Annotated in this window: 45 protein-coding genes (1 of these 45 running past the window's edge); 12 read left to right on the plus strand and 33 right to left on the minus strand. The window is 42.9% G+C overall.

Translation table 11 applies throughout. The annotated features are described in order from the left end of the window. Window positions 1–49 precede the first annotated feature (49 nt). The 3 genes from ACI2IW_RS12405 to ACI2IW_RS12415 all read right to left on the minus strand — a co-directional run bounded on the left by ACI2IW_RS12405 (window position 50) and on the right by ACI2IW_RS12415 (window position 4,903). Complete coding sequence (locus ACI2IW_RS12405) at window positions 50–1,213, minus strand: toll/interleukin-1 receptor domain-containing protein (RefSeq protein ID WP_404693827.1); 1,164 nt, start codon at window positions 1,211–1,213, stop codon at window positions 50–52. 13 nt (window positions 1,214–1,226) lie between these two features. Next, window positions 1,227–1,775 carry a toll-Interleukin receptor gene (locus tag ACI2IW_RS12410; protein ID WP_404693828.1) on the minus strand — a complete coding sequence of 183 codons (549 nt, stop codon included), beginning with the start codon at window positions 1,773–1,775 and terminating at the stop codon, window positions 1,227–1,229. Between the two features lie 158 nt (window positions 1,776–1,933). Then, window positions 1,934–4,903 (minus strand): valine--tRNA ligase, encoded by a 2,970-nt coding sequence (locus ACI2IW_RS12415; protein ID WP_404693829.1) that lies wholly within the window; start codon window positions 4,901–4,903, stop codon window positions 1,934–1,936. A gap of 260 nt (window positions 4,904–5,163) precedes the next feature. On the opposite strand from ACI2IW_RS12415, the gene ACI2IW_RS12420 reads away from it, so the two are divergent. Next, on the plus strand, window positions 5,164–6,306 hold the full coding sequence (locus ACI2IW_RS12420) for a formate/nitrite transporter family protein (protein ID WP_404693830.1): 1,143 nt from the start codon (window positions 5,164–5,166) through the stop codon (window positions 6,304–6,306). A gap of 181 nt (window positions 6,307–6,487) precedes the next feature. Here the strand turns inward: ACI2IW_RS12420 and ACI2IW_RS12425 are convergent, their stop codons facing one another. From ACI2IW_RS12425 to ACI2IW_RS12450, 6 genes are all read right to left on the minus strand, one after another. Next, window positions 6,488–7,411 carry a bile acid:sodium symporter family protein gene (locus ACI2IW_RS12425; RefSeq protein WP_179799341.1) on the minus strand — a complete coding sequence of 308 codons (924 nt, stop codon included), beginning with the start codon at window positions 7,409–7,411 and terminating at the stop codon, window positions 6,488–6,490. Window positions 7,412–7,716: 305 nt separating this feature from the next. Next, window positions 7,717–8,223: a YbjQ family protein gene (locus tag ACI2IW_RS12430; RefSeq protein WP_404693831.1), complete on the minus strand. Its 507-nt coding sequence runs from the start codon at window positions 8,221–8,223 to the stop codon at window positions 7,717–7,719. A 93-nt stretch (window positions 8,224–8,316) separates the two neighbouring features. Further along, complete coding sequence (locus tag ACI2IW_RS12435; RefSeq protein WP_404693832.1) at window positions 8,317–8,757, minus strand: YbjQ family protein; 441 nt, start codon at window positions 8,755–8,757, stop codon at window positions 8,317–8,319. Window positions 8,758–8,878: 121 nt separating this feature from the next. Beyond that, the gene (locus ACI2IW_RS12440) at window positions 8,879–9,436 is read right to left on the minus strand and encodes a YecA family protein (RefSeq protein ID WP_201568674.1); all 558 of its coding nucleotides are present in this window, start codon (window positions 9,434–9,436) and stop codon (window positions 8,879–8,881) included. Between the two features lie 301 nt (window positions 9,437–9,737). Continuing rightward, window positions 9,738–9,974, minus strand: coding sequence for a PA3496 family putative envelope integrity protein (locus ACI2IW_RS12445; RefSeq protein ID WP_057761656.1), 237 nt, complete (start codon window positions 9,972–9,974; stop codon window positions 9,738–9,740). A gap of 186 nt (window positions 9,975–10,160) precedes the next feature. Next, window positions 10,161–11,618: a hypothetical protein gene (locus tag ACI2IW_RS12450; protein ID WP_404693833.1), complete on the minus strand. Its 1,458-nt coding sequence runs from the start codon at window positions 11,616–11,618 to the stop codon at window positions 10,161–10,163. A 448-nt stretch (window positions 11,619–12,066) separates the two neighbouring features. Here ACI2IW_RS12450 and serB point away from each other — a divergent pair, with 448 nt between their 5' ends. The 6 genes from serB to hemJ all read left to right on the plus strand — a co-directional run bounded on the left by serB (window position 12,067) and on the right by hemJ (window position 17,889). After that, window positions 12,067–13,257: a phosphoserine phosphatase SerB gene (gene serB / locus ACI2IW_RS12455; protein ID WP_404693834.1), complete on the plus strand. Its 1,191-nt coding sequence runs from the start codon at window positions 12,067–12,069 to the stop codon at window positions 13,255–13,257. 350 nt (window positions 13,258–13,607) lie between these two features. Then, entirely contained in the window at window positions 13,608–14,609 is a 1,002-nt protein-coding gene (locus tag ACI2IW_RS12460) for a DUF368 domain-containing protein (RefSeq protein ID WP_404693835.1), read from the plus strand. Between the two features lie 282 nt (window positions 14,610–14,891). Then, window positions 14,892–15,284, plus strand: coding sequence for an AciT family ciprofloxacin tolerance protein (gene aciT / locus ACI2IW_RS12465; RefSeq protein WP_224737784.1), 393 nt, complete (start codon window positions 14,892–14,894; stop codon window positions 15,282–15,284). Between the two features lie 206 nt (window positions 15,285–15,490). Continuing rightward, window positions 15,491–15,997, plus strand: coding sequence for an SCP2 sterol-binding domain-containing protein (locus ACI2IW_RS12470; RefSeq protein WP_102090478.1), 507 nt, complete (start codon window positions 15,491–15,493; stop codon window positions 15,995–15,997). 253 nt (window positions 15,998–16,250) lie between these two features. Beyond that, on the plus strand, window positions 16,251–17,414 hold the full coding sequence (gene bioB / locus ACI2IW_RS12475) for a biotin synthase BioB (RefSeq protein WP_290178608.1): 1,164 nt from the start codon (window positions 16,251–16,253) through the stop codon (window positions 17,412–17,414). A gap of 40 nt (window positions 17,415–17,454) precedes the next feature. Beyond that, entirely contained in the window at window positions 17,455–17,889 is a 435-nt protein-coding gene (gene hemJ / locus ACI2IW_RS12480) for a protoporphyrinogen oxidase HemJ (RefSeq protein WP_057762639.1), read from the plus strand. A gap of 104 nt (window positions 17,890–17,993) precedes the next feature. On the opposite strand, the gene ACI2IW_RS12485 is transcribed toward hemJ, so the two are convergent. From ACI2IW_RS12485 to ACI2IW_RS12510, 6 genes are all read right to left on the minus strand, one after another. Beyond that, on the minus strand, window positions 17,994–18,632 hold the full coding sequence (locus ACI2IW_RS12485) for a hypothetical protein (RefSeq protein WP_404693836.1): 639 nt from the start codon (window positions 18,630–18,632) through the stop codon (window positions 17,994–17,996). 262 nt (window positions 18,633–18,894) lie between these two features. Beyond that, the gene (locus tag ACI2IW_RS12490) at window positions 18,895–19,386 is read right to left on the minus strand and encodes a hypothetical protein (RefSeq protein WP_404693837.1); all 492 of its coding nucleotides are present in this window, start codon (window positions 19,384–19,386) and stop codon (window positions 18,895–18,897) included. Between the two features lie 118 nt (window positions 19,387–19,504). Beyond that, window positions 19,505–20,221: a ribonuclease PH gene (gene rph, locus ACI2IW_RS12495; protein ID WP_057761673.1), complete on the minus strand. Its 717-nt coding sequence runs from the start codon at window positions 20,219–20,221 to the stop codon at window positions 19,505–19,507. A gap of 181 nt (window positions 20,222–20,402) precedes the next feature. Further along, the gene (locus tag ACI2IW_RS12500; RefSeq protein ID WP_404693838.1) at window positions 20,403–22,202 is read right to left on the minus strand and encodes an AMP-binding protein; all 1,800 of its coding nucleotides are present in this window, start codon (window positions 22,200–22,202) and stop codon (window positions 20,403–20,405) included. A gap of 509 nt (window positions 22,203–22,711) precedes the next feature. After that, complete coding sequence (locus ACI2IW_RS12505) at window positions 22,712–24,439, minus strand: AMP-binding protein (RefSeq protein WP_191114245.1); 1,728 nt, start codon at window positions 24,437–24,439, stop codon at window positions 22,712–22,714. 353 nt (window positions 24,440–24,792) lie between these two features. After that, window positions 24,793–26,586 carry a von Willebrand factor type A domain-containing protein gene (locus tag ACI2IW_RS12510; RefSeq protein ID WP_379543228.1) on the minus strand — a complete coding sequence of 598 codons (1,794 nt, stop codon included), beginning with the start codon at window positions 26,584–26,586 and terminating at the stop codon, window positions 24,793–24,795. A 457-nt stretch (window positions 26,587–27,043) separates the two neighbouring features. On the opposite strand from ACI2IW_RS12510, the gene parC reads away from it, so the two are divergent. Continuing rightward, window positions 27,044–29,350 carry a DNA topoisomerase IV subunit A gene (gene parC / locus ACI2IW_RS12515; RefSeq protein ID WP_404693839.1) on the plus strand — a complete coding sequence of 769 codons (2,307 nt, stop codon included), beginning with the start codon at window positions 27,044–27,046 and terminating at the stop codon, window positions 29,348–29,350. A 251-nt stretch (window positions 29,351–29,601) separates the two neighbouring features. Then, complete coding sequence (locus ACI2IW_RS12520) at window positions 29,602–29,961, plus strand: hypothetical protein (protein ID WP_404693840.1); 360 nt, start codon at window positions 29,602–29,604, stop codon at window positions 29,959–29,961. 193 nt (window positions 29,962–30,154) lie between these two features. Here the strand turns inward: ACI2IW_RS12520 and ACI2IW_RS12525 are convergent, their stop codons facing one another. The 4 genes from ACI2IW_RS12525 to ACI2IW_RS12540 form a co-directional block, all read right to left on the minus strand. Then, window positions 30,155–30,634 (minus strand): BLUF domain-containing protein, encoded by a 480-nt coding sequence (locus tag ACI2IW_RS12525; RefSeq protein WP_404693841.1) that lies wholly within the window; start codon window positions 30,632–30,634, stop codon window positions 30,155–30,157. Between the two features lie 108 nt (window positions 30,635–30,742). After that, window positions 30,743–31,222, minus strand: coding sequence for a BLUF domain-containing protein (locus ACI2IW_RS12530; RefSeq protein ID WP_191114249.1), 480 nt, complete (start codon window positions 31,220–31,222; stop codon window positions 30,743–30,745). Between the two features lie 372 nt (window positions 31,223–31,594). Next, window positions 31,595–32,068 carry a BLUF domain-containing protein gene (locus tag ACI2IW_RS12535; RefSeq protein WP_379543231.1) on the minus strand — a complete coding sequence of 158 codons (474 nt, stop codon included), beginning with the start codon at window positions 32,066–32,068 and terminating at the stop codon, window positions 31,595–31,597. Window positions 32,069–32,539: 471 nt separating this feature from the next. Continuing rightward, a complete protein-coding gene (locus ACI2IW_RS12540) occupies window positions 32,540–33,046 on the minus strand; it encodes a hypothetical protein (RefSeq protein WP_404693842.1) in 507 nt (168 codons plus the stop codon). A gap of 300 nt (window positions 33,047–33,346) precedes the next feature. Between ACI2IW_RS12540 and ACI2IW_RS12545 the strand changes: the two genes are divergently transcribed. Then, window positions 33,347–34,174, plus strand: a complete 828-nt coding sequence (locus tag ACI2IW_RS12545; RefSeq protein ID WP_404693843.1) for an HAD family hydrolase — start codon at window positions 33,347–33,349, stop codon at window positions 34,172–34,174. A gap of 208 nt (window positions 34,175–34,382) precedes the next feature. Here the strand turns inward: ACI2IW_RS12545 and ACI2IW_RS12550 are convergent, their stop codons facing one another. After that, window positions 34,383–35,210: a 3-oxoacyl-ACP reductase gene (locus ACI2IW_RS12550; RefSeq protein WP_379543234.1), complete on the minus strand. Its 828-nt coding sequence runs from the start codon at window positions 35,208–35,210 to the stop codon at window positions 34,383–34,385. Between the two features lie 375 nt (window positions 35,211–35,585). Between ACI2IW_RS12550 and ACI2IW_RS12555 the strand changes: the two genes are divergently transcribed. Beyond that, on the plus strand, window positions 35,586–36,719 hold the full coding sequence (locus tag ACI2IW_RS12555; protein WP_057761690.1) for a PotD/PotF family extracellular solute-binding protein: 1,134 nt from the start codon (window positions 35,586–35,588) through the stop codon (window positions 36,717–36,719). Window positions 36,720–36,800: 81 nt separating this feature from the next. On the opposite strand, the gene ACI2IW_RS12560 is transcribed toward ACI2IW_RS12555, so the two are convergent. The 11 genes from ACI2IW_RS12560 to pilM all read right to left on the minus strand — a co-directional run bounded on the left by ACI2IW_RS12560 (window position 36,801) and on the right by pilM (window position 53,829). Beyond that, window positions 36,801–38,012 carry an FUSC family protein gene (locus ACI2IW_RS12560; RefSeq protein WP_404693844.1) on the minus strand — a complete coding sequence of 404 codons (1,212 nt, stop codon included), beginning with the start codon at window positions 38,010–38,012 and terminating at the stop codon, window positions 36,801–36,803. A gap of 289 nt (window positions 38,013–38,301) precedes the next feature. Beyond that, window positions 38,302–39,723 carry a glutamate synthase subunit beta gene (locus ACI2IW_RS12565; protein ID WP_102090376.1) on the minus strand — a complete coding sequence of 474 codons (1,422 nt, stop codon included), beginning with the start codon at window positions 39,721–39,723 and terminating at the stop codon, window positions 38,302–38,304. A gap of 270 nt (window positions 39,724–39,993) precedes the next feature. Continuing rightward, entirely contained in the window at window positions 39,994–44,457 is a 4,464-nt protein-coding gene (gene gltB / locus ACI2IW_RS12570; protein ID WP_404693845.1) for a glutamate synthase large subunit, read from the minus strand. An 864-nt stretch (window positions 44,458–45,321) separates the two neighbouring features. After that, window positions 45,322–46,413 (minus strand): hypothetical protein, encoded by a 1,092-nt coding sequence (locus ACI2IW_RS12575; protein ID WP_404693846.1) that lies wholly within the window; start codon window positions 46,411–46,413, stop codon window positions 45,322–45,324. Window positions 46,414–46,543: 130 nt separating this feature from the next. After that, a complete protein-coding gene (gene aroB / locus ACI2IW_RS12580; protein ID WP_404693847.1) occupies window positions 46,544–47,650 on the minus strand; it encodes a 3-dehydroquinate synthase in 1,107 nt (368 codons plus the stop codon). A 77-nt stretch (window positions 47,651–47,727) separates the two neighbouring features. Beyond that, window positions 47,728–48,288, minus strand: coding sequence for a shikimate kinase AroK (gene aroK / locus ACI2IW_RS12585; RefSeq protein WP_404693848.1), 561 nt, complete (start codon window positions 48,286–48,288; stop codon window positions 47,728–47,730). A gap of 204 nt (window positions 48,289–48,492) precedes the next feature. Next, window positions 48,493–50,844 (minus strand): type IV pilus secretin PilQ, encoded by a 2,352-nt coding sequence (gene pilQ, locus ACI2IW_RS12590; RefSeq protein WP_404693849.1) that lies wholly within the window; start codon window positions 50,842–50,844, stop codon window positions 48,493–48,495. A 27-nt stretch (window positions 50,845–50,871) separates the two neighbouring features. After that, the gene (locus ACI2IW_RS12595) at window positions 50,872–51,405 is read right to left on the minus strand and encodes a pilus assembly protein PilP (RefSeq protein ID WP_404693850.1); all 534 of its coding nucleotides are present in this window, start codon (window positions 51,403–51,405) and stop codon (window positions 50,872–50,874) included. Further along, on the minus strand, window positions 51,405–52,124 hold the full coding sequence (locus tag ACI2IW_RS12600; RefSeq protein WP_404693851.1) for a type 4a pilus biogenesis protein PilO: 720 nt from the start codon (window positions 52,122–52,124) through the stop codon (window positions 51,405–51,407). Before ACI2IW_RS12600 ends, ACI2IW_RS12595 begins: the two co-directional genes overlap by 1 nt. Beyond that, window positions 52,121–52,774: a PilN domain-containing protein gene (locus tag ACI2IW_RS12605; RefSeq protein WP_404693852.1), complete on the minus strand. Its 654-nt coding sequence runs from the start codon at window positions 52,772–52,774 to the stop codon at window positions 52,121–52,123. The genes ACI2IW_RS12600 and ACI2IW_RS12605 overlap by 4 nt, the downstream gene beginning before the upstream one ends. Beyond that, a complete protein-coding gene (gene pilM / locus ACI2IW_RS12610) occupies window positions 52,774–53,829 on the minus strand; it encodes a type IV pilus assembly protein PilM (protein WP_101204296.1) in 1,056 nt (351 codons plus the stop codon). The genes ACI2IW_RS12605 and pilM overlap by 1 nt, the downstream gene beginning before the upstream one ends. A 193-nt stretch (window positions 53,830–54,022) precedes the next feature. Between pilM and ACI2IW_RS12615 the strand changes: the two genes are divergently transcribed. Next, entirely contained in the window at window positions 54,023–56,659 is a 2,637-nt protein-coding gene (locus ACI2IW_RS12615; protein ID WP_404693853.1) for a penicillin-binding protein 1A, read from the plus strand. Window positions 56,660–56,819: 160 nt separating this feature from the next. Here ACI2IW_RS12615 and ACI2IW_RS12620 read toward each other — a convergent pair whose 3' ends face one another. Together ACI2IW_RS12620 and rpoC are read right to left on the minus strand one after the other, a co-directional pair. Further along, window positions 56,820–57,344 carry a DUF6586 family protein gene (locus ACI2IW_RS12620; protein WP_404693854.1) on the minus strand — a complete coding sequence of 175 codons (525 nt, stop codon included), beginning with the start codon at window positions 57,342–57,344 and terminating at the stop codon, window positions 56,820–56,822. 166 nt (window positions 57,345–57,510) lie between these two features. Beyond that, window positions 57,511–57,671 carry the 3' end of a DNA-directed RNA polymerase subunit beta' gene (gene rpoC, locus ACI2IW_RS12625; RefSeq protein ID WP_404693855.1) on the minus strand. The gene runs 4,057 nt beyond the window's last position, so the window shows 161 of its 4,218 coding nt (coding positions 4,058–4,218); its start codon lies beyond the right edge, outside the window; its stop codon occupies window positions 57,511–57,513.

Genomic DNA, 57,671 nt, shown 5'->3' on the forward strand with positions numbered 1-57,671 from the left:
TAAAACGCCAAGACAGGTGTGGTTTGACTATTATCGTCAGGCTGCGTAATTAAAATCTCCCAAGTTTAGTTGTACGGATTTGACGGCAGGGGTCAAACCACTTCAAATGCCTCAACCAAAAATCTCGAACGCAGGTTGCATCATAAAGTATAAATATATTCTCAAATTTCTTCTTTTTAATTTCTTCAACAAAGCTTGAAGAGAGTTCATAATTTAGTGATTTGGGAATGCCTACTGCAGGTATCACTATAATATCTTTATCATTTTTAACCATAGAAATTATTTTGTAACTATCAAGATATGCTTGGCAGCCTTCCTCCTCAGCCATTTTCATAAAATTGCTAATTAAGTTATCTCTTCTTGAAGCCAAAGTTCTAGCTCTAATACTCTCAACACTTTCTATAATTTTAGAGAGAGGTTTTTCTTTCAACGTACTATGTATATAGCTGTTTTCGAAGTCACTATTTTGTACCTTTAAGGGGTATGATATCTGTGCATGTTTAGCAATGACATTAGAATTTTCAGGCCATGAGATTATCACAATACCTAATAATAACTGGCTTGCTGTAGCCAGCTCCTGTTGTGTCCAATAACTGCCTAGAAAGTCTGATGTATTTAAAATTATCACTATTTCACTGTCAGCCATTTGATGCCATAGTTCATCCTGAAATGGCTCTGACTTCCTAATACTATGAGTATCAAGAAACACATCAAAACCATGTTTCTCTAAATTCTCATACAACTGTATAGCTACATTAGTAGATTCATTACGCTTATAACTTATAAAAATTTTTCGATTCTTTTTAAGTAAAGAGAATCCTTCGAGAATATTATTTACAATCTGTTCGATCTTTTGATTTCTATCTTCTTCGTCAAGATTGATACCATTGTAGTTATTTAAGATCTCAGGAATACAGTCTCCAAAATTATCAAGTGTTCCTTGTACTACAGGTAATAATAGCGAAGCATCTTTAGTTACTTGAGTCAAAAAATCTGAGTCGGTAAAGTTCTTGTCGTCTGTTTTAGCTCCTAAATATATACAGAAAGCTGGACTAGAGTCTGTATATTCTTCGCAATTTTCATTATCAATAATAATAAAACTGCTCCAATCTATACCTAAATCTTCTACTCTTCTTTGAAAAACCTCAATAATTTCATTTTTTATACCAAAATCTTTTCCCAGTATTATCAACTGATAACAGTATTTTTTCACTAGTCACATTCCTTTAAGATTTAACCCAATATTTAAGTAACTTAGGAAGCTTAGTAGGATCGTCTTTTATCACCAGACCAAGGTCATGACGTTCTACAAATGGATACAGCTCTAAGAACTCTTGACTTTGAAAACCATCTTCACTATTTTCGGTAAGCCCCAATATTGCAACCTTACCTCTGAATCCATCAAAATACCCAAGCTCCCACACCATCCACTTAGAATCTCCAGAATTTTCGGTAATGGCATATATCAGTGACTTACAACTTTTCATACGTTTTCTGATTATCTCTGCTGTTTTTTTAGTTACCTTTCCTCTATCGAGATGTGAATCTTCGTACCAATCTACGTATACACTAAACTTTGCTTCCTCTAAAATGATTTTTAAACCATAGATTGTTTCAGCATCTAGGAATGCATGTGATAAGAAAATATCGTAAGTTTTATCTGGACTAATACTATCGAACTGAAACTGTCTGTTTAGAGCTTCTCTTGACTCAAGTCCAGTAGATGTTTTAATACGAGCTTTGTTTCGCACTTCTTGTAAAGTTAAAAATGCCATAAAGAACTCTCCTGAAAACTAGCCTAATAATATTAATTTTATTCTAGCATACAAATATTGGGTAATATGGAGAGTAAAAAATGTTAAGTAATGAACAATAAAAAACGCCATCACAAGTGTGATAGCGTTCTTTGACAATATAAATATTTACGCTTTATTTACAACGCTTTTAACTGCTCCATCTGCGCCGTCATCGCGGTCAACTGACCTTCTAGCTCAGCCAGTTTCGCTTTCTCAGCATCGACCACTTCCACAGGCGCTTTACTCACAAAGCCTTCATTGCCTAGCTTACGAGCGATACCATCGGCTTGCTTTTGTAGCTTTTCATGCGCTTTGCCCAGACGTGCTAGCTCAGCAGTAGGATCAATCAGACCTTTCATCGGTACGAGTACCCGTAGCTGACCGACCATACTTGATGACGATAGTGGCACATCATCACCTTCTTTGACGATCTCTAAGCTCTCGACTTTGGCAAGCGCTTTGAACTGGTTTTTGATACGTGAGAGACGCGCATCTTCATCTTGAGAGACGTTTTGTAGTAGCACTGGTAGACGTACCGCATTGCCCAGTTTCATCTCACCACGGATGTTACGGACGCTCGCGATTAGCTCCTGTAGCCACGCCATATCCGCTTCGGTCTGCTCGCTGATTTGGCTATCATCGGTCTGTGGATAGTCAGCGACCACGATGCTGTCGGTGTTTTTGCGACCCAGTAGCGGCGCGATGGTCTGCCAGATTTGCTCAGTCAGATACGGCATGATTGGATGGGTGAAGCGTAGCGCCGTCTCTAGTACGTGCAGTAGTACATAGCGGATTTGCGCTTTACGCTCGTCTGATACTGAGTCGTCATTTAGGCTGGCTTTGGCAAGCTCAACATACCAATCACAGTACTCATTCCAGATGAACTCATAGATATCTTGGCTGACCATATCGAGACGATACTGAGCGAAATGCTGATGAATGTCTTTGATGCTAGAGTTCAGACGACTCATGATCCATTTTTCTGGTAATTCCCAAACGTCAGGGTTTGCCGTTTGGTCGATAGGCTTGGCACTGCCTTCGCCATCGACACAGTTCATGAGTACAAAACGGCTGGCGTTCCAGATTTTATTACAGAAGTTACGGTAGCCCTCGACACGCTTTAGATCAAAGTTAATATCGCGACCAGTACTGGCTAGTGAGGTAAAAGTAAAGCGCAGTGCATCCGTACCAAAGGCTGGGATGCCTTCTGGGAACTCTTTACGCGTTTGTTTTTCGATTTTGGCGGCGTCTTTTGGATTCATCATATTGCTGGTGCGTTTTTCTACCAGCGCTTCTAGCTCGATACCGTCGATTAGATCGATCGGATCTAAGACGTTGCCTTTTGATTTTGACATTTTTTGACCATTGCCATCACGTACCAGACCATGCACATAGACGGTCTTAAACGGTACTTGCGGCGTGCCGTCTTCGTTTTTCACGAAGTGCATAGTCATCATGATCATGCGGGCAACCCAGAAGAAGATAATGTCAAAACCTGTCACGAGCACGCTGGTTGGATGGAAAGTGTCCATCACGCGTGGATCAGCGTTGACGTCTGCCCAGTCAAGCGTACTGAATGTCCATAGACCAGAGCTGAACCACGTATCAAGTACGTCATCATCTTGGCGCAGTTTTACATCATCGCTTAAGTTGTACTTACTACGCACTTCCGCTTCATCACGGGCGACATAGATTTCACCTGTCGCATCGTCATACCATGCAGGGATACGATGTCCCCACCACAACTGACGGCTGATACACCAGTCTTGTAGATCGGTCATCCACGCCATATACATGTTTTTGTACTGTGCAGGGACGAACTCAATGCTGCCGTCTTCTACTGCGTCAATCGCAGGCTTGGCAAGTTCTTTGACCGCGACATACCACTGATCGGTCAACCACGGCTCAACGATCGTACCGCCACGCTCAGCACGCGGAGCTTTTAGTGCATAGTCTTCGATATCTTCTAACCAGCCCTGCTCGCCTGCTTGCTCTACAAGGAACTTACGCGCGGCAAAACGCTCAAGTCCTGCATACTCGCTCGGCGTGATCTCTAGCTCTGGCTCACGTGTTTGCAGATCAGGATAAACTTCCATCTCTGGCAAGATATTAGCGCGCTCATCAAGGATATTAATCAATGGCAAGCTATGACGACGACCCAATTCATAATCGTTAAAGTCATGCGCTGGGGTAATTTTTACGCAGCCTGTACCGAAGTCTTTTTCGACATAATCATCGGCGACGATAGGCACGACACGGCCCGTGATTGGCAAGGTAATGGTTTTGCCGACTAAATGTGCATAACGCTCATCGCTAGGATTAACGGCGACAGCGGTATCACCAAGCAAAGTCTCAGGACGTGTGGTGGCAACGACCAGATAGTTTTTACCGTCTTGAGTCGTTAGCTCTGTATCCGTGAAATGATAGCGGAAATGCCATAGACTACCTTTTTCGTCGTGGTTTTCTACTTCTAAATCAGATAATGCGGTTTGGAACTTTGGATCCCAGTTCACCAAACGCTTACCACGATAAATAAGTCCATCGTCAAACAGGCGTACGAACACTTCTTTTACTGCATTAGACAGACCATCATCCATGGTAAAGCGCTCACGCGACCAGTCAACCGAGCTGCCCAAACGGCGAATTTGGCTGGTGATATTGCCGCCCGACTCTTCTTTCCATTCCCATACTTTATCGATGAAATCTGCACGCGTCATATCACGGCGTTTGAGTCCTTGCGCCTCCAGACGACGCTCAACGACCATCTGGGTTGCGATACCTGCATGATCCGTACCTGGTTGCCACAGCGTATTGTCGCCATCCATACGGTGATAACGGGTGAGCGCATCCATAATAGCGTTGTTAAAACCGTGACCCATGTGGAGCGAGCCAGTGACGTTCGGCGGTGGCAGCGCAATAGAAAACGATTCGTCTTTGTCAAAAGTCGGCTGAAAATAGCCGCTTTCTTCCCAGCCTTGATACATGCCTGCTTCAACTTCCGCAGGATTATAAGCGCTCTCTAATTGGCTTAACGCCGCTTGGATCGACTGGGTCAGATTGGTTTTCGCATTGCTATCAATGCTGGTATCGGTATTAGGATTGCTCATAATAGGGTGATCTTATTGTTGATAATGAATGTGGTCAAAATGAGATAGCGCAAAACGCTATAAAAACAGGAAACATAGTTGATAGTGTGATTTTAACGCAGATAGGCAGATTTTGTTAGATGGTAAGGCAATTTATAAAGCCTGAAGGCGATTTATTACTCAAATTGTTAATCAATCAACAACAGCAATCCGAAGAATGGGAAATATAATAGAGATTACTTATGCAACAAAATCATTAGCCTATAACCAGCGAGCCAACCGTGTCCCAAGATACCGAGCATGACCATGATTCTCAGGCTAATCTATCAGACAGCGAGCATGTGAGCGTGAACACCACCCCTCCTATGCCTAAAGATAATCATACGTTAGAAGAAAGCAGCGACTCTTCCCAAAGCGGTAAGATAGATAAGGACGCAGACGACACTACAGACAGTCATGCAAACGAAACTTCAGATAGTGACGCAGACGAACCTATCAAAGCCACCGAAGACTTAGAAAATGACGACCTGCCAGAAGAAATCAGCGACGAAGACAAAGAAACCATTAAAAAGGTTGCCAGTGATGACAATTTAAGCCAAGCGAAAAGCTACGCCAGTATCTTAGTCGAGCAAGTTATCCACGCCAAAGAAACCTTTGAGCGTTCACTTGGCTCGTTATTTACCAGTGCTTTTACGGCTGGGCTAGAGATTGGCATCAGCTTTTTTATGATTTTATCAGCGTTTGCCTTGCTCAATGACGTAATACCAAGTCGCTATGCCATGGTGCTGTCGTCACTGCTGTATCCAATCGGCTTTATTATCGTGGTGATTGGTCAATCGTTATTATTTACGGAGCAGACCTCCCTCTTGAGCCTGCCTGTCTTAAATAAAATTGAACCGCTACATAAACTGCTGCGGCTATGGGGCATTGTCATCGCTGGTAATATCGTTGGCGGCTGTATCTTTGCAGCGTTAATGATTGGTCTAGGGCTACATATGCACCTGTTTACAGACCATGCTATTGATGTTTATGCCGAGCATATTTTGGGCTTTGAGTGGTGGGTTATCTTTGGCAGCGCGGTACTGGCAGGCTGGATGATGGGCGTGGCCGCATGGCTGGTGACCTCCGCACGAGATACGCTTAGCCGTATCGTACTGGTGACGCTTATCACTGGTAGTATTGGGTTTTTAGGTTTGCATCATAGTATCGTTGGCAATATCGAGGTATTTTCAGCATTACTATATGGCAATACCGTCAGTCTTTGGCGCTACTTGGTGTTTTTAGTCGTGGTACTGGTGGGCAATACAGTCGGCGGCGTGGTATTCGTCGCGGTGCTTAAAAACCGTACGTTCTTATTTGAAATTGAAAAAGTCAAAGAGCAAGCTGCCGAGGCAAGAGCGAAAATGGACAGACGAAGATTCTAGACTTGAGATAAAACTGATTTGAGCTAAAGCTGGTTTGAGTTAAAACGAGCACTAAACATAAAAGCCCATAACACGCTTCATTATACAAAGCGGATTATGGGCTTTTTTTATTGCATCATACATTGCTGTTTGTTTGTCAATACTGTCTCAACAATGCGTTACTACGGTTATCTTAAACCTCTTACATTCTACGTGCTGCCAGTACGCTGTTTTCTATCTCAGTTCTTTTGGCTTTATTGTGCTGGGCAGTGAATACTCTGACCATGATACCAGCGGTCAAGAACATGATTAGCGTATAAATGGCTGGCGTCATCGACATCTTATAGTTAGCCAATAGCGTCAACGCCATAAACATTGAAAGCGTACTGTTTTGCAGGCCGACTTCCATAGTAATCGAGCGTCTTTGTGCAGGGTTTAGACCGAACCATTTACTGGTGTAATAACCAAGCGCCATCGTCGATACGTTCAGTATCAATGCCACAGGGCCAGTAGCGATTAACGCTTCAACGATAATGTCTCGTTGCACATAGCTTAAGAAAAGTACCAAGAAGCTCAAAAATATCACGCCAAAACGAGACACCATTACCTGTCCCTTGTCTGCCGCGTTAGGGGCATAGCGTTTGATCAACATACCAATACTGACGGGTAAGATAGTCAGAGCGATTAGGCTGATCATGGTCTTGACCACTGGCAACTGAAACTCACTGCCCGCACCCATAAAGTATACAAGCGAAAAACTGAGGACAATAGGAATGGTAAATACGGTAATGACACTGGCAATAGCGGTCATGGTGACCGAAAGTGCGACGTCACCTTTGGCTAAATAGGTAAATAGATTCGATGTCGTGCCACCAGGACACAATACCAGCAACATGACCCCAACGGCATACTCTGGCTCGAGAGACATGGTGGTTGCCAAAGCAAAACCTACGAGCGGTAAGAATATTAGCTGATTGGTCAAGCCTATGGCGACTGCTTTAGGGTATTTGACGACTCTCTTAAAATCATTGGTAACTAAGGACAATCCCATTCCCATCATAATCAAAAAGATACTAATGGGAATGACTTTTGCATTTATAAACGTGACTAACTCAACACCTTCCATAACTACATCCTTGTAGATAGAGCCCTTACACGGGCAGGTTTATGACAACCTCGTCATGCTCAATCAGCCAATCCTGCTGATATCTTGGGTAAAAGCCACCGACGTTGTCAGCTCTTTATATGATACTTTTCCATACAGTCGTGTTTTTAAACCGACAATTTTTGATAAAACTGGTTACTACGAACCGAAATAATAACGGAACGGCAAAATTCAGTATATCGTTGTAAAAGTGTATGGTTTTGATTTTTCTGACTACTCGTCAGTCAATTATAGGTTTTTACACTTGAAAATAAACTAGAAATGATTTAGGTGGGGATTTTATGATTTACAGCAGATGTAGGTTTAATATGGTCGATACTAATCACTGCCGTACCGTAGGCAATGGCTTCGACCATACTGCCTAATTGGTTGACATTGGTTACCTCAAGGCGTAACCCGTAGATATGCGTGTAGCCTTTGGCTTTTGCTTCAGTACGCATACGAACGATGGCCTCGCGACGGGCACGATCTAGCAAAGTCTCATAGGTGGTTAAGTTTTTGCCAAAGACGCTTAATACGCGAGCGATAATCATTTTGAAATAATCTTGAGCGATGACGACACTACCAAGCACCAGCTCGCCTTCACTACCCGCTGCTAACTTGGGACGGTATAGACGTTCGCTTGAGACAGTGATATCGCCCAATGCTTGCTCTGCTACTGTTAGCTGTGCCAAATGCTGACGCTCATGGCGCGACCCAAAGAACCAGCCAGCCGCGAATAAGAAGACAAACGGCCCATAATTGATGAGCACTTGCGTGAGTGAATCATTCATAGCACGTTTCTCATCATAAAAAGCATCGGTGCTTTTAGTATTATAGGATTTGGTATTGTAGTTTTTAGTATTTTAGCTTTTAGTATTGTAGGATTAACCAAAAGGATTGAAACGCGGTAAATCATCGGGTACGACTTGGGTCTGAGTACTCACATTTTGACTAGAATGGTTGTAACCATCGCTTGGCGGGTTTTGATACTGCTGCTGTGATATCGGCGCAACTTTAACCGCCGTACCATAGACAAACAGCTCTGAGGCACCTTGGGCGATGCTAGAAGTCGAAAAACGTAGACCAACCACCGCATCAGCACCTAGTGCCTCTGCTTTGACAATCATGCGATCGATTGCTTCTTGGCGTGACTCTTCTAATAGCTCGGTATAGGCCGTCAGCTCGCCGCCAACGATGTTTTTTAACCCAGCAAACAAGTCTTTACCGACGTGCTTTGAGCGCACGGTACTACCGTACACCACGTCTAGCCGTTCAGTGATTTGATAGTTAGGTAAGTGTTCAAGGTTAGAGAGTTGCACAGTCATAGGATGACCTTATCGGTGACTTATAAAATACGTGGTAAACCAAAGCACTGTAATACAGCATAGATAATATAATACAAGACAGAAACAGCACTGCTAGTAGCAACGCTGTTTTTTAGCATTATTAATCGTTGGTATGAAATAATAAGAACAACTCAGTTAAATTGCCTTCGATGCTATTGGCCATCTGTACCATTTTGTCTTCGTCTTTACGCATCTCAGACAGCTCTGGATCTTCATCATCGATACCGCTAAGTACGATCATTGGCAAGGTCAATACTGCTACGTCTTCTGCCGTTTCTTCGTCTTCAAACCAATCACTTGCTTCATCACCATACATGGCATCGACAAAACCAATTGACCAAGCAACGATGTCTGACTCGTCAGAGAAATCAACCGCCACTTCTTCGTTACCAGCATCTTCACCAAATGGTAATTCGATCGGCGTCTCGTTTTTTAGCTCAGCCATGATCGAATCGCGCCAGCGTTTGATGCCGTCGATAACGTTTTCTGGAATCTCACTTACGTGACCTTCGAACAGGGCATCCATCCAGTTAGGCAATGGACGACCGATGACTGTCGCTGTCAAAAAACCATGCGCTGCGACACTATCTAGTACGAACTGGCTTTCTTGATTGTCCAAATAGTCTAGTAATTCATCAAAACTTAGTTGGTTACTCATAATTTGGTTTTCCTTAGCAGATAGATGTCATCAATCGCAGTGGGCGATCGGTTAAATAAAAGAGGACGAGTACTTAGTTTAAGATTCAAGGCTGCTTAATTAATCAAACTCAAGCAACCTCTATCAGGTAAGTATTATCGAGATGAACTGGTTGCGAGCAACCCTAGAAAATTAGAAAAGTAGCAAACAGCAGGCAACCAATTTGACTGGTAGAATAATTTTAGTCACTAATAAAATAGTCACTGTCACTAAAGTAGCCACTAGAGCACTTTAGTCCACTGAAACGACTGATGCCGACAAATCAAAAATCGTCATCATCCCAATCATCGCCGTCTTCATCGAAGTTGTCTATGTCGTCTAGATCGTCTTTTAACTCTTTAGCCAAACGCTTTTCTTCTAGCAAATTATCGATTAGCCGACGTTTTTCAAGACTACTTAAACGTGTGCGTACGCTCGTCTCAGCTTCTTCAACCATCTTTGCATCATCATCGTCGACAAAATCATCATCAAAATCGTCGTCAATATCAGCGTCACTCATGACAAACTCCTATCATTTTTAGGCAAGGGTATTAAGAATACATCAATATATATATGCCTTATAAAGTCTCTATTGAATGTTGTCAATCCTTTTTCGCAATATGGTACATTTCAACTCTACGATTAAGATAGTCCAGTAGGCTATATAACAGACAATTGTAATATAAATGACAAAATACAGTCGGCATTAAATGTGCAGCTCGTCCTCATCTTCAATCATTAGAACCGCGTTGCGCACATCAGCCAAACGCTGAATCAATGAGTCGTTAGCCCCATCAAATATCGCACACTCGCGCTCATAGACAGTGGTTGGACGCATAATGTTATGTACTTGTACATGATTGCTGATTTGCTTGAGACCGGCATTTGGCAATAGTATCAATAACTGCTCTTTTTTGCCGATACTCTGGAGCAAATGAGTCATTGGCTCTGATTGCGCGTCATCACTCACGCCTGCTTTTGCTGGCAAAGCAAAGCGCGACAGCTCAATATGCTTATCGTGGATAATTTTGTTAAGCATTAAATAAAGCTTGGCAAGCATCACGCCTGCGAGCGCTACTTTTGCATGGCTATTATCAGCCTTTAGTACCACACTTGCGCCATTGTCTTCGAAGTGCGCTTCATTCATCGCACTCACGCCCAGTAGCAATGGCTGTCTTAGCAACTCAGTCACGGCTTGATTCAGCAGTTGGGTACAGAGTGCTAGATACGGAAGACGCTGCGCAGGTGCAAGGCGTTCAAGCATATTGAACTCATCATGGAATACCACTTGAACTTTGACGCTATCAACAGACCGTGTGGCAGACAGTTTAGACGTATGGCTGGCAACTTGAGAAACAACACCATCTGTATCTGCTATTTCGCTTTCGCTACCTTCACCCGCACTTGCTAGATTGTCAGTATCACTACCTGTTTCTTGGTTTTGCTGGGTTCTAAGGTACTCGTTCACTTCGTTATGCACATTAAACTTGCGGGTATTAGTCACTTCGTCATCTGTGGCATTAGTCGTATTATCCGTCGCTACTTGACTGTCTGCTAAATGAGACGCTGATTGACCCGTTGACTGGCGCTCAAGTTCACGGTCATAGCCGCGTTGATCGACTGGTCTATATTGGTCGCGATACAGCTCTTGGATATCTCGACTTAATGCATTGATTTGCTCTTTGGTCGGACGAGCGAGGTAACCGTAAATCAACCAAAGCAGTAAATGTAGCAGCATGGTGCCAATAACAAACGGCCATTGCATGGCGATAATCTCGCCTTTGCTGACGTCTTTCAAAGTCAGTGCAACGCTACCGATGACTGCATCGCCATTGGTGGCGATTTGACGAATGGTGTCACCTTGCTGCATCGGCGCATTGCCTACTGGCACCAAGATATCGTCGTTGTTGTCTTTGATCAGTATCCGTGTGACGTCTTGCTCGCTGGTATAGCGATTGGCAATAACGCTTAAACTCACACGGTCTTTATTTTCTAAAGACAACCTTGCTTCATCAATCAGCTGGGCGACCATCTGCTCGCCTTTTAACGCACGACTATTGCTCAGCTGTTGGTCAGTACTAATGACCAATAACAGCGTCTGCAAACAAAAACTAACCAGAAGAATAATGGCAAACAACCCTTGCCGCGGCGCTAAATACGTCATGATATGTTAAACTTTTTTGGAGAGAAGAAATTAAAAAACGAGGCTACTGCTCATTTTTTGGCTAATTTTTAAACAATTGTGATGTGCGCCAACTGTGATGCGCACATAGTTATAAAGCAGTACTGCTTATTAATGACTATCAACACTATCAATATTGTTGCTAGCTTCGCTATCTTTTGCCTTACAATCTTTTGCGAAGGCATCGTCAATAAGAAAGCACCGTCGATAAACAGCCAGCTTATCTCATCTACTATATCACCATAATAAGCCTTATAGCGTGAGCGCTTTATAAATTTATCATAATAACTTATTGCATTTTCTATGGCTTCTTACGCCATAAAATCTATTTTTTAGCATCATTGTTACTTTGCGCGTCATCTATAGGCGCTGCCCAGTAAAACTGTTATTATTCCTAATCTTATATGAGCATACAAGGGACAATTGAGCCATGCCAAAAAATACATCTTATTCGTTACCAAAAGACAGCAAAGCATGGCAACAAGCCGTTGATTCTATTGCGGCATTATTACCCGAAGATACCAATTTGCAAGACTTTGATGCGCTACAGTCGCTACCTGTTTTTGCGCTCATCGTAGTACTGCCGACTCAGGTATCTGCATTAGATATTCATCAGTACGTGCAGTCGTGGGTCGATGAACAGCCAAGCTGGCATCTAGTGACCGTTGCCGAAGATACTGACGCTAGCTTCGTCAATATCACGGTGTCTGATACAGAGCCTACAGCAGCAGACGCACAGCGCCTACCCTTTACCCATACTCAAGTCTACCGTTATCTGCTAGTGCCAGTCACTGACACACTAATGCACCCTGGCAAAAAAACCGCAGCCGCTCACATTATTGATGATCAGCTGACCGCTCGTTTGCGTCATGACCTAACTGAAGAATATAACAATACACGCAGTGCAGATAGCACAGGCAACATAAACGTCGTAGACTGTCATATCTTGTCTGTCGGTCATATGCTACGAACGCATAAGCTTGCATGCTTTGATATGGACTCGACCTTGATTGAGCAAGAAGTCATCGTAGAGTTGGCAAAAACGGCTGGGATTGGCGAAGAAGTTGAAGCCATCACTGAAGCAGCAATGCGCGGTGAAATTGATTTTGATGAATCTTTTGCTCAGCGTGTGGCTTTGCTAAAAGGTACTTCTACTGATGTGCTTGATGATATCTGTAGTCGCTTAACGTTATCGACTGGTGCGCGCACGACGATTAGTGCGCTAAAAGCACTGGGCTATCATACGGTGTTAGTTTCAGGCGGCTTTACTTATTTTGCCCGTTATATCGCCGAGCAGCTAGGTATCGATGAAGTACATGCCAACGCTCTAGATATCGAGGAAGGTGAAGTGACTGGTCATGTACAGTGGCCTATTGTTAATGGTGCCAAAAAAGCTGCTATCGTTGAGCATACCGCTGAGCGCTTAGGCATTGAGATGTCACAAGTGGTCTGTGTCGGTGACGGTGCTAATGACTTACCGATGATGGCGCTGGCCGATCTGGGTGTGGCCTATCATGCCAAACCAATCGTTCAAGCACGTGCTGATGCCGCTATCAACGTGACAGGGCTTGAAGGTACATTGTACGCTCTTGGCTATCCAGCACTAGCGCCTACTGAGTAATTGTAGAACGCTTTATACCATTCAATAAGCTAGGTTAATGTTTTGTCATTAATCTGGCTTTTATACTTTAGGGCATGGCTTAGACAAGAAAAATAGCGTAGATAGTACCGATATATTAACTAGCTATTTGATGATGTCTGACAAGATTTATCCATTTTTATTTCAGTTAGATGCCTATTAAGTGAATGGAAGACATGCCTTAGTACGTGATGATAATTAATAAAACCTACTATTCATACTGATGTTTAGCTAACGCCTGTTTTAGTTATCACTCATTTTTAGATGCTACTTATTTTTAGCTAATGCTTACTTTCAAATAACACTTATTTTTAAATGATAAAGGAATGCCCATGACGGCACCACAATCTCCACGGCCAACTCAGCCGTCAGCGCCAACGCCAACGCCATTAGAGCAAGATACGGTACCTGTACGTACCGATAGTCCAAAGCAGCTGGTAGGTATTTATGTCAGAGGTATGGCCATGGGAGCAGCTGATATCGTACCTGGCGTCTCTGGCGGCACCATTGCGCTGATTGCAGGGATTTACGAGCGTTTGATTAACGCGCTTGGTAGTATTGGCCCCAATCTTTGGACGATATTTCGTCAAGAAGGTGGCATCAAAGGATTCGCGGCGATTTGGCGACAAGTAGACGCGACATTTCTATTGTGTTTGCTACTAGGCATTGCCACTAGCTTTGCGACCTTAGCCGGTATCATTAAGCATTTATTGGACAATCAACCATTGCTCATTTGGTCGTTCTTTTTTGGATTGGTCGTCGCAACGGTGTTTATCTTACTTAGTGAAATTAAGCGCTGGAATATAGGACGTGTCGCACTGTTCGCGACTGGGCTTATTGCCGCCGTAGTTATCAGTAGTATGCCGTTACTCACGACCACGCCTAGCTTACCGTATCTGTTTTTCGCAGGGGCAATTGCTATTTGTGCCATGATCCTACCGGGGATATCAGGGTCGTTTATTTTACTATTGCTAGGCGCTTACGATGCAGTATTAGAAGCAGTCGATACGATGAATCTAAGTGCCATTTTCACAGTCATTGCGGGTATGGCGACTGGGCTATTGCTATTCACGCGCGCACTTAAGTGGCTACTCTCACATTATTATCAGGCTACCTTGGCATTGCTGACAGGCTTTATTGCAGGCTCTCTAATAAAAGTCTGGCCATGGAAAGTAGATGCGCTAGGCTCACTAAACACTGAAGCCGTCCATAACGTAATGCCATGGCAATACCCTACTGGCGCACAATGGTCAACGACAGTAGGACTTATGCTACTCGGTGCTATTCTAGTTTCGTTATTATCGTGGTGGGGTAATCGTACCAATCGAGTCTAAGTATTTAGCAAACTATCAATCCTGTTTTCTAGTTTGGCCTGGTTTGCTAGCTAATAAACGTCGTCCTAGACTAGAAAAATCGTTTCTATATTCTTCAAAATAAGCGCCACTCCTCACGGCGCTTAGCCTAACATCTAGCAATCAAATATCGCAAAACAAGCCAAAAAACCAAACGTCAACGGTTGTCGCAAAGTCGCCTGTACCCTCTTCAGCTTTACTCTATAACCTCTCATAATAGTCTTATTGGAATTCACCTTATGAATAGCGAGATGAATGATGTTAATGACTATATTTTCTTTTATCGGTGTAGAGGCATGGAGCGGCGCGGCATGGCTGGGTTATGGACTACTAGCCAGTTTAGTAGTGGTGCTCGCCTTGTCGTCATATCGTTGGCTACTGCTATATCTGTTTGGCGGTATGGCTTACTGGTTCACCGTTGAGTTGATTCAAAATATATTAGCCGGTCGTCCTATGTTGATGGAGCTATCATCATGGCATCGCTATATCATCGCTATGGGCATCAGTTGGTTACCGTTGGCAGCTTGGGTATTGTATCGGGCATTGCGCTATGATGACGTGAGTCAGACAGTTAGTCAGCAACGTGAGCTAGAAGCCGCACGCTATATCGAACACACTCCTGTCTACGATGATAACTATCAGCCACGTTTCCGTTAGAACTGTCCTATTTATACCTCTGTTTGTCTATATCAATACCTTACTTACGTCAGTGACATCGAATGTTACAAGATACTTAACGCTCTCTACTTAACTCCTAAAGAGTTGACACCCTGTGATAGTTTATAATCCAGTTATATATTTGTCATAAAAACTGGTATAAAGTACGCTTTATTTTTATGCCTCATTTCTTTAGGAGTTCTGCTATGTTTACTGTTCCTGTATTAGATATCAAATCTGATCCATTAGATGCTTTATTGGCTGTTGTTGGCTATCGTTTGTCTATGTTAGCTGATAGCGATAACGAAGATGTCAAAGCGTTATTCGCTGATCGTCAAGTTACGATTGAGTTTGCTAGTACTGAGTCTGATATCGCTCGTTCTTTTAGCTTTGACAATGGACAGTTCAGTCAACAAAGCGGTCATGCAAAAGAAGCCGATTTGACCATCACTTTTAAAGACTCTATGACTGGCGTTAGACTGCTAACCAAAGGTAGCTTGCCTGCTTTTATGACTGCTGTACAAGAAGGTAACTTGAGCATCGAAGGCGACTATAGCCTAATGATGTGGTTCAACAAACTTGCTAAGCATATCGTTCCAGCTATCCCAGAAGAGTGCAAACCATATATCCAAAAAGCCAAACCTTACGCTTATAAAGCACAGAAATTTGCTGAGCATTGGGTTGGTATTGCTAAGCACAAACTTGGTAAATAAAAAGAATGGTGCACTGAGCGGTAGTCATTGGTAGAATGGATGATATAGAACTAAATAGCCAAACGTCCAAACGTATAGTTACTATTTATGTGCGCTACTGTGACAATTATACATACTGTCTAGCAGTGTTCTGATTTTCTAAAAAGGTTGCGGTATACTATACGGCAACCTTTTTTGTTACCTTATAAATGACAATAGATAAAAACATTGGTTTTATTTAATACCCTCTCATTCTTATAAAAGGACTTACCTTATGGCAGGATTGCTTAGCATCTCCGAACCTGACGCCACCCAGCCAACTGATGTAGCCACTCAGCCAGATACGACCAACAGTGATTTTTTGGCCAATCTAGCCACAGACGCGACTCAAACTGATAATAAAGTAGCTACGACATATAGCCGCGAAGAAATCGCGCAACTGTTTGACTTACCTTTAATGGACTTGCTGTTACAAGCACAAACCATCCATAGAAAGCATTTTACTGCTAATGAAGTGCAAATCAGCACGCTACTCTCTATCAAAACGGGTAATTGCCCTGAAGATTGCGGCTACTGCTCACAGTCAGGCCATCATCGCGACACCACCAAACTACAAGCAGAAAAACGCATAGAAGTTGATAAAGTCATCGCAGCGGCCAAGCGTGCCAAAAACAGTGGCTCATCGCGCTTCTGCATGGGTGCCGCGTGGAAACATCCAAGTGCCAAAGACATGCCTTATGTGGTTGAGCTGATCAAAGAAGTCAAAGCATTGGGACTTGAGACTTGCATGACACTGGGTATGCTCGATACCAATCAAGCAACACAGTTGGCCGATGCAGGGTTGGATTACTACAACCACAACCTAGATACTTCGCGCAGCTACTATGAACAAGTCGTCAGCACGCGTAGCTATGATGAGCGTTTAGACACGATAGAAAACGTGCGTAACTCTGGCATCAACGTCTGTAGTGGTAATATCGTTGGTATGGGTGAGAGCCGTGATGACCGCATCGATTGGGTTCTCGAGCTGCTAAAAATGCCAAAAGCGCCTGAATCAATTCCAGTCAACTTACTTGTGCCTATTGCAGGTACACCGATTGGTGACAAAGTACTGGCCGAAGGTCAGCTGTCTGTACTTGAGTGGATTCGTACTATTGCGGTCGCTCGTATTTGCTGCCCGACTAGCTACGTGCGTCTATCTGCTGGCCGCGAAAGTCTATCTGACTCTGAGCAAGCGTTGGCCTTTATGGCGGGCGCTAACTCATTCTTTTATGGTGACAAGCTTCTTACTACTGGTAATGCAAGCCAGTCAGGCGATGACAGACTCATGCGTGAGCTTGGCCTTACCAAACAGTTTGCCGCACCAAGAGCGCCTAAAGTACTGCCTGTTATGGATGCGATGAATGGTCATCAAACACAAGTTGTATTGGCAGAGTAAGCCTACGCTAAAAAATACAAGCTAAGCAAGAGAAACTATGATGGCAGATTATTTTAACTGGATTAAAGCGGCACACATTATCTCGATGGTCTGCTGGTTTGCGGCGATATTTTATTTGCCGCGCTTGTTTGTCTATCATGCGATGAGCGACGATAGTATCAGTCATGAGCGCTTTGCCATTATGGAGCGCAAGCTGTATCGCGGCATCATGACACCATCGATGATAGCGACATGGATCTTTGGTCTATGGATGTTAGGACTGGGCTGGGATGTCTATAAAACCCAAGGCTGGCTACACGTCAAATTGCTATTAGTAGTGCTACTGTCAGGCTATCATGGCGCTTGCGGCTTTTATCGTAAAAAGCTGATAGATAATCCACATTATAAAACGCATAAATTCTGGCGCTGGTTTAATGAAGTGCCTGTCTTTGCCTTAGTGATTATCGTCATTCTAGTCGTAGTAAAACCGTTTTAATATCAGAAAAACCTTTTAACCTGTAAAATAAAAGCGTCCGTAACTTCAATGAGTTGCGGACGCTTTTTTATTCACTTATAGACTGTGTTGTCAAACTGGAAATATCAAACACTAGGGCGCATAATTTGATAAACATTGCTTAGGTCATAAACGCGGTAACGAGCTGGCTCACGGCGATTTTCGCCAGCATAGCTCAGTATCAAAGCTTGCTTGGCATGCTCATCGACCCAACCGACAAACAGTCCACTATGCTCGACGCCATTGTAGCCATGATTGATATAATAGAGCCAATCGCCTGCTTCAATCTCGCTGCTACTAGCATAGGGCCCTTGCGCATAAGTGCCTTTGTGTATGGTATTACGCGATACCCCTGCCCGATTAAATACAGCATTTAAATAGTCCCAGCAGCCACCTTGAATAATCGTGCGCTCGTTAAGTGCCATTTTGCGTGCGGTACTGACCACCTCACGTGCTGCCATACTACTTTGCGTCTCAGCATTGCTCAGTAGCGGTAGATACTCGCTATCGACATTGTCATAGTTGCCTGATAAAAACGCCGGTAAGACTGTAGGTGCTGAAAGCTGTACCTCAGGATAACGATAGGACGTATTCATCGTTGGTTGAATAGATTTTTGGGCGATAAGCATACTCATACTATCTGCATGGGCTTGCCCTACTATGCCGCAGGTAAATAGTAATAAACCGCACGACGCGGCGACTGACGGTATAGACAAACGCAGCATGACTAACTCCTTGTCAACTAAACCTCAATGACAGTATCAATAATAAGAAGGATAAATTTTATAATCCTACTTATAAACCATTTGCGCACAAATCTGCAAGCACTATTCGCCTGTGATAGGTGATAGACGGTATGAATACACTGATAGATGACGATACTGGAGAGGCACGTTAAGTGGAATTTAAAGTGACATTTGAGTTAGAGATTGGATAGCACGAAAATAATAGCTATGCTTTAGTACAGTATGAAATTAAGAAAAGATACTAATTACTCTTCATTTTAATATTTACATGACGTTTCGTTAGCGCTTGCCCTTCTAGGATAGCTTTCGCAGCTTTTGCTTCTTGAGCACTCTCAAAACCGGTAATATGATATTTGCGGACGTCACTGCTATCGATAATCTGTAATTGCTCGCCAATCAGCGTTATCTTATCACCGTCAGTTAAATGAATATGTTCACGCTTACCTAGATTGTCATGGACCAACTCGCCAGCCCTTACCCACAATGTACCGCTACTAATCATACCGCTCATAGCCTTTTTATGCTGTTGGCGCTTTTTATTAAAAATAAAGCTACCAATGATAAGCAGTGCAAGTGCACCGATGGCTAAACGCTCAGGCAACAAGCTCATCGCCATGGCGACTGCGACAGCCCCTACCAATAATGCAGAACCAAACCAAAACATGCCATTATCAGCAGCATTCGCTTGCCCTTGTAAGGTGATTTTGGCGCCATCATCAGTCAGCTTTAGCATGTGTTGTTACCTATTACGTAATGTACGAATATTTTCTATTAAAAAACTGCCTATTAGCAGCTAACAGGCAGTTATTGACACTAAAAACAAAGACAGTGTGTTATATCTAAACGCTAGTCTACCAACCAAGCGCCGTCTGTTGCATTTTAATCAATTCAGCGATGCCTTTTTCAGCTAATGACAGCATAGCATCTGCTTGAGCACGAGTGAACGGTTTTTCTTCAGCAGTACCCTGCAGCTCAATGTACTCACCTTTTTGGGTCATCACAACGTTCAGATCGGTATCACAGCTAGAGTCTTCTTCGTAGTTCAGATCAAGATACGCTTCGCCATCTTTCATACCAACAGAAACCGCCGCAACCAGTCCGATTAGTGGATCTGCTTTAAGTTTCTTGGCCTTTTGGATACTCTCTAGCGCATCGATAAGTGCAATTGCAGCACCAGTGATACTCGCCGTACGAGTACCACCATCCGCTTGCAACACATCGCAATCTAGATAGATAGTGTTTTCACCAAGCTTACTCAGATCAATCATGGCACGTAAGCTACGACCAATCAAACGCTGAATCTCTTGCGTACGACCTGACTGTTTGCCGCGAGCCGCTTCACGCTGATTGCGCGTGTTGGTCGCGCGTGGCAACATACCATACTCAGCTGTGATCCAACCTTTGCCTTTACCTTTGAGCCAGCGCGGCACACCAGATTCTACACTGGCAGTACATAGTACTTTGGTATCGCCAAAACTTACCAGTACTGACCCTTCAGCATGCTTCGTATAATGGCGCTCAAAGCTGATCGAGCGAAGTTGGTCAAGCTCACGATTGTCAATACGCATAAAAATTCCTAGTACAATGTTATAAAAGCAGTGTCATAAAAATACCTATCAGTTGTCAGTAAACACATTGATAGGTATGTAGTCGACTAAAATCTTAAGATATCCTAACGTGACAACGGCGCAATAGCAAGATTCGCTCCTGCCATTACGCCACCGTTATCAACAGAATGTCAGATATAAACTATTCTAACCCTTCCATCTTACGCAATTCCTTACGTAGGATTTTGCCAACGTTCGACTTTGGTAGTTCGTCAACGAACTGTATATGACGTGGGCGCTTATAGCCAGTCAGTTGTTTTTTGCCATATTCTAGTAGCTCTTTTTCAGTCACGTTGCCTTTTTTGACCACAAACAGTTTTGGCTCTTCGCCGCGATCATCGTTTGGAACACCAATAGCACCGCATTCTACGACTGCTGGATGCTCACTCATCGCTTCTTCGATTTCGTTTGGATAGACGTTAAAACCGGACACCAAAATCATGTCTTTTTTGCGATCGACAATTTTGATAAAACCTTTTTCGTCCATGATGCCGATATCGCCAGTTTTTAAGTAGCCACTAGCCGTAAAGGATTCAGCAGTTTCTTTCGGACGATTCTGATAACCAATCATGACCTGTGGACCTTTTACACAGATTTCACCACGATCGCCCATGGCTACTATATTTTCGTCATCATCAATGAGTACAATATCGGTGCTAGGCGCAGGAATACCGATTTTTCCAGTAAATTCCGCAATGGTCATCGGATTGAAAGCCACCACAGGTGAGGTCTCAGACAAGCCGTAACCTTCAACGATAGGCAGGCCTGTGATTTTGTGCCACTCTTTGGCTACGCTAGGTAATACTGACATACCGCCGCCGATAGATGCTTTTAGATTAGAAAAGTCCAAATCAGCAAAATTATCTTTATGTACTAAGCCATTGAATAAAGTATTCACGGCAGGGATAAACGCTGGCTTGTATTTAGCCATCTCTTTGATAAGTCCATCAAGATCGCGCGGATTCGGAATGAGTAGCGAGGCATAGCCTTGATACATACTACACATACCGCAGACCATAAATGAGAATACGTGATATAACGGCAGTGCGGTCAAAATCACGTCTCTACCATCTATATCATCATCAAATGCACTGTTCATCAGCGCACTGACCTGTAGCATGTTGGCGACTAGATTGCCATGAGAAAGCATCGCCCCTTTCGCTACTCCCGTCGTACCACCAGTATATTGCAGTAGCGCCACATCGCTCAAGTTCAACTCAGGGCGCTGGTACTTACTGGCTGACTCCGCATTCAAAGCATGCTTGAAGCTCACGCTATTCGGTATGCTATAAGCAGGAATCATCTTTTTGACATGACGAGCCACAAGGTTAACCACGGCTCCTTTAATCGTACCTAGCATATCACCAATGGTACACACGACTACATGCTCTACCTGACCTTTGTCTTCGGCCTCTTGATACGTTTTGGCAAAGTTTTCAACGATAAATAGCGCTTTCGCACCACTGTCATGCAACTGATGTGACAGTTCACGACTGGTGTATAGAGGGTTTACATTGACCAACACCATCCCTGCACGAATGATACCCAAAGCGACCACTGGATACTGCAAGACGTTGGGCATCATGACCCCAACTTTATCGCCTGCGACCAGTCCTATTGACTGCAAATAGCTAGCAATCTGTCGGCTATATAGATCTAATTGCTTAAAAGTAATCGATGAGCCCATGCAGATATAGGCAGGTTTTTGGCCATAACGGCTAAAATTACGCTCGAACACATCAAGTAAAGAGGTATTCTCTTCTGGCATCTCGATAGTAGCATCGATGCTATAGCGCTCATAAGCACTCAGCCACGGACTATCACTGTCGATGGTCGGCATAGTAGGAAACGCATTGCTTTGATAAACGTCGTTAGTAGTATTGGCTTTATCATCAGTTGCAGCGCTATTATCTGTCGTTTTTTTATTAATATTATCCGTCATAATTTTCCCTAAATGTTACTGTTAAAAACATTGAATATGCTAATGGAAACACCATTTTTTATGATTATTGCTGACAGCAGAAGCTTATGAATAAGAAATAGATAAGTATGATCGGGTTTGTCATTCATAAGCTTTGCAAATTAAAGTGTGTTACTGGGTCTATGATAAATAATACTACCACTCAGCACGACCAAGTCGAGAACAATATTTACCACCATGATTTCACTAGTCACCTTAAGCAAAACCAGTACGATTTTTTGGACAAAAACAAAAATACGTCGATGGGCACTATAGCAGTTTTAATAGATATTCTCTATTAATAGTAGCTGTCATCCACAAATGTCAAAAGCGATAAAGACAAAAAAATGATAAGACAGCATGGTTGCAGCCTTATCATTTTTGGTTACTACTTTGGTTACTACAGTATCTAATCGTGCGTTACTTTCACATGTATCTTTGGTTGATACACGCATCTATCAAACAATTATATAGGTGCGTGTATCAGCAAATTAACCGTGGTTTTTTTCTTCAAGTACGCGTAGATCTTTACGCAAAATCTTACCAACGTTCGATTTTGGTAGCTCATCAATAAACTCAACACGACGAGGACGCTTATAACCTGTTAGGTTCTCTTTACCGTACTCAAGAACTTCTTCGGTGGTCAGACTTGGATCGTTACGGACAACATAGATCTTAGGAATCTCACCACTTTTCTCATCTTCAATACCGATGACACCACATTCCAAAATCTTAGGATGGCCAGCCATGACTTCTTCGACTTCGTTTGGATAAACGTTAAAACCAGAAACCAAAATCATATCTTTTTTGCGATCGACGATGGTCACATATCCGTTGTCAGCCATGATACCGATATCACCAGTACGGAAGAATCCATCTGCTGTCATGACTTCGGCAGTAGCATCTTCACGGTTCCAGTAACCTTTCATGACCTGTGGACCACGAACACTAATCTCACCGCGCTCACCAAGTGCTACTTCATTACCTGCATCATCCAAAATTGCCACATCTGTTGCTGGCATCGGTACACCAATGGTACCCGTGAATGTTTTACTGTTGCTAGGGTTAGAGGTCGCTACTGGTGCTGTTTCAGACAGGCCATAACCTTGAATGATAATATTGCCAGTTACTTGACGCCATTTTTCCGCCGTTGGACTCAATACTGCCATGCCGCCGCCCATCGATTGACGCAGCTTGCTATGATCCATCGCGATAAATTCTTCGTTATTGGCAAGTGCGTTGAACAACGTGTTTACCGCTGGGAAGAATGCTGGTGGATTGGCTTTATATGCTTTTAACAAGCTATCAAGATCGCGTGGGTTTGGTACTAATAATACAACACAACCGCGATACAGACCGAACATACCACATACGGTGAATGAGAAAATATGATACATCGGCAATGCCGTCATAATCACAGGTTGCTCACCTCTTTGATCGAAATCATCAAAAGCGGTGCCTAAAAAGGTATTAGACTGAATTAAGTTTGCCACCAAGTTTTTGTGCGTTAGCATCGCACCTTTCGCCACACCTGTCGTACCACCGGTATATTGTAGGACAGCGATATCATCAAGCGTGATATTGGTTGGGCGCTTATATTTACTAGCGGTGACTTGCTTTAATGCACTTTTGAAACTAACGCTATTAGAAATGCTATAGTCTGGTACCATTTTTTTGACATGGCGGACGACCGTATTGACCATAAAGCCTTTGAGCGTACCCATCAAATCGCCCATACCCGTAATCACGACTTTATCGACCACATTGCGACCGATGTCTTGATAGGTTTTGGCAAAGTTCTCGACCATGATCAGCACTTTAGCATCTGAATCAGTCAGCTGATGCTCAAGCTCTCTGGTAGTGTACAGAGGGTTGACGTTAACTAAAGTAAAGCCTGCACGTAGTACAGCGATGACAGAGATGGGTAACTGCAAAATATTGGGCATCATGACCGCAACTTTATCGCCTTTGACCAATCCTAATGACTGTAGATAAGCGGCCATTTGACGGCTGTATAGATCCACTTCTTGGAAGCTTAACGATGAACCCATGCAGATATAGGCAGTTTTATCAGCATTTTCAGCGAAGCTTTTTTCGAAAATATCGATAAGTGACGTATTGTCGGCTGGCAACTCAATGTCATACTCCAGACCAAGTTCTTCATACGTTTTTAGCCAAACTTTATCGTCACGACGGGTTAAGTTTCCTTGATTTTCCATAATCTTTTCTCTCCTAGTAATAATACATTACCGTCAACCCACGCCAATCACAGTGTGATAAATATACAAAACGTCAGATTCTTGCCTATCGTTATGATAAAAAGCAAGGCTGCGACATATTTGTATAGTGCTGAGCGAACAATATAGCGGTAAATAGCCCTTTGTTCATTAACATACACACTTTATACATAGTACTCAATACAAAAGATTGCTACACCAGTTCTCAAATAGGCTTGACGCTCAATATCCCTATAAATATCAATATATTAGACTAAAAATATCAGTCAAGCTATTAGAAAATATGACCCTTGATTTTTGCTCCCTAATGACCATCCCGACACGATAACTGTTCACTATCGGCTATTTTTTAGCGCACTCGCCAGCTCAGTCAACGTCACAAAGTTGCGACGAGTACCATCAGTATCGCTACTTGGTCTATCTGCGATACTACTTTTGGCAAGCTTAGTGCTATCACTGTACTGCCAGTCATTAATATAATCGCTTTGAGTCAAGCGTTGGCCAAATCCTGCTACTGCCATCGCAAACTGGGTATCGATACTGGCTTTATTTAAAGCGTGGCTAGCTTTATTAATCGGTTGGCTAATCAGTTTGGATCTACCTCCTGTCGGTGCTTTATAACGAATTTTTAGATAGCCAAGCTCATTAGAATTCTGTTTGTTATTCGAACTAATACTGGCATTGCTATTAGCATAACGGCGATCGCTATATAACCCTTTTTGACCTTTTGGTGTCACTTCAAACAAGGCGATAACTGCCTTGCCTGCCCCGAGCTCCCCTGCATCAATTTTGTCATTATTGAAGTCTTCTTCAGCCAGTACGCGATTTTCATAACCAATCAAGCGCCACTCACTCACCACATCAGGATTAAACTCAACTTGGACTTTTACGTCTTTAGCGACGGTGTTAAATGTCGCGGCTAATTCATCACCAAAGACTTTTTTTGCTTCAGTTAAGCTGTCAATATAGCTGTAATTTCCATTGCCGTTGTCCGCCATCTGTTCCATCATGTGATCATTAAGGTTACCACGACCAAAGCCAACGGTAGATAAAGAGATACCGCGATCGCGATGGGCTTTGACCAAATCAAGCATCTCATCGACATCACTAATACCAACGTTAAAATCGCCATCCGTTAACATCATGATTCGATTGATACCATTCTTCTTTAGACCCTGCTCAGCTTGCCTGTAGGCCAATTTAAGAGCATCTTCCCCATTGGTTGAGCCTGAGGCATTTAATCCCTCGATTGCAGCCAATATTTTTGCTTTTTGGTCACCACTGGTCGCAGGCAATACCACACTAGTACTACCTGAATAGGTCACGATACTGATGCTGTCTTGAGCGCGCATTTGCTCTGTCAACAGCTTAAGCGACGACTGTACCAATGGCAGCTTATCGCGTGACGACATAGATCCTGACACGTCTACCAAAAATACGAGATTGGCAGGGGGCATAGATTGCTTATCTGTTTTTTGCGACCAGCTACTATCAACGGCTTTGATGCCAACCTTTACGATTTTATTATCTTGATCTGCTCTATCCCAAGGTGAGTCTACTACCTCAGTTGACACAATAAACGGGGCACTACCTAAGCGTTTGCCATCATCAAATTGATAGTTAAAATAATTAATCAATTCCTCTACCCGTACGGCATTAACAGGCGGTAGTTGACCCTCGTTTAGGTAGCGGCGCACATTGGCGTAGCTGCCCGTATCGGTATCGATAGACAAAGTGGATACCGCCATATCCGTAGTTCGATGTACAGGATTGGCTGCGTTTTTTTGATAGTTGTCTTTTGCCTCTGGCGTGACTATGATGCTCGGTAATGGGCGTACGATACCTGTCTGCGCCGCAGAACGTATCATCATCTGTTGGCTGATGACTGAGGGCTTAACACTGGGTGACGCCATGATAGACTCTGACACCACTGCTGCATCTTGATTGACTGTGCTGCTTGTCTCAGCTGGTAGCGTTTTGCTCATTTGTGAAGGGCTACAGGCTGTCAATCCTAGACTGGCTATAGCAGTAATCAATAGTACATTTCTAGTAGCGTTTTTCCCTAGGTGCTTACTTTCGTTTTTTAGCATTGTAGAGGCGGAAATTTTAGATAAAGGGTCAAATGACATAACAGAAATTCCTTATTGCAAGATAATTCAGTAGCGACTTGTCCGTGTCAATATATGGTTAACGCTATTTAAATAGGCAAAGCAGCCGCCTTATTCAATCTATTAACTGTCATACTTTCAGTTATTAATTTTGCATTAAAGCTATTCTAAACCTACTGTTTTCAGATTGATGATAGACAAAATGTCTTAAATAAAAAGAATTCAACCTTAAGGCATTTATTAACCATATAAAAAACAAATATTAGATTTACTATACTTAACTTAATCTATAAAAGCTATGAATCACCACACTATAAAAGACCCTTATAAGCGCTTGTTTTAAGCACGTCACGAGATGTCGTATATTCTGACATACGTCTTTTTAATTGGTGCAATATCCTTTACGATAGCACTATCCTATTTTTATGCTTGAACCAACTATCTATACCTATTAAAACTGATAAGTGAATCCTATTTTATGTCTGATGTTATTGATCATACGATCGCCCCAACTATTCCCAATGAGCCGATGGATACTCGTTCAGTCGCAGAATTCACTGAGCAGGCCTACCTCAACTATGCCATGTACGTCATTATGGATCGGGCGTTGCCAAATATCGCTGACGGTCTAAAACCTGTCCAGCGTCGCATCGTCTATGCTATGAGCGAGCTTGGGCTAAAGTCTTCTGCCAAGGCGAAGAAATCCGCGCGTACGGTCGGTGACGTATTGGGTAAATATCATCCGCATGGTGATAGTGCATGTTATGAAGCGATGGTACTGATGGCTCAGCCGTTCAGCTATCGCTATCCACTCATCACTGGTCAAGGTAACTGGGGTAGCCCAGATGATCCGAAATCTTTTGCCGCGATGCGTTATACCGAAGCCAAAATGTCAGCTTATGCCAATACGTTGCTGGCAGAATTGGGTCAAGGTACAGTCGATTGGCAAGATAACTTCGATGGTACGATGCAAGAGCCAACTACCCTACCTGCCCGCTTGCCTAATATTTTATTAAACGGTACGACAGGTATCGCGGTTGGTATGGCAACGGATATTCCGCCGCATAACCTTAATGAAGTGGTACGCGCGGCTATTCGATTGCTTAAAAATCCTGAACTATCGATCAAGCAGCTTACCCAATCGATACCCGCACCTGACCTACCGACACCAGCGGAAATCATCACCAGCAAAAAAGATTTGCAAGCGATGTACGAGACTGGACGCGGCAGTTATAAGATGCGCGCCACCTTTCATGTTGACTCTAAAGAAAAGAATCTCGTCATCATTGATGCGCTTCCTTACCAAGTCTCGGGCAACAAAATCCAAGAGCAAATTGCTAAGCTTATGACTGATAAGAAGCTGCCTTGGGTGACCGACATTCACGATGAATCAGATCACGAAAACGCTTGTCGTATCGTCCTTGAGTTGCGCTCAACGCGAGTCGATGTCGATCGTGTCATGAGTCATCTATTTGCCAGTACTGACCTAGAAAGCAATTACCGCGTCAATATGAATATGATTGGCTTAAATGGTAAGCCGCAGGTGAAAAACTTAAAAGAAGTCTTGGAAGAATGGTTAATCTGTCGCCGCTCGGTGGTCACGCGACGCTTACAGTATCGCCTAGATAAAATTGATAAACGCTTGCATATCTTGGCGGGCTTGCTGATTGCTTATCTGAATATTGATGAAGTGATTCGCATCATTCGTGAAGAGGACGATCCAAAAGCAACCTTGATGCAGGACTATGACCTGACTGACATTCAAGCCAATGCTATCTTGGATATTCGTTTGCGTCAGTTGGCAAAATTAGAAGAGATTGAGCTGCGCCGCGAGCAAGACGAACTTGCTGCCGAACGTGCCATCATTCAAGAGTACTTAGACAATCCAGATAGTCTAACCAATCTGATGATCGATGAGCTTACCGCCGATATGAAAGAACACGGTAATGAGCGTGTGTCGCCATTAGCAGAACGCGAAGAAGCTCAGGCACTAAAAGAGTCAGACCTCGTACCAAGTGAGCCGGTCACTGCCATCTTATCAAAGGCAGGTTGGATTCGTGCCGCCAAGGGCCATGATGTCGATGCTGCTGGTATGAGTTACCGCTCAGGTGACAGCTATCAAGCGCACGTGCGCGGCAAATCAAACGAAAGGATTTACGTACTCGATAGTACGGGACGCAGCTATAGTATCGATGCGCACAACTTAGCGTCTGCGCGTGGTCAAGGTGATCCATTGACCAGTGTATTAAAGCCGCCAGCAGGCGCTAGCTTTGAGCAGCTATTAACGGGTGATAACGAGCAACGCATTATCCTTGCCAGCTCAGCAGGTTATGGTTTTATCAATACCATTGGTAATCTCGATAGCAATCAAAAAGCCGGTAAAAACGTTATTAACCTAGCAACTGATAGTCGTTTGCTCCCTGTTGCACGTATCGACGCACCAGTAGAGACGGCCGCCAATGCCGAAGGTGAAAATAGCAATATACGTGTGACACCTGATCATGTTGCTGTCGCGACCAATGCAGGATATCTACTGATATTTGCCCTTGATGATTTGCCTGAACAGGCCCGCGGTAAAGGCAATAAACTTATTAAATTAAAAGACGGTGAGGAAGTGCTTACTGTCACACCACTCAGTCAGCAAGACAGCCTTGTTATTACCGCTGGCAAACGCCATGTGACACTCAAGCCAAATGATTTGGCTAACTATACGGGTGTGCGTGGTAATCGTGGTGGGCAGCTGCCAAGAGGCTTTCAGAATGTGACGAGTGTTGAGATTGGGTGATTTTAGCTTGAGTAAGCTCGATTAATAGCCTAGTTGACGTATGGTGCGCCCCGTGCACCATTTTTAGAGATTATTATTATGTTAGTGTGTTGGGAGCACCATATAGCTAACCTATCCATGCTTATATTTTCTAAAATATATTATTGTAGATTAGTTAAATTTTGACATAATCAGTATATTTAAAATCGAATTGAAATTAATTAAGTTTCAAGTAACTAAAATAAATTTATTTAACTTTTTGGGAGTATATTGTGAGTGAGCAACATGTTTACATTTATGTTAGAGAACGAGACCATGTAATAAGCGACGAACAAAAAGAAAAAGCGTTTTCGCTTTTTGACGAAAATATTATTGAGTGTGAACATGAACCCTATTTTGACGCAGTTGAAAATTTAGAACTAACCCATTCAGATGTTATTATTACTAGCCCATTTATTATGACCGCTGGAAATTTTGTAGCAACCAATAGGTTTTGGCAATTAGATGACAATGACAACGAAGAATTTGAAAGCGATATTAATGAAACCATATCTATTCGCCCAAAAATATTACAAGAATTAGAAAACATACTAGGTACTAAAGTTGCTGTTGTATGGGAGCATCGAGATTAGCAACCGTAGGCTGGACTTTTACCATGTAGGGTTGATTAGATAACACTGACTAAGTTGTTCTTACGGTTGAAGGTTGCGAGCAACAACAAGAACTTTACCCCTTCACTACGTCAACACAACTTACTTTCATTGAAAAGCCGCCTACACAAACGTATAGGCGGCTTTTCTACGCTACTCAAAACAGAGAAATTATTTAAGACTTATTAGATACAGCATCCTCAAAGATCGCTTTCAGGAAGCTTGTAATCTGAGTGCTTTTCATTAGATACGGTTTAAAGTCAGCACCTGCCGAGAAGCTTTTTAGGGTATATGCTTCGTCTTCTGCACTTGATGTTAAATATTTTATTAAAAACCCATCCCACCTACGTTCTTCTATTTCCTCAATCTCACTGAGGTGGGGTACTAGGTAAGAGTACTCACTGATTAATTTTACTAGTATTTCATTGATAAGAGGTCTTGGACCTTCAATATTTTGAATAAAGTAATTGTCATTCACGACAAGCGCTGAGGTTACACCACTTTTTTCATTATTCCTTCGCCATTGCTCAAGCAGACGAGCCAACCCTATTCCATTATTACTGTCACTATTTCTGCCAATATACGTTAGGCTTAGAGTAATATGCTCACCATGTCTTTTTCTATTTTCTAAAGGTTGGCTGGTAGTGATATGCATAAGAAACCTTATTTATAAAAAAATTATCTAAATCAAAAGACACTTTATAGACGGCTTTTTTACGCCAATTAAAATAGATGACTCTTATGATATGTAAATGCTACTCACTTAAAACCTATCGGATTCAGCCCCTTCAAATATTGCTGTCAAAAAGCTTTCAATCTGAGTACTTTTCATTAGATAAGGATTGAAGTCAAAACCTGCTGAGAAACTTTTTAAGGCATACTCCTCATCTTCGGCACTTTCCGTCAGGTGTTTGGTTACGAACCCATCCCACCGAAGCGCTTCTATTTCTTCAACCTTGACAACATTAGGAATAATCTTGAAATGCTCATCAATTATCTTCGCTAGAGCAGCGTTAACCGCCGGTCTTGAACCTTGAATGTTTTGAACAAAGTAACCGTCATTGATCACAAGCGCTGCAACTAACCCACTTTCCTCAAAGTATCTTCGCCACTGTTCAAGAGCACGAGTCAACTCTATACCTGTTTTCATTTCGATGTTTTTACCGATATACGTTAGGCTAATCAGCAGATGCTCGCCATGTCTTTTCCTATTTTCTGACGTTTGACTGGTCGTTATTTGCATAAGAAAATCCATTTATATAGTAGGTATATAAATTAATATACACTCTATCATAAAGTATAATCAATAAAACTCTTGGGAATTGACCAGCTTCTTATCATCCATACCTTAAAATAACATGACAAAAACAGGTATCACCAAGGCGTTTTTAGTAGTTAAGTCCTGTAAGAGTCACTTATGAATAGTCACTTATGAACATCCGCCAATATTCTGTCCAATTGCTAAGAAAACATCCTGTACCGATACTGCTAACTTGCTTTCAAAAAAAAGCCGCCTATACAAACGTATGGACGACTTTTCTATTCTAGCTAGGGCAAGTGCTACTAACAACTATAAGAGGCAAATATTCAAGAAATAAATGCTACTCATTAAAAATTAATTAGATTCAGCATTTTCAAAAACCGCCTTCAAGAAGCTTTCAATCTGAGAGCTTTTCATTAGATAAGGATTGTAGTCAGAGCCTGCTGAGAAGTTCTTTAGGGCATGCTCTTCATCTTCAACGCTTGAGGTTAGATGTTTAACTAAAAACCCTTTCCATTGGCGCGATTCGATTTCCTCTATATTCACAATATTAGGGACAATAGTTGAATGCTCGTCAAGTATCTTTTCCAAGGCAGTATTGATAGCAGGCCTTGTCCCTTGAAAACTTTGAACGAAATAACCTTCACTAATGACTAAAGCTGAAACGATATCGTTTTCTTCAAAATATCTGCGCCAGTACTCAAGTGCGCGAGTCAGCTCAATCCCAGAATCTAGATCGACATTTTTGGCGATATATGTCATGTGGATAAGAATATGTTCGCCATGCCTTTTTCTATCTTCTGAAGGTTGGCTTGTCGTTATGTTCATAAGAAACCTTATTTATAAAATAATTCATTCAAATCAAGGTATACTTTAAGATAAAGTATAATTAATAACGTTTTTTATCATTTGCTATGATTTTTTTAGATTTATAACATAGAAGTTTCAATGATATAGCATACCGATATCTATAGTAGTAAAATTATACTACAAAGTTGTCACGTTCAGTATCTTGGCATTATTCAAATAGTTAACAAGCCTAATCTATATTTTCCTATAGCCCTGCCGCAACGCACTTATATGACTAAGTCACGTTTACTTATTGGTTAAATATTATAAACATCAATCAGGGTCTTTAATGTCTATTAAGCTAGCCTGTTTATAGGTATATAAGACACAACCTACCTTCAATAAAAAGCCGTCTATGGCATGTCTAAACAGTTTTGTATAGACGACTTTGTTGTTGCATACTAATTGTTGCATACTAATTGTTGCATATTAATTGACATAGCTAACGTATCAATACCGTCCCATCTCAACGGTTGTTTCAGCAAGTACCGAATCGCCTTGCCATGCTTGTACATCTACCGTATACAGATGGTTTTTGCCGCCAGAGCAAGGCGGCTTATATGCACCGCCCGCCTCACCTTTACGGTTACGGTATTCTGCGACCATCTCAATACCTACTGGTACTTCGTAAGTATGACCAAATACTCGTGGCACTTCTGCGCTCGTAGCACCCTCTGGTAGTGCAAACTCTACGATACCATGTCCACCATGTTGCATACGTTTATTGCTTACATCGTTGTAGACGAATACCAAGCTCTCCGTGCCTGCCGGAATGTTTGAGACAGTCATGCTAGGCGTGGCTGGACTTTTGCCATCATAGTTTAGACATTGCTGCCCCTCAGGTATTTTTTTGCCATCCCAAGCAGCATCATTAAATTTAACATCCATTGCAAAAGCATTGGCAGATAAAGCCAAGGTCGCCAAAACTGTAGCCGATTTTAAGGTAAAAAAGTTCATACTTATTCCTTTAGGTAGCCGATGCATTAATAAGGATAGACCATCTTATTTCGCAGATTGTTTTTGATAATTGAATATAACTTTATAATAAACAAACACGGTTAAGTTAATCATATCGTTTAGCATTTTTGTTAATCCTCTGGACAGGCCATGAACAACCTTACAGACAATCATGCGGATACTGAATTAATAAGCATGCCTGCAGCATCATAGGTTACTCGATAGGTATTTATCTGATTGGGTATGTTGTAGTAGTATCTGAATCATTGTATCTACACGACTAAAAATAATAGGATCATCATGTTTATCGAAGATAAGATTGCTAAAGAAAGTATGACTACTAAGATTTCGACCCCGAAAATCATCTTTTTTGACATCGATGATACCTTGAGCCGCAACGGCATTATCGCTGAACACAATAAAGCGACGCTTGAGCAGCTTGCAGATACCGATATTAAGCTAGTAATTTCGACTGGTCGTTCTAAAGCCATACTGCCTGAAGATATTCTAGCGTTGCTTGATGCAGATATATTGGACGCCATTATTTGTATGAATGGACAATATAGTTTTGATAAAAGCGGCCGAATCAGCCACTACCCATTAACTGCTGAACAGACAGATAAAATCGTGCGCCTGTGTCAGCAGAGTGATTTGATTCATAAGTTTGACTCTGCCACTCATATCGCTTGGTCAGGTGAAAATGAACGTTTACGCGAGTTCAATGCGGTCACGCCCAATTCGATCCTTGACCCTGAATATTACAAATCAAATACTGTCTATCAGTGCTCGGTATTCTTTAATAATCAGCAAGAAAAAATGCAAGACATCGATTTTGCCCAGTATGATTTAAAGCTGGTACATTGGCATCAGATTGGTGCCGATATATTGCCAGCAGAGGCATCAAAAGCTCGCGGTATCAAAGATGTATGCGAGTACTATGCGGTAGATGCAAGCGAGTGTATGGCATTTGGTGATGGTATGAATGACTTAGAAATGTTCGACTTGGTTGGATTTGCTGTGGCCATGGGAGATGCACAGCCAGCTTTAATAGAACGCGCTAACTTCGTTACTGGGACGATTGAAGAGTATGGTATTCAAACCGTGCTTAATCAGCTAGCAATGAAGTGATAAGACTGTTCAGGCACATAAAGCCATTAACGTTCATTTAAAAAAAGCCCTTACTAACCGATTAGTAAGGGCTTTTTATTATGGTCTAATTTTATATAAACGATTCAAATAAAAACTGTAGCGGTGACGACTCCAGCTCCTTGACGAGTATTCATTTTATCCCTTCTACAAATGTAATCAAACGTTAAGGCACCGGTTAAGGCCTCAATTAAGGCATGGTCAATCCACCATCAACAGCGATAGATTGTCCAGTAATAGCCATACTCAAATCAGATGCCATGAGCAATACAGAATTGGCAAAATCAGCTACTGAAGTCGCTTGTCGTAGCGGCGTTGTAGTCGCAATGTAATCAAATACCTCTTCTGTCGTCAGGCTACTCGCATCAGTCGTCTTTAAAAGTCCGCCTGCCAGTAGATTGACGCGGATACCATACTGCCCCAATTCAGATGCCAAGTTACGTGTCAGCCCTATTAGCGCCGATTTAGCAGTCGTATAGTCGTAATAAGTAACCACCGGATTATAGACAAGGTTGGTTGAGATATTAATGATTTTGCCTACTTGCTGCGCTTTCATTTGCGGCAGCACCGCTTGCACCATATTGACCGCACCTTTAACAATACCATCCATTTGTTGTGAAAAGTGCGACCACTTTACTGTTTCAATACTGGTGTACGCAGCGCTTGGATTGAACTGGTAACTTGGCAAGGCATTATTGACCAATATATCGATACGACCATGACGAGCGGTGACTTCAGCTGCCATGCCTTGTACTTGCTCAAGCTCGGTGACATCCGCCTGATAAGCAAATGCTTGACCGCCTGTCGCGATGATATCAGCCACTACCGCCTCAGCAGCCTGTTTACTATTGAGGTAGTTGACGCAAACGATAGCGCCTGCTGCTGCCATTTGCTGTGCAATTTGTGCACCAAGCCCACGACTGGCACCAGTGACTATGGCGACTTTATCCGTAAGCAATGCTGGTATAACTGAGTGGCTTTTATTCAAGGTGTTTTGAGTTGAGGTACTTTCGGTCATTGTGCTGTATCCCTTATTATTATGGTATGGTTAGTGTCTTAGAGCCAAAGGCTTATATCTGCTTAGATGATGTTCGTCATACTTCGGCCTGCGCCAATCATAGCATGGTTATATGCTATCTTTTTTCGATTCGACGTTAGCAGCTCGCTAGCAATTCTACTCAGAATTAGCTGTCATTGAGTTAGTTTTTCTACTCATCTCATTAGCCCAACTGGCTATTTTTATTAGTATTATTAAGTATTGCCTTAATAATAACCCTTTAAATTGTGTAAATTAATGACCATAATAGTTTTATTGGCCATGTCAGGCTTTTATCTTTTTGGTTTTTTTATTGAATTTTTCTGATTTGCATTATCTTTATTTAGGAGAGATATTTTGACCCATTTATCGTCGTCCCATCCAACTACTCACACCTCGGCTAGTGTCGGTCGAATAGTGCCTAAAGCATTGTTAGCAGCGGCTGTCGGCTTAGTGCTTGCCAGCTGTAGCAACTCTGATAATGCAGCGGATGGCAGTGCTGCGGCGAGCAATGAGACACTGAACCTTTACAACTGGTCAGAATATATGCCGCAAGAGATTTTAGACGGTTTTGAAGAAGAGACTGGCATCTCAGTTAATTACACCACATTTGACTCTAACGAAGCGATGTATGCCAAGCTCAAACTATTGGATGATTCTAGTCAGTATGACTTAGCGATTCCATCGACTTATTACGTCGAAAAAATGGCGAAAGAAGGGCTGTTGCAAGAACTAGATAAATCTAAATTGAGCAATTTTAAAAACCTTGATACCTCATTTACCAATACCAAAGTTGATCCTGATAACAAATACTCTATCCCTTATATGTGGGGCAGCACCGGTCTAGCCATTAACGGTGACAGTGTCGATCCGAAAACTGTCAATAGCTGGAATGACCTATGGGACCCTAAGTATAAGGGTCAGGTGATGCTGACCAATGACGTGCGTGAAGTCTTTGGTATGGCACTGCTGACTCTTGGCTACTCAGGTAATAGTAGCAATCCTGACGAAATCGAAGCCGCTTACGATAAGCTCACCACGTTGATGCCAAACGTCAAAACTTTTAACTCTGATGCGACACGTATGCCGTATATCGAGGGTGAGACTGCGCTTGGTATGACATGGAATGGTGAAGCAGTCATGGCCAATGACGAAGGTTTGACTAGCTTGGTTTATAAGTATCCAACCGAAGGCGCTATCTTATGGATGGACAACTTTGTCATTCCAAAAAACGCCAAGCAAGTTGATGCAGCACATAAGTTTATTGACTACTTGTTGCGTCCTGAAAATGCAAAAATCGTTAGCGAAGAGATCGGCTACGCATCACCAAACATAGCAGCGCGTGAGCTGATGGATGAGAGCGTCCAAAACAATCCAACGATTTATCCTTCTAAAGAAGTCTTAGCAAAAGCTGAGTTCCAAGAAGATGTAGGTGATGAAGCGTTGCAAGTGTATCAACAGTACTGGGATAAGCTAAAGACTGGTCGTTAATAGTTTTGATTTAGCATTTTAGAATAAAGTAATCTTTTAAAATAAAAAACGCTGATCCTAAATGGTCAGCGTTTTTTTACGTCATAAATGTAAATCCGTCTCGCCGCCCTGCTCTTTCATCCGGCGCTGCTCGCGGCGTTGATAGCCCAGACCAGATGCAGCAAACCAATGCGGCTTCGATGTTTGTAGTAAATCACTCAGCTGCTGCAACTGAGTCTGCAAGGTTTGTGTCAACCAAAAATAGCCCTGCCACTCAAACGCCAGATGCTGTACGCTTGGATACTCCGAGACAGCAATACGAGTAATGGGTCGAAATACTTCATCACTTGGACTACGTAATACCGCTGCCATATGCTGCATCGCTTGGGTTAGCTCATGCTGATAATGTACCAATAAAACATGGTTTTCTTCATCAATTTCGATATTTGCCAAGCGCGGTGCCGCACTTAACAGTAGATCAATCGTTCCGATAATATTACGATGAGTACGCTGGATCGTTTCTAATGTTTCTTTTTCGATTCCTGACTCACTAGCTGTCGCCGCGATATGGGGGCGCACGGCTAGCAAGCGTTTATTGATCTGCTGTAACGCTGTGACCAATGCTCTATCAACGGGTATTTCCTTAACAGGAAAAGCCACTGGGTTTAACTTTTGGTTAGAGTCGTCCACTACCCCATCCGTTGCGTCAATATGATGACCTACGCCCGCGTAGAGGCTACTACAAGCGTCAAGGTTGCTACTCAATAAGAATCGCCACATCAACGTTGATTTAAGCGGTAAAATCAGCGTCACTGCTACTGAAACGCCTGTCCCCAGTAGGATATTTAGCGCGCGGTAGATGCCGTCTTGACCAATGCTATTATTGCCTAAATCAGAGACAATCATCAACATAGTGATGCCCGTTAGCAGCCCTGTATACCCAAGCTGTCTGACGGCTAAATAGCCAATGATGCCGCTGAGCAGACCAATGAGCGCATAGTCCACCCATAGCCATGCACCTGCATTTTGATTAAACCATAACACCCCAAGCGCAGTACCTATACCTAATAAAGTACCGATTACGCGCTCTTTAGCCTTGGTATAAATAGCGCCTTGGTATTGCAATAACCCTAGAATGATAAATACGGTAATAGTCGTCCATTCACCGTGCGGAAGATTGGTGATTTTATTGACCAGTAAAGCCAGTATCACAGCCGTACCTAGTCGTGTGGCATGTAGGATATCTGCATGTTGGTAGCGAACATAGGGTTCGACAAATGGAGCAGTGATACGCTGATAAAGGGTGGGTTTCACGCAAGGCTACTCTTTTTGGGTGGAATATTTAGGTGAGACATTCTAATAAAGTATTATTAAAATATCTCAATAACTAGCGGTAAGTATAAATGGATATTCTATCAGCAAAATGACGGGCAAAAAATAACGCCTTTTACCTATTATTCACAGGTAAAAGGCGTTATAAAAAATATCCTAGCACACTATATTGAAATCTACGCTATTGAAGATTACTTATCAAATGACTCATCAAATTATTCATTGAGAACTGCGTCAGTGTTAATGAATAATAGTCTATTGCGCTAGCGTATTACACTTCTAGGTAGTCTAGAATACCTTCCGCAGCTTCGCGGCCTTCCCAAATCGCGGTCACAACCAAGTCAGAACCACGCACCATATCGCCACCAGCGAAGATTTTAGGATTTTGGGTCTGGAATTTGAAGGTTTGCTTTTCGGCTGCTAGTACGCGACCAGAGCTGTCCATCCCCACTTGCTGAGACTCGAACCAATCAGCAGGACTTGGTCTAAAACCAAATGCCATGATGACTGCATCACATGGAATGATCTCTTCAGAATTAGGAATTGGCTCAGGGCGTTGACGACCACGGTTGTCTGGTGCGCCTAACTGAGTAGTAACAACTTTTACGCCGTTAACTTTACCATTTAAGCCGATGATTTCGGTTGGCTGACGATTAAATAAGAACTCGACACCTTCCTCGCGAGCATTGACCACTTCACGGCGTGAACCTGGCATGTTTTCTTCGTCACGGCGATAAGCACAAACTACTTTTTCGGCGCCTTGACGGATACTGGTACGGTTACAGTCCATTGCTGTATCGCCGCCACCAAGTACCACCACTTTTTTACCTTTAAAGTCGATGTACTCTTCAGCGTCTTTTTCCCAGTCATTGCAACGGTTCACGTTGGCAATCAGGTAATCTAACGCATCGTAGACGCCTGTCAGCTCTTCACCAGCGAAGCCGCCGCGCATATAGGTGTATGTACCCATACCCATAAAGACCGCATCATACTCAGCCAATAGCTCATCAATCGTGACGTCTGTACCAATCTCTGTCTCTAAACGGAATTCGATACCCATGTCTTCAAAGATCACACGACGATTGCGCATGACGTCTTTTTCCATTTTGAATTCAGGAATACCAAATGTCAGTAAGCCACCAATCTCAGGGCGCTTATCAAAGACGACTGGTTTGACACCATTTCTGACCAAAATATCCGCGCAACCCAGACCTGCTGGTCCCGCGCCAATGATAGCGACTTTTTTATCTGTCCAAACGACTTCAGACATATCTGGACGCCAGCCAAGTGCAAACGCAGTATCGTTGATATATTTTTCAACATTACCAATGGTCACTGCACCAAAACCATCATTTAACGTACAAGCGCCTTCACATAGACGATCTTGTGGGCAAACTCGTCCGCATACTTCAGGCAAGGTATTGGTACGGTGGCACAATTCAGCTGCCTGAAATATCTGACCTTCTGTCGCCAACTTTAGCCAGTTAGGAATATAGTTGTGTACTGGACATTTCCACTCGCAGTACGGGTTACCACACTCAAGACAGCGATGCGCTTGCTGAGCAACAGCTTCGTTTTCGAAAGGTTTATAAATTTCAACAAACTCTGTTGAACGCGTTGCAATGTCTTTTTTGGTTGGATCAAATCTCGGTACATCTAAAAACTGGAAGTTATTTTCTAAGCGTTTTGCCATGGTGCTATCTCTTTTATATAAGGCTCTTTTGCAGTGGGTGGCGACAGTCAACGATGTTTTGTTTGTCTAAAATCTAAGACATATATCGCTGCTGTCACGTACCTGCTGAAAACCTGTGAGTTAAAACGTCTCTAAAAACGGAACGCTGGCTAACCTGATTAAAGCGACTGCCGATCCATCAATACAATCCATCAATACAATCCATCAATACAATCCATCAATGCATTCTATCAATGCAATCCATTGATACGATAGGCAGTTACGTATCGGCTATTGTGGGTCGGCCATGGTAGTTTTAAGAAGGCTTGCAATGTTCGCCGCTTTTGGCTTCACCAAATAGAACTTACGAACATAGTGCTCAAAGTCGTTCAGAATTGTCTGACCCCATGCACTGCCTGTTTTATCTACATGAGCTTCAATCACTTGTTGCAAATGAATGCGATGCTCTTCTGTTTGCTCGCTTGAAATACGGTTTAGATCGATTAGCTCATGGTTGCAACGGTCAAAGAAGTCGCCTTCCATATCGAGTACATACGCAAAACCACCCGTCATACCAGCACCGAAGTTGAGTCCAGTACGGCCAAGAATCGTGACGATACCGCCCGTCATATATTCACAGCAATGGTCGCCTGTGCCTTCGATGACTGCATGTGCACCAGAGTTACGAACGCCAAAACGCTCACCTGCTGTACCAGCAGCATATAGCTTACCGCCAGTTGCACCATAGAGACAGGTATTACCAATGATGGCCGTTTCTTGTGCTACAAAGTTTGAGTCTTTCGGCGGATAAATCACAATTTCACCGCCTGCCATACCTTTACCCACATAGTCATTGGCGTCGCCTTCAAGCTCTATATTTAGGCCACCAGCATTCCATACACCCAGACTTTGTCCTGCCGTACCAGTTAGACGAAGCTTAATTGGCATATCGCTCATGCCAAGGTTGCCCCAGACTTGCGCAATCTCACCAGAAATACGAGCACCGATAGAACGGTCACAGTTACCAACGAAATAGCTATAGTCGCCGCCTGCCCCTTTACGAATATTCACAAGCATATCGCTAATCATCTGCTCAGCAAGCAAGCCTTTATCAAACGGCTCGTTACGCTCAACCTGACAAGTTTGGGCTTTGCCTACGCTGGCTGGGTGACTAAATAGCAATGGCGTTAAATCAAGATGACGCTGCTTGTCCGTATTACCTTCTAAGATATCGAGCAAGTCAGTACGACCGACCAGCTCTTCCATACTACGAACACCTAGCGCTGCCAACCACTCACGCGTTTCGGTTGCGACAAACTTAAAGAAGTTAATCAACATTTCTGCTTCGCCAATGAAATGCTCATCACGCAGCTTGGCTTTTTGAGTAGCAACACCTGTCGGGCAATTATTTAAATGACAGATACGAAGGTACTTACAACCAACTGCAATCATCGGCGTGGTACCAAAGCCAAAGCTCTCTGCACCCAAGATAGCAGCTTTTACTACATCCAGTCCTGTTTTTAGACCACCGTCAGTCTGGACACGTACCTTATCACGTAACCCATTCACTCGTAGAGACTGGTGAGTCTCAGCCAAACCTAGCTCCCATGGTGAGCCTGCATGATGGATAGACGATAGCGGAGACGCTGCTGTACCACCATCATAGCCCGAGATAGTAATCAGATCGGCATAGGCTTTTGCCACGCCTGTCGCGATCGTACCAACACCTGGACGTGAGACCAACTTAACCGATACCAGTGCATCTGGATTGACTTGTTTTAAATCAAAAATCAGCTGTGCCAAATCTTCGATAGAATAAATATCATGATGCGGCGGCGGTGAAATCAAGGTCACACCTGGCACCGAATAACGCAAACGTGCAATCAGCGCATTGACTTTACCACCAGGTAGCTGCCCACCTTCACCAGGCTTGGCACCTTGAGCTACTTTAATCTGCATGACTTCAGCGGAGCGAAGATAGGCAGGCGTTACCCCAAAACGACCAGAGGCAACTTGCTTGATTTTTGAGTTGCGCAATGTGCCGTAACGCGCAGGATCTTCACCGCCTTCACCAGAGTTTGAGCGACCACCGATGGTATTCATAGCCATCGCAATTGACTCATGCGCTTCAGGAGATAGTGCGCCTAATGACATGCCAGCTGAGTCAAAACGCGTCAAGATTTCAGAGATATCTTCCACTTCATTGACATCGATACTGTTGTCGGTTTTCAGTTGCAATAAATCACGTAAAGTCGCGACCGGACGGCTATTAACTAGATCAGCATAATTACGGTAATTATCGTAATCACCTGTACGTACCGCGGTATGCAAGCTGTTAATCACATCAGGGTTAAAGGCATGGTACTCTTTGTTGAAGACAAATTTGAGCAGACCGCCCTGATCTAGAGGGGCACGACGCTTAAACGCATTGGCAGCCAGTTGCGCTTGATCAGCGGCAAGGTCTGCAAAGGTAGCGCCTTTGATACGGCTTTGTACGCCTTTAAAGCATAAATTGACGACTTCTTCTGATAGGCCAACCGCTTCAAACAACTGCGCACCGCGATAAGAAACAATGGTAGAGATACCCATTTTTGATAAGATTTTTAGCAAACCTTTATCCAAGCCTTTGCGGAAATTAACACGGGCTTGAATCGGATCACCGAGTAGCTCACCAGTCGCGACCAAATCATCAATGACATCATATGCTAGATATGGATAGACACAAGTTGCACCAAAGCCGATCAATACCGCTATTTGATGCGAGTCACGGGCCAGACCTGTTTCAATGATTAAGTTAGCATCGGTACGGATACCTTGCGCGATTAGATAATGATGCACAGCACCAGTAACCATAATGGCGTTGGCCGGTACTTTGTCTGCATCGATATCTTTATCAGATAAGACAATCAATGTATTACCTGAGCGAATGTTATCTGCCACTTGCTCACAAATAGCGACGATAGCATCAGATAACTCTATAGTACGGTCATAGTTCAGATCAATACGAGCCATCTTGAACGCTGAATCATCCAAGGTTTCAAGCTGCTGCATCTTGCTGGCTGACAATACTGGCGATGACAAAATAATACGATGAGCGTCTCTCGCAGATGGCGCAAATACGTTAGTCTCAGCGCCTAGACAAGTCTGCAACGACATCACGATTGATTCACGTAATGGATCGATTGGCGGATTAGTCACCTGTGCAAACTGCTGACGGAAAAAGTCACCGACATGGCGAATTTGCTGCGAGAGTACAGCCATTGGTGTATCGTCACCCATTGAGCCGACTGGTTCTTGACCATTTTCAGCATTAGGGCGAATGATTTCTGTGCGCTCTTCATTGGTGATGTGATACATTTTTTGTAGCGCTTTGAGCTTATCACCGCGGCACGCTTGCGTTGCCAATGTCTCTTCTAGACGCTCATCATCACGAACACGCGTCGCTTCTTCACGCAACCATTTGCGATATGGATGCGCCGTTTTTAGTAAAGTTGCAATAGCCGTCGTATCTAAAATTTGACCAGTCAACGTATCAATGACTAGCATTTGACCAGGTCCAACGCGACCTTTTGCCAGTACGTCTTGCGGCTCGTAATCCCAAACGCCCACTTCTGATGCAACAGTGATATAGCCGTTCTTAGTGGTTACCCAACGTGACGGGCGCAAACCGTTTCTATCGAGCATACAGACCGCATAGCGTCCATCTTGAATGACTAGCCCTGCTGGACCGTCCCACGCTTCCATATGCTGTGAGTAAAACTCATAAAACGCACGTAGATCCATATCCATGCTATCAACATTCTGCCACGCTGGCGGTACCAAGATAGACATTGCATGGAACAGATTCATACCACCAGACATAAGCACTTCGAGCATGTTATCTAAGCTAGATGAATCTGAGCCGGTACTATTTACAAGTGGTGTCAGCTCATTCAAGTTAGGCAGCTTGTCTGATTTTAGCTTTGGCGTACGAGCTTTAGACCAGTTGCGGTTACCTGTAATGGTATTTAACTCACCATTGTGCGCAAGATAACGGAATGGCTGTGCCAGTGGCCAGCGCGGCAAGGTATTGGTTGAGAAACGCTGATGGAATACTACGATATGTGACGCCAAACGCTCATCTTGCAAATCCAAGAAAAACGCTGGCAAGTCTGAAGGCATTACCAAGCCTTTATAAATAATGGTCTGACAACTCAATGAGCAAACATAGAATAGCTCATCATCCGTCAAACGCTGCTCTGCTTTTTTGCGTGCAACAAACAGCTTACGGTTGAAGTCATCAGCAGCTAGATCATCTGGCGCATTAACGAACACTTGCTTAAAGTCTGGCAATGTCTCACGACCAATCTCACCAACAATACTCAAGTCAAGTGGTACATCACGCCAGCCAGCCACTTCTAATCCTTGGGCGGTAATCTCATCACTTAATACTTGTTGGCTATGCGTGGCTTTATCGCTATCTAAATTAACGAACACCATACCGACAGCAAAGTTGTCCGTAATGGCAAATTGCTGCTCGTCAGCAATCTGTTTAAAGAAATCGGTAGGCGTCGCTAATAGTAAGCCACAACCATCACCAGTTCTACCGTCAGCAGCAACACCGCCGCGATGTGTCATACAACTTAAACTATGAATGGCAGTTTTTACCAAATCATGGCTCGCTTCACCCTCAATATGGGCAATTAGGCCAAAACCGCAATTATCAGAAAAATCATCTGGCGTGGCCAGGTGTGTTTGTGAGGAAATCATTGACATAGCTTGTCCTTTTAAGTAGACGGGCAACTTACATTTCCAATGCGGAGTATAAGTTGGTACCCGTAAGCAGAACGGGCTGATAGTGGATATTCGTGTGTTCGAATTGGCAAATAGTGCAATGCTCGATAGACATCATACTCTAAGAGAAAGTAAAACCCTTGACCCTCCTGGTCATTAGCTGATGTCTTGACATGTGGTCCGTGTATCAAAAGATAGTAAGTAGCAGCCCTTGGCAACGGGAAAATCTACGCCCTTAAATGCCAGTTACTCAATCAGTGATATCTAATGCCATTCATTTAAGCATCATTTGTTATGTTGTCATGTCTAGCATTTAAAGCTAAGCATACAATAACTTAATAACGGTGCACTTGTTTATCTTGAATATCTGACGCTCTGTATTCAAGCACTTTGTTTACCCTAAAAAGAGTGACAATAAGAGAGGTTGCGTCACTTACGATAACCTTATTATAGACAGTAAGTAACCGCGCTTGAGACAATAATATTTAGTAAAGAACTCTAAAAACTAAGAAAAAACCACTAAATAGTTGTTAAATAGACATTTTTTACGATAACTATACAGAACGTCGCCCACAGTTATATTAGTTAATGATTGTCGAAAAATCTAGTCTTTTCTATCGATTCATCAGCCATAAATTGTAAGAGGACTTATTACTATTGGTTATGAGACAAATAAAACTGCTATTAAAATTTTAATGCAAATCATATAAATGACAGTTAGCAAAAGGCTTTGATAATACTCAGCAGTAGTAGCTTGCCGTTTATTATGACGATAAAACTATTTTGTATAGTGCTAAAAAAACCCACTGACCAAATAGCTAGTGGGTTTAATTAATCAGACAAAAACTAATTACTCTTGTCTTCTATTAGCGCTTTTATACTGTCGCTATTATTTTTGGGAGGATTAGCGTTAGCGCTTTTGCCATTAGCATTTGAATTGTTGTTTGTGCTACTAGGGGGCTTAGGCGTTGGCACGACTGGTGGCTTCTTACTAGTAGAATTCTCCGCCGGTGCCGCAGGCTTTTTATTTTCTGATGCCGCGGGCTTACTTGCGTTGTTTTCGTCTTTTGGCGATGCTTCAGATATTGTCTGCGTCTCACCACCAACCGTACGCTCTTCGCTAACAGATAGTGTGGCAGAAGTATCTACCGACTGACGAATACTCTCTTGAGTGCTGCTACTATTAGCACTTTCTTGGTTACCTCGATTACTGTTAGCACTAGCTGCTTGAGCAGCAGCATCATCAGCTTCTTCTTGCAAACGAGCAGGCACTTCGCGCTTAGTAGGTTTTAAATCCACGGCACGTGTACGTTTCGTACTCAAATCTTTTACTGGATCAGGACGCTCATAATTATCAATAATACTGACATACCGATTAATCTCTTCTGGCAATACACGTACATTCGTAGGTAACTTAAAGTCTATTAACTTTGCTGCTCCTACCGCTTCTTGCGGACTGCTCATAATCCCATAAGTCAGCATATAACGGACTTGTTTTTCATCATCAAGATAACGGAAATAAGCAAATTTATCGCGATCTTGACGGCCTTCTAGGTAACTAACAATCACATCATTTTCAGCGACATTCATTACTTGAACAGTCCACTTGCCTTTATTAGCTAGCAGATAACGCTTGTCTTTAAATTCATCGGGATAATCGCGCAAATCTCGAATCGTTGCATCAAAGTTAATCGGTTGTACATCCGTATCTAGCTCATGTAGCGATTCGACTTTTAGTGGTTGCTCAAACTCTTCATTCAAAATCTCTGGCGCTGATATCGGTGCATTCTCAATTTTGGCACCCATGGCTGGCGTTTGACTAAACATCCATACTAACGCTGTGACCACCCCTAAAAGTAGGGTCACTATTAGCCAAATCAGTGCTTGACGACTGTATGATTGGCTAGCAGTACGCGTTTTTGTTTTTGATGTTGCCATGAGGCGGTCCTTGGTAAACACATGTTTTACAGCATGATATAAATGCTTATTTAAACAGAGGTACAGCTAACCAGTCGGCTATAAGTACGAGATTTTAGTATAAATATATAAACGATAAGTTCTTGAGACGTTACGCGCTATGTTTTGACAAAACTTCATGCAATAGCTGGCCGTCAAACTCATTAGTCATTACCGCATCGCCAATTGATTTTAACAAAATTAGGCGGATTTGTCCGTGTTTCACTTTTTTATCGTGGCCCATTAAATCTAAAGCAGTGTATACATCGATAGCTGGCGGAGTAATAGGTAAGTTTGCCAATTCTAAAACACGCTTAATACGTATGACTTCATCATCAGTTAACCAGCCAATTTTTTGCGATAGCTCGGCTGCTTGTACCATGCCAACCGCTACTGCTTCGCCATGTAACCAATTACCATAGCCTTCATGTGTTTCAATCACATGACCAAAAGTATGACCAAAGTTCAATAGCGCGCGCACACCGGACTCTCTTTCGTCTTGTGCCACTACATCGGCTTTGTACTGACAGCAGCGCTTTACAGCTTCACCAAGTACTGCCAAGTCAAGCGCCATCATTGCAGGCAAGTTTGTCTCAAGCCACGTTAAAAAGGCCTCATCCATGATAAGGGCATATTTGATAATCTCAGCCACTCCAGCCGATAGCTCACGCGCAGGCAGTGTCTTAAGCGTACTCATATCGGCAAGCACCATTTGCGGCTGCCAAAAAGCACCAATCATATTTTTACCTTGCGGATGATTGATACCCGTTTTACCACCAACACTAGAATCCACTTGTGACAATAGCGTCGTTGGAATTTGGATAAAGTTTACACCACGCATAAAACTAGCAGCAGCAAAGCCAGTCATATCTCCGACTACACCGCCGCCAAGGGCAATAAGTGTCACATCGCGATTGAAGTGTTCTGTCATTAGCGCATCATAAATCTGATCAATACTTGCCTGGTTTTTGTATTGTTCACCATCTGGCAGTACGCACACCTTTACCCTAAACTGCTCTGCTAGCTCATCTTCTAATGCTTTTAAGTATAAAGGTGCCACAGTGTCATTAGTAACAATCAAAACCTGACGGCCACTGATATAAGGCGTGATCTGCTTCGCCATACTACTATGGTCAGTCGTAGATTGTTCAGTAATGACAATAGGATAATCATGACTTTGCGTACGAACTATTAAGCCATCATGAAACGGCATTACCATGTGATACTCCTAAAGCATTTCTAATGAGGTAAAAGTAATTGAGTCTGCATATCAATATCGTAGTTGCCAGTCTATTACTAGTCTTCTTGATGCGCTGATGCGTCGGTAATGCAGTCGACGAATGATTCTAGCTGCTGCATCAATTGATTGACCATGTGGCGTGGATACGTGTGACCAGTAGGCATAATAATATGGGCGACTTGGCGATAGAGTGGATCGCGAGCACTGTATAACTCTTGCAGTATTTTTCTAGGATTAGGCTGCTGCAATAATGGTCGAGACTTGTCTTTAGAGGTACGTGCCAGCTGCACCTCGACAGGTGCATTAAGATAAACCACGATGCCACGCTGTTTTAGAAACTCTCTGTTTTCAGCACACATGACTGCACCGCCACCGGTGGCTAATACGATTTGAGAGTTTTGAGTCAATTCATCAATGGCACGCGTTTCACGCTCACGGAAACCTGCCTCGCCTTCTTTGGCAAATATCCAAGCAATGTCGGCACCCGTCTGCGATTCAATATACCAATCGCTGTCTACAAAAGTGCGACCTAACTGCTTGGCAAGCAGTTTTCCGATTGTCGTCTTCCCTGCTCCCATCGGACCCACTAAAAACACCGACGGTAATTCCTGCCCCATAATACTTACTCAGCTAAATTAGGTATGATACAACGTCATTGTTATTCTGGCTAGTAATGAGCCGTGATTATTGTGAGTAAAATTTAGAGCGCATCATTCATCGGTACATACATAGATATTGCAACGCTAAAACCCCTAATCTCACGCATAAAAAAAGCAAGCACTATAGCTTGCTTTTCTAGCAATCAGTTAACCACTTTATGACTAATTCAGACGGCTCGTACCATCATTAATAAGCTTTGGAGTAACGAAAATCAGTAGCTCTTCTTTATTGTTGCTACGTACATCACGACGGAAGGCACGACCGATATAAGGCAAGTCTCCTAGGAAAGGCACCTTATCTACACCGTTATTGGTACGGTTTTTGAAGACGCCGCCTAATACCACTGTCTGACCATCTTCAATAATAACATTGGTTGATATAGAATCCTCAGAGATAGCAACCTGATTATTAATGATTGTCGGCGTGCCATTGGTAATGACCAATTGCAAACCAATTTTACCATCAGGTGTGATGTTTGGTGTCGCTTCCAGACTTAATGCAGCCTCTCTAAAGCTGGTTGTCGTCGCGCCACTGGCTGATGCTTCTTGATACGGAATCTGAGTACCAGAAGAGACTTTTGCAGTTTGCTTATCCGCCGTCAAAATCTTTGGTGTAGAAATAACTTCACCACGGTTGTCCGCCTGTAGTGCTGACAACTCAAGATCGAGCATCACATCAGACATACTGAGCAAACCAAAGGCGATACTACCCGCAGGATTAGAAACACCTAAATCAACGTTTAAGTTATCAGGGCGAGTAATGTCATAAGAAGGATAAGAAACTGTTTGACCATTTACCGTCGTCGTCTCTACATCAAAATCTTTTAAATCCCATAAGGTCTGATCGCTACCGCCAACCAATAAGCTGCGGTTGTTAGCCGCACCATTTGACAAGATACCCCAGCGAACACCAATTTCTTTACTGAAGCTATCAGTTGCACTGACGATACGTGCTTCGATCATGACTTGGCGAACAGGTATATCAATTTTGCTAATTAATTTATGGATGTTTTCGATACTGTCAGCCACGTCTTTGATAATCAAAGTATTGGTACGTTCATCAACCGTTACCGTCCCACGATTGGATAACAACGTATTATTATCCTCACGATTTGCGAGGCCACTACTATTACCGGTCGCGCCGCTACCTTGCGAAATAAGCGTTAAGACATCTTGTGCTTTTGCATAGCTTAAACGAATGTACTCAGTACGCAAAGGTGCGTAAGATTGAACAGCTTGCTGCGCTTCTAATTCACGTGCTTCTTGCTCAGCGAGCTCAGTAGAAGGCGCAACCAAAATCACATTACCATTCTCACGCTTGCCTAGATTTTTACTCTTAAGTATGATGTCGAGGGCTTGATCCCAAGGAACATTAATCAAACGCAAAGTGATGTTACCAGCAACGGAATCACTTGCCACGATATTCATCTCAGTAAACTGCGCCAAAATATCTAAGACACTACGAACCTCAACATCTTGGAATTCCATAGATAGCGGTTCCCCACTATAGACTCTTTCTTCCAACGTCGGCTCACGTAACAGCTCAGGCTTTCTAATACCAATATTTAACTGGTTACCTGATTGGTAAGCCTGATACTCATAATCGTCATTCATGTTAATGGTAACGACGCCATTTTGTCCTTGGTTTTTGGTATCAATACTACCAACAAGACCACTATTAATATTCAATCGGCGCAATAAATTTCTCGGAACCGTACTACCAGTCAAACGTACGACAAGCTTATTACCTTGGCGCTGCACATCTACTGGAATAGCTTCGTTGGCAAGTACCATACTGACATTACCGCCACCATCACTGCCTGCTGAAAAATTGACTGCACTTAGTCCATCATAGCTATACTGTTTGCTTACCTGTGAAGCAGCGAGTTGCGGATTTAATAGTGGGTTTACTCTCACTACCATCGTATCAGCTGGCACTTCATTTTTTACTACTGCCTTGCTCGTAGTACGTACAGGTGCTACTGGTACAGTAGAGGTCTCAACAATAGGCGTAACGACTGTGGTCGTTGTCATACTATTATTGTTATTAAGCACATCTTGAATTGGGTCGCTGGTAATGACAGGACGATTAGGGTCAGTGATGGTCAGCAATAAATCATTGCCTTCAATCGCTGTTGTATAATTTCCTGATTCTTTTAAACCAACAATGAGGCGCGTGGTACTGTCACTACTTAGCGTAGTAACGTCATTAATCGCACCGATATTATATTCATTAAAGCGACTAGCAAGCCCATTCTGTACTTGTTCGAAATCTAGGACTAAGCGACTAGGATTATCAAGCTGATAGGCTGCAGGCAATACTGGCAATCCTGTAAAGCCCAAACGCATTTGCGTCACTGCAGGTGCGGTCTGTACTACAGAGACATTATCGATGCGCTGTGCAGCATGAGCACTATTAGTCACAGCCACCATACTGACTGCCAGTGCTGAAATGGCAAAAGCAGAAGACATGCGGTTGCTCATCATCATTACCTTGTTATTGCGTACTGTCATTATTTATTCCTCAAAAAATCTGCCGACTTAGCTTATAGGGGATACCAGCGACTGGGGTTTTTCCACAAACCCTGCGCGGCTATCTGGCACAATTTCAATCAAGTTAACCTGGGTCGGCGTGATTTCAACAATACGGCCGTCATTCAATCCAAGATAATCGCCTACTTTAACACTCGCAACCGAACCATCAGGACGTTGTATCAATGCATATCGCTGACCTTCGGGCGAAATCACCACACCTCGGAAGACCAATTGCGACAGTTCATACTGCTCAAGCGGTTCTTTGATTCTGTTGATATCTGGTCGTACACCATCTATAGGAGTGGTCGGGCCTTGCACATTGACTAAACTCGGTGGTAAAAATGGACTACGCTGCGAGCTAGCGCTATATACAAAATCTTCTACCAGTTCGGCTTTAGGCGGCGGCTCAATAGGCTGTGCAGGCTGGTTGCGGATATCGGTCATTGCCTGCTCTGCCATACCTATACGGTCACTACACCCTGTCATAGATAAAACAGTGACACTTAAAACCAATAGCATGGGCATTTTTTGAATACTCATTAGTTGCCTCCTGCATTTGCATCAGTAGCAGCGGCTGCATCACCTTCAGGAGCCGCTTCTTTAGAGCGATAAGTCTTAGTTTGCAATACTAAATTGAGCTCTGGCAAAACATCCAATGTAGGCTGTGGATTGCTGACTTCAAAATCATGCATCGTAATAATTCGAGGCAGCGCGGCCAGACCACTGATAAAGCTACCAAACTGATGGTATTCACCCAAAGCTGCAATACGTATTGGCTGCTCAATAAAGAATTCATTTTCAATTTCAGGCTCTACTGAAATATCCTGAAAACGGATATTGCTACCAACGCCTGTCATGTTTATGCCTTCCACCAATTCTGACACACGCGTATCTTTCGGCAACTGATCCAATAAAGTATTAAATTCAGTTTCCATTTGAATAACTTGCGCTTGATACGCTTTTAAATGACGTGCGCGAGATTCTTTTTCACGGTAACTATCAAGCAAGGTCTGCTGCTGGCTTTCAGCCGCATTGATCTCATCGATTTTGCTACTAATGGGTAATGCCCATGACAATGCTGCGATAAAGGTAATGATAAGTCCAATCACTGTCACCTTTACAGGTAATGGCCAGCTGCCATAGTTTTCTGAATCTAGCGACTCAAAACTACGGCGAAACTCATTTAAATCAAATTGCTTTTTTGGTTTTAAAGCAGATTTTTTGGTTTTAGAGAGGCTCTTTTTGCGGATAAGCTTCATAACGCACCTCCTAGACCAGTATCGGTATCAGCAGCAGTCGGAGTTTCAGATTGTACTCTAGTCGTTACTACAAACTGTACGTAGCTGTCTTCAGGATAAACGGGGCGCGCCTGCTCACCAGTATTAACCGTATTATTGAGGACTGGAGCAGCCTCATAAGCGCTAATATTCTGTTGAATGTTACTTACTGCTGAGTTGCCCATCCATTTACTGTTATCAAGGTTACGAATCAGGCTGGACACAATATTTGGATTGTCCGCTAAGCCTGTCAAAGTTAGCGTATCACCTTCACGTTTGAGGTTATTTAGATAAAGTGCTGGTGGAATAGCTTTAGCGAGATCATCCCATAAACGTACAGGCACAGGACGTCGTCCCTGCAAATCTTGAATGACTTGCATGCGTGAAATAATGTCTTCACGGCGCTGCTCTAAACTGTCAATCTCGGTCAATGCGGTGTCTAAGCGAGTGTTTTCTTGTTCGATCAATGCGTTGGCATCAAGCTGCTCATCAAGTTCATTATTGAAATAACTCCATGAAGCAAAAGCTGCTAATAGAGTCAGTAACGTCACCGCCACTACTAGAGTCATAAACTCTTTGTTACGACGTTCACGCTCTTCTTGTCGCCAAGGTAAAAGGTTAATACGAGCCATTAGTCAAAGCTCCTTAACGCAAGACCGCATGCAGCCATTAAGCTTGGCGCATCAACCGCCAGTTGCTCATTGTCAATATTTGGTGCAATAGTCATATTGGTAAAAGGGTTGGCAACACTGACAGTTACACCCAGCTTTTGTTGTGCCATACCAGCGAGACCTGCTATAGAACTGCTGCCCCCTGCAAGCACCACATGATCGATACTGCTATATTGACTTGATGAGAAATAAAACTGTAAAGAGCGAGTGATCTGTTGAATGGTATTTTCTATAAAAGGGGTCAGTACTTCAGGATAGTAATCATCAGGTAAGGTACGTTCGCGTTTACTTAGTGTCGCTTCTTCTGCTGACAGACCATAGCGGTTTTGTATTGCCTCGGTCAGCTGAGCACCGCCAAATAACTGCTCACGACTATAAATAAACTCGCCATTCTTGGCAATATATAATGTGGTCTGATTATGGCCGATATCTACCAATGCTACTAGTTCGGGTACATTTGGCAGACTGTCTACCATCAATCCAAACGCACGCTCGATTGCATGAGATTCGATATCCATGACTTTCGTTTGTAGGCCACCAAAGGCTAGAGCATCGACACGCTGGTCGACGTTTTCTGAACGAGAAGCAGCAAGCAATACCTGAACCATATCTTCACTAACCAAAGACGGTCCTAATACTTCAAAATCTAGATTGACGTCTTCTAATGGATAAGGCACATACTGGTCAGCATCCAAACGTATTTGCGCCTCACGCTCTACATCGCTGAGTGTCATATCCATATCAATGATTTTAGTAATCACTGCGGAGCCAGAAACCGCTGTCGCAGCATTGCTACCCGCGACTTGGCAGCGTCTTGCCAAGCTCGTTATAATATTACCGGCAGCTTCTGTATCTACTAGAATCTTATCAACCACGATACCTTCCGGTAGTCTTTCAATACCATAAGATTTTAGGTGGAACATGCCTTGCTGACGCTGTATGTCAACCAACTTTACTGAAGTGGCACAAATATCCACGCCAATCAAATGTCGACTTTTGGAAGTAAATAGCCTCACTAGCTCTATACCTTATATTAAGTGTACAATCTGGTAGTTATTTGTAATAATTCAATACAATACTTTACTTAATTGATAGATTCAAGCATTTAAAAATATATTAAGGCCAACTTACACATTTATTATGACCTGCCTATTTTGTTCAATGTATAATAATATTGTCTGCTACAAATTCTAACTAATAAGTCTTATTATGGCCAAAACAAATGCTACCGCTCGTCTCATTCGCTTTTTGGTGGGACTCTTTATCGCTTGCCTAGCATTGGCAGTTGTTCTAGCACTTGCTGTACCTATTGGTTTTTATGGGATGGCTATGTATCTATCGCCGACCCTACCTAGTACGCAAGAAATTAAAACAGCTAAACTAGAAATGCCATTACAGATTTATAGTAGTGATGATAAATTAATTGGCCAATACGGCAATCGTTTATCTTTACCAGTTAGTTTTGATGAGATTCCTGAAGATTTAACTCATGCCTTTTTGGCAGCCGAAGATGCTTCTTTCTTTCAGCATAGCGGAATTAGCATTAAAGGTCTTGGTCGAGCTGTCACCGAAGCAGTCACTGATGACGATGGTCAAACCGGTGGCTCTACCATTACGATGCAGGTCGCTAAAAACTATTTCTTAAGTCCAGAACGTACTTTAAACCGCAAACTAACAGAGTTGTTTTTGGCGCGTAAGATCGAAGACGAACTGAGTAAAAATGATATTTTGACGCTATATGTCAATAAAATCTATCTGGGCGAAGGTGCCTACGGCATTCGTGCTGCGGCCAAAAAATACTATAGTAAGTCATTAGACAACCTAACCATTGCTGAAATGGCGATGTTAGCAGGCCTACCGAAAGCCCCTTCTAAATATAACCCTGTTGCCAATCCTAGCCGTGCATTGACTCGCCGTAACTGGATCGTTGGACGCATGCATGAGCTTGGCTATATTACTAAAGCTCAGTATGATGAAGCGGTCAACTCCCCTATAGGTATCAACCTATATAAAGAAAAGCTCGATGTAAACATGCCTTATCTGGCAGAAATGACGCGCGCTTCTTTGGTCGAACGTTACGGCGATCAAGTCATGCACGGTGGCTGGCGCGTACGTCTCACAGTAGATAGTAAAGCGCAAACAGATGCAGAAGCAGCAGTAGTAACAGGATTGATTGCCTACGAGCATCGCCATGGTTGGCGCGGGGCTGAAGCAAATGATGAGCCTCTCGAAAACTTCCGACGCTACAGCAATATGTCTCCTGCCAAAGTGACTAAAGTCAATTCTCGTAGTTTTAATGCAGTCTTACAATCTGGTGAAGAAATGACTGTTAATTGGTCTGGTATGAAATGGGCACGCAAATATATTTCTGCTGACCGTATTGGTTATTATCCTAGTAATGCCAGTCAAGTTGTTAAGAAAAACGATATCGTTCGTGTGATACCTACTTCAAATGGCAACTGGCAATTAGGTCAAATACCTAAAATCCAAGGCAGCTTGGTTTCGTTGAATCCAGAGACTGGTGCTGTAAATGCATTGGTTGGTGGCTTTGATTTTAACCACAGTAAATTCAACCGCGCTCTACAAGGCTGGCGTCAACCTGGCTCAACCATTAAACCACTTGTTTATACCGCTGCTTTAGAGAAAGGTTATCGCCCAGATACCATAGTGTCTGATAAAGCTATCCAAGTAGGTGACTGGAAACCCAAAAACTCTGATGAACGTTTCTTAGGTGATATCACTTTACGTCGTGGTTTATATTTATCCCGTAACCTCGTATCTATTCGTTTATTACAAGCTATCGGTATTTCAAGTACGCGCAACCTGTTAGATGAATTCGGTCTGGATAAAGAAAAGCTACCAACAACCTTGTCATTAGCACTTGGAGCAGGGCAAGCCACACCGTTACAAATGGCCACGGCTTACTCAACTTTCGCGAATGGTGGTCATCGTGTCCAACCTTACTTTATTGAACAAATTTACAATTATAAAAACGAGCTGTTGTTTCAGGCAAATCCACGTCAAGCATGTGCACTATGCTTTAACGAAAAACTTGAAAAGGTTAATAGCAGCTTAGTTGAAGAGTATGAGAAGTCAATTGAAGCGCTTGATGATAGTACTAATGAAATAACTACCGATAATTCATCATTAGAAGGTAATGATGATAGCGAAACAACAGACAAAGAGCTTGATTTAACGGTATATAACGCAGGTCCACAATCAGACCGTCTAAAAGCGCCAGCCGTACAATATGTAAGGGCCAAACAAGCACCGCGCATACTGCAACCGAGAGTCGCTTTTGAGATGGCAGATATACTACGCGATGTAGTCCAACGCGGTACAGCGGTAAGAGCAAAAGCATTAGGACGTGATGATATCGGTGGCAAAACTGGTACCACCAATCAAGCCAAAGATGCGTGGTTTGCAGGGTTCCACCCTACCAATGCGACAGTAGTATGGATGGGATTCGATCAACCATCTACTATGGGCCGCCGTGAATATGGTGGTGTGGCAGCGCTGCCAGTCTGGATGGACTTTATGAAAGCCCAGCTCAAAGACACACCAAGCCAATGGGTATCTATCAATAACCGCTCAAAATCCAGAAAACAACAGCAAAGCATCATAGAGATGACTGATGATGGCATCCTAGTTAACGATGACGCTAATAAATCAGCCAAGCCAGTTAAGACTCAAACTCAGCAGCGTAAGCCTTCGGCTCCAGAGCCTACTGAAGATACCCGTACTCCACCATCAACGAAACCAAGCAGCAATCGTAGTGATGACAGCGTACCAGAAAATCCATTGACAGTGACGCCCGTTGAAAGTATGCCTCCGATGCCAGAGTAACAAACAAGACAATTTTTAGTTAATAAGAAAAAGGCTTATTCAATAATGATTGAATAAGCCTTTTTTATACGCTGTAGACTATGATCCACCTTACTTAATCATCCTTTCAAGTGGTTCAATAAATAGCGATCAAAGAATAAATTTTCTAGTTTACTTCCTATTAGAACTCGACCATGCCTGCACGCAGTTGTTCAATCAGCTCTAAAAGCTGATTGCGCCATTCTCGTATTGTGGTCTCATCAGGCAGCCATTGATTGGATAAGGTGACAACATTGACAATCAAGTCTGGCGACGCTGAATGACTGCTTGGCGCTTCATCGACGATAGTATCTGGCGGTACTGCATAAAGACAACGCTGATAAGCACGTTCTATATTGGCGATAAAACCTTGCTGCTGTAATTGCTGCAGACGCTGAATCTCAGGAGACACTTGTGTACGCTCGCTCAGTGCTTGTTCAATATCGAGCAAAGTTGGCGCCGTCATATTCAAGCTATAGAAATGACTGAGCTCCTGAATAAATGCTAATAAAGCACCATGCAAGTGAAAAATAGCGGTCTCACAATGTGCTTGGTATAACTGTTTATCATTGGTACTTCCTGCAGATTGGCAAGATAAACGACAGAAATATAACTTTTGATTGGTTCGATCTGCTTGATATTTGGCGACGCGAGTTTTACCTGCCATTTGCTAATTATCCTTCTATAAGTAGTGAATTAGAGCATATTTCCAGTGTACTATTTTTTTAGATGATAGCACCATGTCTTTCTCAGTTTTTTATACGCACAAAAAAGCCAGCAACTTAGGCTGGCTTTTTTATCAAATTAAGAATGAATCAGGAGACTTAATGCGATTAATTATCTTGATTTAGCTCTTGAGCAAATGCTTCATCAAAGCTTGCAAAGTCTTTGCTATCAGTGCTTGCAGTCATATCAAACGCTGCATTCAAATCTTTATCTTGTAGCTTCTGATCTGCTTTTTCTTTACGTGCTTTATGATAAGCAAGACCAGTAC

Origin of the sequence: Psychrobacter sp. NPDC078501 (assembly GCF_044900935.1) — a bacterium.
Classification (GTDB): domain Bacteria; phylum Pseudomonadota; class Gammaproteobacteria; order Pseudomonadales; family Moraxellaceae; genus Psychrobacter.

Excerpts from the sequence above, each read along its gene's own strand:
- ACI2IW_RS12410 (WP_404693828.1), bottom strand. The coding sequence starts at position 1,775 with ATGGCATTTTTAACTTTACAAGAAGTGCGAAACAAAGCTCGTATTAAA.
- ACI2IW_RS12415 (WP_404693829.1), bottom strand. The coding sequence starts at position 4,903 with ATGAGCAATCCTAATACCGATACCAGCATTGATAGCAATGCGAAAACC.
- ACI2IW_RS12425 (WP_179799341.1), bottom strand. The coding sequence starts at position 7,411 with ATGGAAGGTGTTGAGTTAGTCACGTTTATAAATGCAAAAGTCATTCCC.
- ACI2IW_RS12430 (WP_404693831.1), bottom strand. The coding sequence starts at position 8,223 with ATGAATGATTCACTCACGCAAGTGCTCATCAATTATGGGCCGTTTGTC.
- ACI2IW_RS12435 (WP_404693832.1), bottom strand. The coding sequence starts at position 8,757 with ATGACTGTGCAACTCTCTAACCTTGAACACTTACCTAACTATCAAATC.
- ACI2IW_RS12440 (WP_201568674.1), bottom strand. The coding sequence starts at position 9,436 with ATGAGTAACCAACTAAGTTTTGATGAATTACTAGACTATTTGGACAAT.
- ACI2IW_RS12445 (WP_057761656.1), bottom strand. The coding sequence starts at position 9,974 with ATGAGTGACGCTGATATTGACGACGATTTTGATGATGATTTTGTCGAC.
- ACI2IW_RS12450 (WP_404693833.1), bottom strand. The coding sequence starts at position 11,618 with ATGACGTATTTAGCGCCGCGGCAAGGGTTGTTTGCCATTATTCTTCTG.
- serB (WP_404693834.1), top strand. The coding sequence starts at position 12,067 with ATGCCAAAAAATACATCTTATTCGTTACCAAAAGACAGCAAAGCATGG.
- ACI2IW_RS12460 (WP_404693835.1), top strand. The coding sequence starts at position 13,608 with ATGACGGCACCACAATCTCCACGGCCAACTCAGCCGTCAGCGCCAACG.
- aciT (WP_224737784.1), top strand. The coding sequence starts at position 14,892 with ATGACTATATTTTCTTTTATCGGTGTAGAGGCATGGAGCGGCGCGGCA.
- ACI2IW_RS12470 (WP_102090478.1), top strand. The coding sequence starts at position 15,491 with ATGTTTACTGTTCCTGTATTAGATATCAAATCTGATCCATTAGATGCT.
- bioB (WP_290178608.1), top strand. The coding sequence starts at position 16,251 with ATGGCAGGATTGCTTAGCATCTCCGAACCTGACGCCACCCAGCCAACT.
- hemJ (WP_057762639.1), top strand. The coding sequence starts at position 17,455 with ATGGCAGATTATTTTAACTGGATTAAAGCGGCACACATTATCTCGATG.
- ACI2IW_RS12485 (WP_404693836.1), bottom strand. The coding sequence starts at position 18,632 with ATGCTGCGTTTGTCTATACCGTCAGTCGCCGCGTCGTGCGGTTTATTA.
- ACI2IW_RS12490 (WP_404693837.1), bottom strand. The coding sequence starts at position 19,386 with ATGCTAAAGCTGACTGATGATGGCGCCAAAATCACCTTACAAGGGCAA.
- rph (WP_057761673.1), bottom strand. The coding sequence starts at position 20,221 with ATGCGTATTGACAATCGTGAGCTTGACCAACTTCGCTCGATCAGCTTT.
- ACI2IW_RS12500 (WP_404693838.1), bottom strand. The coding sequence starts at position 22,202 with ATGACGGATAATATTAATAAAAAAACGACAGATAATAGCGCTGCAACT.
- ACI2IW_RS12505 (WP_191114245.1), bottom strand. The coding sequence starts at position 24,439 with ATGGAAAATCAAGGAAACTTAACCCGTCGTGACGATAAAGTTTGGCTA.
- ACI2IW_RS12510 (WP_379543228.1), bottom strand. The coding sequence starts at position 26,586 with ATGTCATTTGACCCTTTATCTAAAATTTCCGCCTCTACAATGCTAAAA.
- parC (WP_404693839.1), top strand. The coding sequence starts at position 27,044 with ATGTCTGATGTTATTGATCATACGATCGCCCCAACTATTCCCAATGAG.
- ACI2IW_RS12525 (WP_404693841.1), bottom strand. The coding sequence starts at position 30,634 with ATGCATATCACTACCAGCCAACCTTTAGAAAATAGAAAAAGACATGGT.
- ACI2IW_RS12530 (WP_191114249.1), bottom strand. The coding sequence starts at position 31,222 with ATGCAAATAACGACCAGTCAAACGTCAGAAAATAGGAAAAGACATGGC.
- ACI2IW_RS12535 (WP_379543231.1), bottom strand. The coding sequence starts at position 32,068 with ATGAACATAACGACAAGCCAACCTTCAGAAGATAGAAAAAGGCATGGC.
- ACI2IW_RS12540 (WP_404693842.1), bottom strand. The coding sequence starts at position 33,046 with ATGAACTTTTTTACCTTAAAATCGGCTACAGTTTTGGCGACCTTGGCT.
- ACI2IW_RS12545 (WP_404693843.1), top strand. The coding sequence starts at position 33,347 with ATGTTTATCGAAGATAAGATTGCTAAAGAAAGTATGACTACTAAGATT.
- ACI2IW_RS12550 (WP_379543234.1), bottom strand. The coding sequence starts at position 35,210 with ATGACCGAAAGTACCTCAACTCAAAACACCTTGAATAAAAGCCACTCA.
- ACI2IW_RS12565 (WP_102090376.1), bottom strand. The coding sequence starts at position 39,723 with ATGGCAAAACGCTTAGAAAATAACTTCCAGTTTTTAGATGTACCGAGA.
- gltB (WP_404693845.1), bottom strand. The coding sequence starts at position 44,457 with ATGTCAATGATTTCCTCACAAACACACCTGGCCACGCCAGATGATTTT.
- ACI2IW_RS12575 (WP_404693846.1), bottom strand. The coding sequence starts at position 46,413 with ATGGCAACATCAAAAACAAAAACGCGTACTGCTAGCCAATCATACAGT.
- aroB (WP_404693847.1), bottom strand. The coding sequence starts at position 47,650 with ATGGTAATGCCGTTTCATGATGGCTTAATAGTTCGTACGCAAAGTCAT.
- aroK (WP_404693848.1), bottom strand. The coding sequence starts at position 48,288 with ATGGGGCAGGAATTACCGTCGGTGTTTTTAGTGGGTCCGATGGGAGCA.
- pilQ (WP_404693849.1), bottom strand. The coding sequence starts at position 50,844 with ATGACAGTACGCAATAACAAGGTAATGATGATGAGCAACCGCATGTCT.
- ACI2IW_RS12595 (WP_404693850.1), bottom strand. The coding sequence starts at position 51,405 with ATGAGTATTCAAAAAATGCCCATGCTATTGGTTTTAAGTGTCACTGTT.
- ACI2IW_RS12600 (WP_404693851.1), bottom strand. The coding sequence starts at position 52,124 with ATGAAGCTTATCCGCAAAAAGAGCCTCTCTAAAACCAAAAAATCTGCT.
- ACI2IW_RS12605 (WP_404693852.1), bottom strand. The coding sequence starts at position 52,774 with ATGGCTCGTATTAACCTTTTACCTTGGCGACAAGAAGAGCGTGAACGT.
- ACI2IW_RS12615 (WP_404693853.1), top strand. The coding sequence starts at position 54,023 with ATGGCCAAAACAAATGCTACCGCTCGTCTCATTCGCTTTTTGGTGGGA.
- ACI2IW_RS12620 (WP_404693854.1), bottom strand. The coding sequence starts at position 57,344 with ATGGCAGGTAAAACTCGCGTCGCCAAATATCAAGCAGATCGAACCAAT.